A 53537-nucleotide genomic window follows, 5' to 3' on the forward strand; every position below is an offset into this window, starting at 1 on the left:
TTTTCTTCTCATTATTCACGATCGACTGGATCAGATCATCAGAAAATTCTCCCTTTCTTAGCTTGTCGATTTCCTGAAGCAATAAATTCTTCACATCATCCAAAGACTGTCCTTCCGTAGGATTTCCCTGTAACAAAAGCGCCGAATAATCTTTCAGAACATACGGAAACGCATAAGCACCCAGTAATTTCTGCTTTTTAACAAGATCAAGGTCAATTAATCCTGCTTGTCCGTTCGTAAGCATACTTCCGATGAAATTCAGCATTCTTGCATCTTTTGTCGTAGCACCCGGAAAACGGAATCCGATCATGATGTTTTCAGGATTCGGGCCGTAAACTTCCCGGGTAATTGGAGCCATAATCGGACTTTCCTGTCCCGGATTGTATGCCGGAACCGGTTTGTTTTTCATATAAGAAAATGCTTTGTCGATCTTGGCAATCATTTCATCAGGATTAAAATCTCCCGACATGATGATCCCCATATTATTCGGAACGTAATAATTGTTATAGTATTCTCTGATCGCTTTTAGTGAAGGATTTTTCAGGTGTTCAATCGTTCCGATGGTCGTTTGCTTTCCGTAATTGTTATTCGGGAACATTGCGGCAAACATAGATTCCAGAACCTTTCTTCCGTCATTATCCAGACCTCTGTTTTTTTCTTCATAAACCGCTTCCAATTCTGTATGGAAAAGTCTTAAAATCGGCTGTCTGAAACGTTCTGCCTGTAATGCTAAAAATTTATCCGTTACATTTGCAGGAATGTCTTCCGTGTAAACTGTCTGTTCGTACGAAGTAAAAGCGTTGGTTCCGTCTGCGCCTATTCCCGACATCATTTTGTCGTATTCGTTGGCGATGGCATATTTTGCTGCTTCTCCCGAAACTTTATCGATTTCTTTATAAATTTCCTTTCTCTTTGCTTCGTCCGTTGTAGAATTGTATTTTTCGTAAAGAGCATCAATCTGGTCAAGAAGCGGCTTTTCTTTTGCCCAGTCTTTAGATCCGAATTGATCAGTCCCTTTAAAAAGCATATGCTCCAGATAATGCGCCAAACCGGTATGATCTGCCGGATCGGTTTTGCTTCCTGCTTTCGTTGCAATAAAAGTCTGGATTCTTGGATCTTTTTTCGTTGGGCTCAGAATAACGGTTAATCCGTTTTTCAGCGTGTAATATCTTGCTGAGGTAGGGTCGTTGGTTACATATTTATAGGTGTAGCCATTCGACTGTGCTTCTTTCCACTGGAAATCCTGTCCGTAAGCGTATCCGCAGTAACTTGCTGCTGCAATACTGGTTACAATGGTGATTCTCTTTAAAAAATTCATGTTAATTGATGTTGGAATATGTTTGATTATTATTTAAAAAAATGCTTAAATTATTCTTAGTTAAATTTATCCAGTAAATCTTTAATTCTTCTCATGGCTTCTTTTAGATTTTCCTCCGAAGCCGCATAAGAGAATCTGATGCATTCAGGACTTCCGAAAGAAACTCCGCCAACGCATCCTACATGAGCATTTTCAAGAAGGAACATCGCAAAATCATCAGAATCTTTAATTTCTGTTCCGTCTAATGTTTTTCCGATGTAATGTGATACATCCGGGAAGAAATAAAACGCTGCTTTAGGCAAAACTACTTTAAAACCGGGGATTTCTTTAATTAAATCATAAACCAGATCTCTTCTTTTTTTGAAAGCATCAATCATATATTTATACTCTGAAGGATCAGCCTGTAAAGCTGTGATAGACGCTCTCTGAGCCATGGTATTCGCTCCGCTCGTCATTTGTCCCTGGATTTTTTCACACGCTTTAGCCAGCCATTCCGGACACGCAGAATAACCGATTCTCCATCCTGTCATCGCGAACGCTTTAGACATCCCGTTGATAACGGCAGTCTGTTCGTAAACTTCAGGAAACTGGGCAATCGACGTTGTTTTCGTTTCGTAGTTGATGAATTCGTAGATTTCGTCTGAAATTACCGTTACGTGAGGATATTTGGCAATCACTTTAGCCAGAGATTTCAGTTCATCATACGTGTAATATCCGCCTGAAGGGTTGCAGGGTGAGCTGAACAGGACAGCCTTCGTTTTATCTGTAATGGCTTCTTCAAGCTGTTCTGCTGTAATTTTAAAATCTGTTACATACGAAGTCGGAAGCATCACAGAAACTCCGCCCATCATTTTTACCATTTCATCATAGCTTACCCAGTAAGGATTCGGAAGAATTACTTCATCTCCATCGTTAAGAAGAGCAGCCAGCACATTTAAAATCGCCTGTTTTGCACCGTTGGAAACGCAGATCTGCGTTGGTTTATATTCTAAATTATTATCTCGTTTTAATTTGTGAGCAATCGCTTCACGAAGTTCTAAAAATCCGGGAACAGGAGAGTAGTGACTGTAATTTTGGTTAATGGCATCGAAAGCAGCCTGTTTGATATTGTCCGGAACATCGAAATCGGGTTCCCCTAAAGTAAGGCTTATAACATCTATTCCGCTGGCTTTCATTTCTCTAGCCTTATTCGACATAACAAAAGTTTGTGAGTAACCAAGTCTTTGTACTCTATCTGAAAGTTTCTCCATGTAATTATTTCTATTTTAACAAATATAATAAAAAGTATTTCTTCAGAAATTAAAATACAGCCGGAGTAAGCTTTTTTTGTCTGCGTTGGCGTTTTATTACTTATTCAGTTAATTGTTTAAAGTAAAAATAGTTTTGCTCCTTCATGAACAGAATCCGTGTAGAAATAAGAATCAATCAGTCATCCATCAATCCCGGAAAACCGGATGAGAAAATTTCAAAATTACAGAAAAGAACCAACAATTATATCGAAAAGGATTAATTAATGATCAGTTGAAAGGTAAATCTTGGTTTTGATAATTTGAATAAAGCTGATAAAAAACTTATTTTTGCCGTTTATAATAATTTATATGTCTACAACGTTACTACTAAAATACTTTCCGGATCTTACAGAGACACAGATTGATCAGTTCAGTAAACTGGAGGTTTTATATCATGAATGGAATGAAAAAATCAATGTGATCTCAAGAAAAGATATGGAATCTCTGTACGAAAAGCATATTTTACATTCTTTGGGAATTGCAAAAGTGATGGAATTTGCTCCCGGAACAAAAGTTTTGGACATTGGAACAGGCGGTGGTTTTCCCGGAATTCCTCTTGCAATTTTGTTTCCCGAAACGCATTTTACCCTGATTGATTCTATCGGAAAGAAAATAACGGTGGTAAATGCTGTTGCAGAAGGAGCCGGATTAAAAAATGTAACCGCAATCCACGGAAGAGCGGAAAAATTAAAGGAAAAATTCCATTTTGTAGTAAGCCGTGCCGTAACACAGATGCCGGAATTTTTAAGATGGCTGAAAGGTAAATTCGAGAAAGAGCAATTTAATACAAAGCATAATGGTGTTCTGTATCTGAAAGGAGGGGATCTTGCTGAAGAACTTGCCGGACTGAAATGTGAAATTTTCAGCCTGAAAAGTTATTTTGACGAAGAATTTTACGATACAAAAAAAGTAGTGTATCTTTCTAAAGGTAATTTTAATTCTTAATTTTGTATTTAGCTTGTTTAAACAAATTTGAAAATTAACCGCAAAAGTCACAAAAGATCAGCACAATGCGACATTAAAATATCTAAAGCTCCCAAAAGAATAAAAATCAAAGATTTTTAAAAACTATTGTGATCTTTTTTATTTATAATTATTAACTTTAAATAAAACGTTTAATGAATGTCCGTAATTTATTATCATTGAAAAACCTTTGAGTTCTTTGCTGAGTGAATAGTTTATGCTGAGTTTATCGAAGTACCTTTGCGAACTTAAAAGCAGTTGGTATATAAAAGAATCTTAGCGATTCTTTGCGTTAAAAAGCAATATGATTAATATAACGGATAATCAAAAAGTTTAAACACATTTTGTTAAATAATAAATTCTGATATTTTTTAATAATAATCTAAATTTTGTAGCTATGAAAAAGTTTCTCCATTTTGGGTTTTCTGCATTAGTTTTAGGATTATTTTTTACATCTTGTAACGATGATGATGACTATAACACCATAGAATCTGTTGACAAAATTAAAATTGACAGTGTAAGGATTGTTAATGATACGATGGATGTTTTTTCAGTTCAGAGTATTAAGACTTATTCTACTTATCCTTCTCATTGTCAGGGTTTTTATGGATATGATTATGTGCATAATGATAATTTAACCAGAACCGTTACGGCTTATAAATACATTACGAACGGACCGTGTACGGAAAAAATATACACTTCTGCCAATCAGATCAATTTCAGTCCGCAACAGATTGGTACGTATACTTTTAAATTCTGGAATGGTGGCAACAACTGGATCACCAAAACAATAGTAGTTCAATAAAAATAAATGAAAGGAGTTTTTGTGGCTTGTTTTCTGATTTCCAATATTCTATTCGGTCAGAAAATAAAGTGGGAAGAGGGAAAAAAATTGAATTGGAGCAATTTTAAAAGCAAAGTCAATAACCAGCGTGGAGATAATGTCGTTGCGTATACCAACTGCGGCTGGACGTATTCTTACGTAAAATCTTCAAACCCGAAAGCTCCGGTGAAAATTACGATTCAGACGATTTTTAACGAATACCAATCATGGAAAGACGTTAAAAGAATCAATGATTATGTGCTGCTTCATGAGCAGAAACATTTTGATGTTGCCGAAGTTTTTGCCCGCAAACTGAGAAAAGAAGTTTCGGAAAAGATTAAAAACGGAGCTGATTTCGACAGGTATTTTAAAACCATTTACAATACAATCCTCAAAGAATATCAGGATTTCCAGAAAACTTATGACGGCGAAACAAGGAACGGAATGGTAGAGGAAAAGCAGGCGGAATACAACCGTATTATTGCTGAACAACTGGAAAATTACAAAAACTATAAAACCTCTTGAAATTTCTCAATAAAATCATCAGTGAATTATTAACCCAGAATTCCGATTTATCTGAATTTAACATCGTTCTGCCCGGAAAACGTCCCATTGTTTTCATCAGACGAATTCTTGAGGAAAATAATTACTCCGGATTTTTGCCGAACTTTTTTACAATTGAAGAACTGATTGATAAAATTGCCGATAAACAGCAGATTCAGGGAATTGCACTCTGGCTTTTCGCTTTCGATGTTTATAAAAGCTTAAATCTGATTCCGAATGACGATTTTGCAGAATTTCTGAAATGGTTTCCCACGTTGCAGAAAGACTGGGACGACATCCTGAAATTCTCCGAAAGTGATGAAGCCGTTTTACAGTATATGTTTGATGAAGAACGGATTAAAGAATGGGCGCAGGATTTGGGAGAAGACGATGAAGGACCGCGAAAAAAATTCCTTAATTTCTGGAAAAACATGAATGTCTTTCTTCCCGTTCTCAAGAAAAAACTGAAGGAGAAAAACTGGGCAACTTCCGGAATGATCAACGAAGCGGCAAAAGCAAAGATTGATGAATTTGCCAAAAATACCAGTGAAAAATTCGTGTTCTGCGGCTTCAATGCCTTTACTCCGGCGGAAGAGAAGCTCGTAAGAAGTCTTCTGCAATGGGACAAAGGACAGTGCTTTTTTCAGGCAGATCATTATTATTTTGATGATGAAAGACAGGAGGCCGGAAAGTTTTTAAGAAACCATAAAACGTGGAAGGAATTTGATGATCACCGTATTTTTCAATGGATTGAAGACGACTTTAATCAGCCCAAAAACATAAAAGTTTACGAAGTTTCAGGAAATATTACCCAGACGAAAATTTTACCGGAAATCTTCAAAGAAATAGAAAATAAAACCTATTCCGACACTGCGGTGGTTTTGCTGGATGAAAATCTGCTTCCTGCAAGTCTGGATGTAATGCACGGCGTTCCCAATCTGAATATAACAATGGGTTTTCCTCTGAAAAATCTTTCTTTTTCGAATGCCGTAAAACAGCTTTTTTATCTTCAGAAACAACTCGAGAAAAACAAATCTTCGTACTATTACCGCGATATTTTCCCGATTCTGGAAGAGTTGCCGAAATCTGCTGAAGATGAACTGGTGATCAATAATTTTAAAGCGAAAATCGAAGAACGCAATATCGTTTACATTTCCAAAAAGCTTTTTCACGAAATGTTACATGAACTTTCATACTATAATTTATTGAAAAAAGCAGATTCTACAAGTGTTTATTTAGATTCTTTAATTGAATTCTGTAAGCAGATCAAATGGCTGGAAATTGATGATATTCAGTACGAAAACGTTTCTCATTTCGAAAATGCTTTCAGAATTATCAAAAATCAGTTGTCTCCTTATCAGTTTGAAATTAAAATGGAAACGCTGGAAATTCTGATTAATCAGCATATTAATTCAGAAAGTATTGATTTTCAAGGGGAACCTTTGAGGGGGTTGCAGATTATGGGACTTTTGGAAACCCGTCTCCTGAATTTCGAAAATGTGATTATGCTTTCTGTAAACGAAGGGAAATTACCGCTCGGAAATTCACAAAATACGTATATTCCTTTTGATATCAGAAGATTTTTTGATCTTCACACTTTTTTGGAAAACGACAGTATTTATGCCTATCATTTTTACCGGTTGATTCAGGATTCTAAAAATGTACATTTATTGTTTAATGCCCTAAGTTCCGGAGTGAATACGGGAGAAAAAAGCCGTTTCATCACCCAGATCGAAATGGAAAGCTCTCACAATATCGAACATCTCATCATTGAAAATTCTTCCGAGCCGATTATTACGCAGCCTATCGAAATTTCAAAAACCGAAATTGTTCTTCAGCGGTTGGAAAAATGGAAGGAAAAAGTTTCGGCTTCTCACCTTACAAGTTATCTGTACAATCCGATTGATTTTTATCTTTCCAAGATTTTAAATACTTCTGAAAGTGATGAAATTGAAGAGGAACTTTCTGTAAAGAATTACGGAAATCTGGTGCATTATACCCTTCAAGAAATTTATGAAGTATTAAAAGGTAAAATATTAAAAGAAAATGATTTAAAAGAATCAGTTAAAGCAATAGATCAATATATAGAAGTCGCTATTGAAAAGCTGAAACATCAGCCGGAATTTTATGAAAAAGGTATGAATTTCATTCATAAAGCCATTGCTAAAAAAGTAATTGAAAATATTTTAAATCATGATTTGGAACTGGTAAAAAGCGGAAACGTACTGGAAATTTTAGACATTGAAAAACGTTTTGAAAATGTAGATTTTTATCTTGATGAAAAAGATAAAGTTTCTTTTTTCGGTTTCATCGACAGAATCGACCGGCTTAACGGAACGTTGAGAATTATCGATTATAAAACGGCAAAGATCAAAAATCTTATCGTAAAAATCGACGAATCCAATGTAGACGAATATTTCCATAACAACGACCGAAAACAGGCTTTGCAGTTGTGCATTTATCAGTACGTTGTACAAAATCTTCCTGAGTTTTGGGGACTTCCGATTGAGACGGGAATCTGGAGTTTTGCCGAAGCTAAAAAAGGCGTTGTTTCTCTTCAGTTTGACAAAGGAGATATTGATGATGCCATGAAATCCATTAAAAGCCTGATCGAAGAAATTCTGAATCCGGATCTTGCATTTATCGAAAATATAAAACCTTATTCTGCATAAAAAGAATGCATCCGAAACGGATGCACTCATTACGATGAAGGATTGTATGAAGAAAATTACTATAATTTCACTTTTTTATTGAAAGCTTTTCCGTCGTTCTGAATTACCTGAACCACGTAAATTCCTGTTTTGATGTTAGTTGATTCGAATTGAGAGCTGTTTACTTCCTGATTCTGGATTAAATCTCCTGAAATGCTGTAAATACTGATATTTTTAATACCGTTTTTAGCTTTTACAATAATCTGATTATTCTGAGCAATAACAGAAACAACATCTTCCGTTTTCACTTCACTGATTTGTTTTTTAAACTGTAAATTATAGAAACGGGTAGTAATTTCAAAAGTAAGATTTTGAGAATCAATAGTATTGAGATTTATTCCTCCGTCTTTAATATACTGTTCCTGAGAAACCGACTTGATAAGATTTTTATTGTCATCAAAAATATTGACAGCTAAAAGTTCTTCCTGATTGATTTTTAAATTCAGAATATTGTTGAGCTCAGATTTTACAATATCTTTTTCTTCTACCGTTTCCGGACTGTTTTTAATGTACGGAATGAGTTTTTCCGAATTATTTTCAGAGACTTTTAATAAATACACTCCATCCTGTAAGGAAGCTAAATTGTTGTTGCTCACCGTTTTTCGTTCAGCCTTTTCCTTGTTAAAATCTGTGATTTCAAGAAGTTCCATATTCTGAAGATCAGGTTTTATCTGGGAAGTATAAAGAGCGCTGATTGTGGGCTGACTATTTTGTACTTGTTTAGAAGTCAGCATCGCCCATTCATTGAAAAGTCCGCCGCTTCTTAAAGTATTAAATTTGGCATTGGATGCTAGAACAAAAGGCACAATTCCTCCGATATGTCCTAAAGGTCCCCAATAAAATGCCTCCAGTTTGTATTTATTCAGATCCCACCACGAATAATAACCTCTCTGAACCTCAATGGTTTTAGAAGTATTATCCGGATGAATGGCGAGATCAACCGTAGAATGTCCTAAAGTCATGGGTGTTTTATTATACCAGTCGTACACGTCATTTGATTTCAGACATTGTCTCAATTTGTTATTCTGGTTATTCGTAACATCATTTACGAAATTATTGGTAAAAAGTGTTCTCCACACCAAAGGTCCCCAAAGCAGACCTCCGTTATCCTGAACAACATGATAATTGTAGCGATCCAGATATTCTGAAGAGATTACTTCCGAAATACTGCTGTTGTACATTTGGTAACCTGTTTTATTACAGGTATTAACAATATTGGCGATAAAAGAAGTAAAAGGGTAAACATCTTTTTCCAGAACCCCTTTCTGTAAAGTAACGCCCGAAAAATCATACGGTCCGTCTCCCATATAAGCATATTTGAAATTCAGATTGTTAGGATTCGAAATGCTCAATTTCTTTAATGTGGACATTGCTGCATGAGCGCCCTGCGAATAACCTGTTAAAAAATACTCGTCGTAGCGTTTCACATTTTGCTGGGCAAGAACTTTGTTGGCTGCTGTTACAAAATCAATGGTCGCAGAAGCTTCGGTAGGATAGTGTACATAGGGATGAACTCCGTCTCCGCTTCCCATCCCTACATAATCGGGAGCCATTAAAATATATCCGTTCAGGACATAGGAAAGCTCCACTACAAATCCTGCATACGGAACTCCTTTAAGATTGGAAGGTACATTTTGACGGCTGTCGGTAGTTTCGGATCACGGAACTACCGTAGAAAGCTTGTAGTTCGCTTTTGGATACATCAGAAGTCCGGTTGCTTTTACGAGATTATTTTTCTCGTTTTTTGTATAATATGTTATTTTATAGGCTTTTAATCCGACATTAAAACTGTTGAGATAATTTATAAAATCAGGAGAATTCTGTTCGCCAAGATTGTTTGAGATAAAACCCGCCACCGCTTGCGGAGTAAGATCAAGTTTTGGTTCAACACTGAAAATGTCTCCGGCTTGTTGTGCAAAATAAAAGGAAGCAGTAAGTCCCAGAAAAAGAGTAATTGATTTTTTCATTATTGTCAATTTTTATTGATGTTTAAGTTAGAATTTTAAAATAAAACAGTGGTAATTTTATCATATCAATAATTATTCAGTGAATATCAATTTTTTTTACAAGAAAAAGTCTGACCAAAAACTGGTCAGACTCTGTATTATTTTATTACAAAATTTGCTCTCTTAGAAGGCGTTAATTCCTGTAATATCAAGACCTGTAATCAATAAATGAACGTCGTGCGTTCCTTCATAAGTAATCACAGATTCTAGGTTTGCGGCGTGGCGCATCATAGGGAATTCACCCATAATTCCCATACCTCCAAGAATCTGACGGGATTCTCTTGCAATATCAATCGCCATTTTCACGTTGTTTCTTTTTGCCATGGAAATCTGGGCAGGAGTTGCTTTATGATCATTCTTAAGATTTCCTAACTGAAGACAAAGTAACTGAGCTTTAGTGATTTCCGTTAAGAATTCAGCTAATTTCTTCTGTTGCAACTGATAAGATCCGATAGGTTTTCCAAACTGCTTTCTTTCTTTAGAATACTGAACAGCAGTGCAGTAGCAATCAATAGCTGCTCCGATTACCCCCCATGAAATACCATATCTCGCTGAATTTAAACAAGATAAAGGTCCTTTTAGTCCTGTTACTCCCGGAAGAAGATTTTCTTTCGGAACTTTTACATCATTAAAGACCAATTCTCCTGTTTTTGAAGCTCTTAAGCTCCATTTATTGTGAGTTTCGGGCGTTGTAAAACCTTCCATTCCTCTTTCAACAATCAGTCCCTGAACTTTTCCTTCTTCGTTTTTCGCCCAGACTACGGCAATATCGCAAAGAGGAGAGTTGGTGATCCACATTTTAGCCCCATTCAGAAGATAATGATCTCCCATGTCTTTAAAATGCGTTTCCATGGAACCCGGATCGGAACCGTGGTTTGGCTCTGTTAAACCGAAAGAACCGATCATTTCTCCGGCAGCTAATTTGGGTAAATATTTTCTTTTCTGTTCTTCCGAACCGAATTCATTAATAGGGAACATTACCAGAGAACTCTGCACAGAAGCAGCAGAACGTACCGCAGAATCACCTCTTTCAAGCTCCTGCATAATCAGACCGTAAGAAATCTGATCCAGTCCGGAACCGCCGTATTCAACCGGAATATAAGGTCCTAAAGCTCCAATCTGTCCCAGTTCTTTCATCAGATTCGGGATGTCGGTGTGGTTTTGGGCTGCATGATCAATCTGTGGCATTACAAAACTTTCCACCCAGTCTCTTACAGACTGTCGGATAAGTTTATGTTCTTCAGTAAGTAAAGCATCGATCCCGTAATAATCGGGAATGCTCGTAAGGGAATAATATGACATTATATTTTAATTTTCCTAAAAATAAGACTTTTCACTATTTCAGAGAAATTTTTTTTAAATGACTTTTATCTGCTGATTTTTAGATATTTAAACTTAAGTTTAAATACAAAACATCAAAAATTAATTTTCCGCTTCGTTTGAAATAGGGTACTGGTTTGTCGGATTGTAGATTCTGGTTTTAAACTTGTACAAATACGGAGCTTTATTGGCAGAACCGTCGTACAGTTTTTCGAGGCGGTCTAAAATATTAAGACTTAAAATTTTACGCTGAAAATTGTTCCTTCTGAATTTTTCGCCTAAAATTGTTTCATACAGACATTGCAGATCTTTCATGGTGAATTTTTCAGGAAGAAGATTACTCGCCGCTACTTCGGTATTGATGTTCATTCTGAGATATTCCAGTCCGGTTTCGATAATTCTGTCGTGGTCAAATGCCATTTTGGGCAGTTTGTCTACCTCAAACCATTCGCAGCTTTCATTAAAAGCATCCGGAAAGGTATTTGCCATCGAAAAATCAATCAGACTGCAGTATCCTACCGTAATGAAACGCTGGAAGATCCAGTGATCTTTAGGCACTTCAACGCCTTTGTTTTTAAGCAAAATCTGGTGAACATTATTTTCCGTCCTGTCGATTCTTCCAAAAGTATGAAACTGTTTCAGGAAAATATTCTGAAGATGTGTTCTTTCGTATAAAACACGTTCCGCCGCTTCGCGAAGATCTTCATCATTAAAGACGAAACCGCCGGGAAGAGACCACAAATCGAGGTCATGGTATTTTAAGAGTAAAACCTTCAGGATATTGTTATGAAAACCAAATATCGTGCAGTCTACAGATACGTGTGCTACAAAATCTTTTGTATCAATAAGTTCCTGAAGTGTTTCCTTGCTTTTTTCGTTCTTGATTTTCATGGGAGTAAAAATAAAATTATTTTCTAAATTTTTTTATCTGCAAATCTAAAATAAATTAAACTAATTGTAAACAACAGAATAACAGCAGATAAAATATACACAGAATAGTAATTCAGAAGCTGATTTCCGAATAAAACCGACATGATGATCGAACTTACAGAGCTTCCCAATGATGAAAAAATAACAATCAGCGAGGTGAAAACATTGGCTTTCGACTTATCGATTTTGGCAATCATCTTAGAATTGATGACCGGATAAAGCGGAGATAAAAACAATCCGATAACAGGGAAGAGAAACAGCAGGATCTTAGAATCGTCCATTCCTGAAAATTGTATTCCGATAATGATTAAAAGCACTATAACAATGGATGATAAGCACAGAATATAATATTTCGGCAAAGAAAATCTCTGGATAACATTAGCCGTAACTGTTCTTCCAATATAAGAAAACAGAGCTAAAAACGAAGATGCCTGAAGCGCAAAGAAAGAATTGACCTTTAAATGGTTTTTATAAAAAGAAGGCAGCCATGAATTAAAGCTTTGCTCTACAAAAACAATAGAAAAAACAACTGCTAAAAATGTGATTAATAATGGATTGGCAATTCCTGCAACTTCCTTAAAAATATTTTCATTCTCCATGTTTTCAGGTTCTGAAACTGGTAGTTTTGAAAATAAAAAGATCGTTATTGCCGATAATACAGAAATGGATAAAAATCCGAATTTCCAGAATTCTGAAAACTGACTGGAAATGACCCACCCAAACCCGATATTAACCACGAAGATTCCGATCATGAAGGAGGCTTCTACACTATTCATGGTTTTGGCTAAAGATTTTTCATCCGAAATATTGTTTCTGATGATTCCGAAAACGCAGATTTTTCCGATCGCGAAACACGCTCCGATGATGGCAAACCATACTTTATAAAACCAGAATACTTCTACGAAAGGTAAAATAAGAGAGCATATCCCAACAATTGTTAAAGCTAAAATTAAGGATTTTTTTGTTCCGGTTTTGCTGATAAAATTAACAGCAAAAAGTGAAATAAAAGCAATGGGAAGATCTTTAAAAGACTCTAAAAAACCAAGCTTATCATAGGTGATTTGGGCTTCCGAAAGTTGAAGAATTACAATGCCCATGCAGTTTAGCACCATGGAGAAAATTAGAAATGTAAGCTTGAGCGGAAGTGAAATTTTGGAGTGCTTGGTCGTCATTTTGGGGATTGATTTTATCTGTTTTTTGGAAATATTTATAGATTTTGAAGAAAAATTTATGCCTTCAAATGCCCAAAAATACAGGAAATATTAAAATAGTTATTAATAAAATGTTAAATAATTAAAAAAAAATATATTTTTATTGTCTCAATTTGAGAATTAAAAAACTAACTGTATATGAATGTAAGAATATCTAGAAGTTTAGGCATGGTTGCGGTGCTGTATTTCACTGCTAATTTCACTGCCCAAAACACAAAGACCGACACCCTTCCAAAAGAACAGAAAATTGAGGAAGTAGTCATGATTGGTTACGGTACTCAGAAAAAGAGTAATGTGACGGGAGCCATCTCGAGTATCAAAGCAAGTGACATCGAAGCGATCCCTGCCGGAAAACCGGAGCAGGTTCTTCAGGGTAGAGCCGCAGGTGTTAACGTAATTTCCAACTCCGGTCAACCGGGATCCAGTGCAACAATTCGTGTACGAGGAATTACCAGTTTTGGAGCAAGTAATGATCCGTTGTGGGTTGTAGATGGAATTGTGGTAGATGGAATTGGTTGGCTAAACCAATCTGATATTGAAAATATCGAAGTTCTGAAAGATGGAGCTTCATCTGCAATCTATGGAGTTTCTGCTGCAAGAGGAGTTATTTTAGTAACTACAAAAAAAGGTAAAAAAGGAAGATTGAATCTTAGCTATAACGGGTTTTATGGTTTCGGTCATGCATCAAGAAAGCTGGATCTGTTAAACGCAACTCAGTATGCAACAATTCTTAATGAAGCGTATGTAAATGCAGGACAGACTCCGAAATTTGCAAATCCACAATCTCTTGGTGAGGGAACAAACTGGCAGGATGTTATATTCAATACAGGTGAAAGATCCAACCATGAAGTAAGTATTAGTGGAGGAAACGAAAAATCTACCTTTTATGGTTCATTCGGATATTATGATCAGACCGGTATCGTAATGAGTGATATTTCTTATTATAAAAGATTAACCGCTAGATTAAACTCCACTCATAAAGTTACAGACTGGCTTACTTTAGGACAGACGTTTGCTTATACCCATACAAAATCTCAGGGAATCAACTCAAATGGAGAATTTGGAGGTCCTTTGAGTTCTGCAGTAAACTTGGATCCAACGACTCCAATTTTAAATCCTGATTTGTCAGCAGTTCCTGCTGCAGCGAGACCTTTTGTGGTAAGAAATCAAGATGGTATTCCTTACGGCATTTCAAGTCTTGTTCAGAATGAGATGTCAAATCCTTTAGCTTTTAAATATACCCAGTTGGGAAATCATGGATGGTCGGATGATTTCATTGCCAATATCTTTGCGGAAGTAAAGATCACAAAAGATTTAACCTTTAAATCTTCTATCAACGGTAAAAAAGCTTATTGGGGAAGCTGGAATTTTACACCTCTTTATTATTTGAATGCAAATTACAGTAATCTGGGTGTAAACAGTCTCAGCAGAACAACTCAGGAAAAGTTTGAATGGAGTTTAGAAAACACGCTTAACTATCAGAAAAGATTTGGTAAGCATAATTTGAATTTATTGGCAGGTAACGGATACTATGAATATAATATAGGATTGGGGCAAAGTGTTACTCACAGTAAATTACCCATTTCGAATTGGGAAGATGCTTCATTCAACTTCGATGTGGGAAGAGCCAATCAAACTGTAAGTGCATGGGATTACATCAATACACATAAAGTATCTTACTTCGGAAGAGTTGTTTATGATTATGATAATAAATATTTATTAACAGGAACCGTGAGAAGAGATGGTTCATCTAAATTCGGAGCCAATCAGCACTGGGGAACGTTCCCTGCATTCTCATTAGGATGGAATGTGAATAACGAAAACTTCTGGCCGGAAAATAAAATTATTAATACATTGAAACTGCGTGGAGGATACGGTATTTTAGGAAATGACGGAATAGATGATTTCCAGTTTGCCAGCTTCTATGTTTCTGGTGCAAACTATACAGGATATGACAGTACCGGAAATGAAATAATATTGCCCGGATACTATCCAAACACGTTAGCAAACCCTGATCTTAAATGGGAGACAACATCACAGATGAACTTCGCTGCGGATATTAAGTTTTTAAATAATTTTAATTTAACTGTAGATTACTACAAGAAAAAGACTTCAGATATCTTAAGAAAAATATTTATTCCCGGATACGTAGGAGTAACGAACGCTCCTACTGCTAATATTGGAGATATGGAAAATGAAGGGGTAGAAGTGGAGCTTGGATATAAAAAAAACTGGTCAGATTGGGGAGTTTCTGTAAATGGGAATTTTGCTTATCTTAAAAATACGGTTACAAGACTTGAACGCGGAAGAGATTATATCGATGGTCCAGGATTCCAGTCTATGGGACCAGTTTCCAGACTTCAGGTCGGAGAGTCATACGGATCTTTTTACGGATATAATACTTTGGGAATTTTCCAGAATCAGGCACAAATTAATTCTTACGTAAATGCAAACGGACAAATGATTCTTCCAAATGCAAAACCCGGAGATTTTATTTGGGCAGATACCAACGGAGACGGCGTTATTACAGATGCAGATAAAGTAAATCTTGGTAATTCTGTTCCTAAATTTACTTTCGGGATGACCGTAAACCTTAACTACAAAAACTGGGATTTAATGGTTTTTGCTCAGGGACAGGCTGGAAACAAAATTTTTCAGGGACTTAGAAGATTGGATTTATTAAATGCAAATTATCAGACCGCTATTTTAGACAGATGGACGGGAGAAGGCACTTCCAATACTACACCTAGAGTTACTGTTAATGATACTAACCATAATTACACCTGGATGTCAAATTATTATTTGCAGAAAGGAGATTATGTAAGAATTAAGCTTGTACAATTAGGATATACATTGCCACAATCTGCTACGCAAAATTTCGGCGTTAATAAACTTAGACTTTATGTAACCGGAGAAAACTTGTTTACATTTACGAAGTATACAGGATATGATCCTGAAATTGCAGCAGGAGATAGTTTCGGAATAGACAGAGCCTATTATCCACAAGCCAGAACTTTTATCTTTGGAGCTAATATTACATTCTAAAAATTTTAAAAATGAAAAACAAAATATACAAAATATCCGTAGCAGTATCATTACTTTTAGGAACAGGCTTGGTAAATGTGGCTTGTAACAATTCTAATCTTGAAGATGTAGAATACAAAGGTGCTTTCGATACAAACAACTTTTTCAGAAATGAGCAGGAGTGTTTCTTTGCCCTTATAGGCACTTACGATGTCCTGAGAAAATATGCGGGCGGATTTGAAAATATGGTCACTTTTTTCAATGCAGGTTCCGATGATTTCTACGCTGGAGGTGGAAGCTCTACAGATGGTGCCGGAATTCAGGGGTTCTCAAACTTCCAGATCAATCCGAATATCATGCCTGCAAGTTACTGGAGAGATTATTATCAGGGAATTTCCAGAGCTAATGTTCTTATTGAAAAAATTCCTCAGGCTAATATGAGTGATGCGGTAAAAAGCAGATTTACGGCAGAAGCAAAAGCATTAAGAGCATTATATTATTTTGATCTTGTAAGAACATTTAAAAATGTTCCCTTAATTTTAAAAGAAATTAAAGCTTCAGATGATTACTATAATATTCCACAGGCTGCTCCATCCGAAGTATACACACAGATAGAATCAGATTTGTTAGCTGCTATTCCTAATTTACCTGCTACAGTAAGCGGAACCGAAAGAGGCAGACTTACTCAGGGAGCCGCAAAAGCATTGCTAGGGAAAGTTTATTTATATGAAAATAAGAAAACAGAAGCTGCTGCACAATTTGCTGATGTAAACGGAACTCCGGGAGGGTCAAATACCTATGGTTATAAACTTGTCTCTAATTTTGCTGACCTTTGGGTTACAGATAATAAATTTACCACAGAATCTATTCTTGAAGTAATGCACACCAATCAAGGAAGCTCAGACTGGGGCTTTTGGGGACAGGGCAGAGATGAAGGAAACTCTATCTGCGTGATGACTGCTCCGCGAGGCTACAGCAGATTATCTCCTACAGCTCCTGATGTTGTTGCAGGTTGGGCTTTTAATACCGTAACAGAAAATCTTTTCACTTTTATGCAGGGAGACCCAAGAATGGACGCTTCTATTTTAAATGTAAAATTGTTGAAACAACAAGGGAAAGCAAATTACTCTCCTGCATACATGGATTCCGGATATTTCTTAAATAAGTATATGCCTACACAGGATGAAAAAACAACATTGCCTGGACCGGCAGAACTGAACTATCGTCAGAATTATATTCTTATCAGATTGGCAGATACCTATCTTATGGAAGCGGAAGCATTAAATGGTACAGGAGCAAGAGCACAACTATTGCTTGATGCAGTAAGAGTAAGAGCGGGTTTATCCTCAATTCCGGTTACTTTACAGGCAGTGAAAGATGAGAGAAGAAGAGAACTTATAGGCGAAGGACACAGATTCTTTGATCTGGTAAGATGGGGAGAAGCATCTTCCAAATTGGCATTTAAAGGATTTACAGCAGGTAAAAACGAAATTCTGCCAATTCCTTTTACTGAGTTAACGGGAACTGTTCTTAAACAAAATCCTGGATATTAAAAGACCTAGTGTCGACAAAGTTGAATTCCGTAGAACTCAATAATCTTCACACAATTAAATTGATATGAAATTACAATATTCATATAGTTTCGTACTTAGAAGTGCTGCACTTTGCGGTGTAGCGCTTCTTTCTTTTTTAAACTGCAGCAGTACCTCTTCGGATTTATCCAATAATACAGATAATTCCGGAAACAACGGAAACGGAAGCGGAAACAATTCCGGAGATCCGGTACAGGTGTGGTTAACGAAAGGAGATCAGACGGTGAAACTACAACAGCAGGGAACCTCTTATTTTTCAGGAACTTCAGCAGCAGGAACCACCATTGAAGTAGATGGCTCACAAATGTTTCAGACGATAGATGGATTCGGATATACGCTTACAGGAGGAAGCGTACAGGTAATCAATCAGCTGAGTGCGACAAAAAAACAGGAATTGTTAAATGATCTGTTCAGCGCTTCAGGGATTGGGGTAAGTTATTTAAGAATCAGCATTGGGGCTTCGGATCTCAACAGCGAAGTTTTTTCGTATGACGATATGCCAACAGGACAGACTGATCCTACATTGGCTCAATTCGGCCTAACCAAAGATCAGGCTTTGATCCAGATGCTAAAAGATATTCTGATGATTAATCCGAATATTAAAATTTTAGCAACACCATGGTCGCCACCCGTTTGGATGAAAGACAACGGAAATACGATGGGAGGAAGTCTGAAACCAGAATATTATGGGGTTTATGCTCAGTATTTCGTAAAATACATTCAGGCAATGCAGGCTCAGGGAATCAGAATTGATGCTATTACCCCTCAAAACGAACCTTTACATCCGGGAAACAACCCAAGTATGTATATGTCGGCAGGAGATCAGGCAACTTTTATCAAAAATAATTTAGGTCCCGCTTTTCAGACGGCAAATATTAATACAAAGATCATAGCTTATGATCACAATTGCGACAATCCGGCGTATCCTTTAGCTGTTTTAAATGATACAGCGGCAAATCCTTATGTAGACGGATCCGCGTTCCATTTGTATGCAGGAGATATTTCGGCTTTGGGAACAGTACATAATCTATTCCCGAATAAAAACGTCTATTTTACTGAACAGTGGACAAGTTCTACCGGTGCTTTTTCAGGAGATCTGGACTGGCACATGAAAAATGTTATCATCGGATCCATGAGAAACTGGAGCAGAAACGCTTTAGAGTGGAATGTAGCCAATGATGCTTCATTCGGACCACACACTCCGGGTGGATGTACCCAATGTAAAGGGGCAATTACGGTAAACGGAAGCGCAGGTTATGACAAAAATGTAGCATACTATATTATCGCTCACGCTTCAAAATTTGTTCCGGCAAACTCTCAGAGAATTGCTTCAACGCAGGCAGACAATCTTTCAACGGTGGCTTTTAAAACTCCGGCAGGAAAGACGGTATTAATTGTTCAGAACAGCAACTCTACAGATAAAGCATTCAACATAAAATATAATCAGAAGACAGCTTCGGTAAGTATGCCGGGAATTTCTACAGCGACTTATATTTTTTAAGATAAATATATCTGTTAAAATTTGTAATGATTGAAAACTTTTTGTTCTTTGTTAAATAAATTCATCCTGAACTTCAGGTTAAGAAAAATAGTACAAAAGGACAGATAATTAAAATTAGATTAAAATGAAGAGAGTTTATTTCTTATTGGCAGTTACAGCATTTGGAATCAATACATTCGCACAAAAGACAATTGATCAGAAAGTTTCAGAACTTTTGTCGAAAATGACGTTAGAAGAAAAAGTAGGACAGCTCGTTCAGTATTCAGGATTTGAATACGCAACAGGTCCGCAAAATTCCAATTCTGCAAGTGTTCTAAATGAAATAAAACAGGGAAAAGTAGGCTCAATGCTTAATGTGGCAGGAGCAGAAGAAACCAGAAAATTTCAGGAATTAGCTTTAAAATCGAGATTGAGAATTCCTTTATTATTCGGACAGGATGTCATTCACGGATACCGAACAACCTTTCCTGTAAATTTAGGTCAGGCAGCGAGCTGGGATTTAAAACTAATTGAAAAATCCGAAAGAATTGCCGCAACAGAAGCTTCGGCTTATGGAATTCACTGGACGTTTGCACCGATGGTCGACATTGCAAGAGATCCGAGATGGGGAAGAGTAATGGAAGGTTCTGGGGAAGATACCTATTTGGGAACCCAGATCGGTCTTGCCAGAATCCGTGGTTTTCAGGGAAAAGGTCTTGGAAATCTTGATGCGATTATGGCTTGTGCAAAGCATTTTGCAGCGTATGGAGCAGCAGTGGGCGGAAGAGACTACAATTCTGTTGATATGAGTTTAAGACAATTGAACGAAACCTATCTTCCTCCTTTTAAAGCAGCGGCTGAAGCCGGAGTGGCAACATTCATGAACTCTTTTAATGACATCAACGGAATTCCGGCAACGGCTAATAAATATATTTTAAGAGATTTATTAAAAGGGAAATGGAACTATAAAGGTTTTGTGGTTTCAGACTGGGGAAGTATTGGCGAAATGGTTCCTCACGGTTACGTAAAAGACAATAAAGAAGCGGCGGAAAGAGCCATAAATGCAGGAAGCGACATGGATATGGAAAGCCGTGCTTACATGGCAGAACTTCCCAATTTAGTTAAAGAAGGAAAAGTAGATCCGAAGCTGATTGATGATGCGGCGAAAAGAATTTTGGTTAAAAAATTCGAGATGGGATTGTTTGACGATCCTTACCGGTTCAGCAGTGAAAAAAGACAGCAGGAACAGACCAACAATCAGGAAAACAGAAAATTCGGAAGAGAATTTGGCTCAAAAAGCATCGTTTTGCTTAAAAATGAGAAAAATATTTTACCTCTTTCAAGATCTGTAAAAACGGTTGCTTTAATTGGTCCTTTCGGAAAAGAAACTTCTGCCAACCACGGATTTTGGTCGGTGGCTTTTAAAGATGATAACCAAAGAATTGTAACTCAGTTTGACGGAATTAAAAATCAATTGGATAAAAATTCCACTTTACTCTATGCAAAAGGCGCAAATGTAGATGATCAGGATAGATCCATGTTTGCTGAAGCGGTGGAAACAGCGAAAAAAGCAGATGTTGTGATCATGACTTTAGGAGAAGGTCATGCGATGAGCGGTGAAGCAAAAAGCAGAAGCAACATCCATTTTTCAGGTGTTCAGGAAGATCTTTTGAAAGAAATTGCTAAAACAGGAAAACCGATTGTTTTGATGATCAACGCGGGAAGACCTCTTGTCTTTGATTGGGCAGCAGACAATATTCCGGCAATCATGTATACTTGGTGGCTGGGAACGGAAGCCGGAAACTCCATTGCAGATGTTCTTTTCGGAGCGGTAAATCCGGGCGGAAAACTTCCGATGACTTTTCCTAGAACAGAAGGTCAGATTCCTGTTTATTACAATCATTACAACACCGGAAGACCGGCAAAAAACAATACCGACAGAAACTATGTTTCAGCATACATTGATCTGGATAATGATCCGAAATTTCCGTTTGGTTACGGTTTAAGTTATACGCAGTTTAAATATTCTGATATGAATTTAAGTTCAAATAATCTTAAAGGAAATCAGACATTAAACATCAGCGTAAATGTTACCAACAGTGGAAATTATGATGGGGAAGAAGTGGTGCAGTTGTACATCAGAGATTTGTTCGGAAAAGTGCTAAGACCGGTAAAGGAACTTAAAGGTTTCCAGAAAGTTTTCATTAAAAAAGGTGAGACGAAAACCATCAGTTTCAGTTTAACTCCTGAAAATCTTAAATTTTACGACGATCAGCTTAATTACGACTGGGAAGGCGGAGAATTCGATATTATGATCGGAACCGATTCTAAAAATGTTCAGACAAAAAGAATTAATTGGTTAAAATAAATATTACTTTTTTACTTACTAAGAGCGGGATAAAACCCGCTTTTGGCGGTAGAAGAATGAACGTTTTTTATAAAAATATTAATTAAACAAAACATTTGTCATTCTGAAAGAATCTACATAATATTTTAGAGATACTTCCAGCATGACAGACTTTGAAAATAATTAAATTAATTTTTAAACATATTGTTGTCAATCAGAACATAAACAGAAAGTCTACGAACGTAGTTCAGAAGCGGAGTGAAGAATCTACCAAACAGTATTTGAGATTCTTCCTTCGTCAGAATGACAACTTTGAAAATAAACTGAGTGTAATGAGCGTTAAATTTGTCATTCTGAAAGAATCTAAATAATTTTTGCAGAGATGCTTCCAGCATGACAGACTTTGAAAATAATTAAATTAACTTTTAAACATATTGTTGTCATTCAGAACATAGACAGAAAGTCTACGAATGCAGTTCAGAAGCGGAGTGAAGAATCTACCAAACAGTATTTAAGATTCTTCCTTCGTCAGAATGACAACTTTGGAAATGATCTTAATAAAATTTTTAACGCAAAGATGTATTCAATGTAACGTTGATTTTAAGGGAAGCAAAGAATATCAACAAGTTGATTTGATGAAGCTAACGTTTATCATAATGCTTCATCAGCGACTGGTCGCAATCTTTTCTCATTAGCATTTTGTTTAATTAAATAAATCTTTGCGTTAAAATATAAACCTAAAACATTAAACTTTGAAAATAAAACTTCAACATATTTTTCATTTCATCATCGGAGGAACCCTCGTTTTTTCAACAATACATTGTGCTTCAAATAAGCCTGATTCCAACAGGAAATTAATCTGGAGCGATGAATTTAATTATAAAGGGTTGCCCGACACTACGAAATGGAATTATGATGTCGGCGGCGACGGTTACGGCAATAATGAAGCTCAGTTTTATACCAAAAACCGTCTTGAAAATGCAAGAGTTGAAAACGGAAATCTTATCATTGAAGCCAGAAAAGAAAACTGGGAAAAGAATAAATATACTTCTGCAAGATTACTGACAAGGGGTAAATTTTCCTTTCAGTACGGAACTGTTGAAGTTCGTGCCAAACTCCCAAAAGGTCGCGGAACATGGCCTGCCATCTGGATGATGAGCGAAAACATGAAAAAATGGCCCGATGACGGAGAACTGGATATCATGGAGCACGTCGGATTTAATCAGGGATACATTCATGCTTCGGTGCATACAAAGAAGTATAACCACATCATCGGAACACAAAAAACGGATACTTTGATTGTAAAAGATGCAAGTGAAAAGTTTCATGTTTACAAAGCGGACTGGACGCCGGAAAAAATTGATGTTTATATTGATGATCAGAAATTTTTCACGTATGAAAACAAAGAGAAAACGTATGAAGCATGGCCTTTTGATCAGCCATATTTCATCATACTGAATCTTGCAGTCGGTGGCTTATGGGGTGGAAAAGAAGGCATTGATGATGTCATTTTTCCTCAGAAATATGAGATCGATTATGTAAGGGTTTACGAAAATAAATAGAATCATTTAAAATTTCCCTTCTTTGGAAGGATGGATAAATTTTCAAAGAAAATTTAGACGGGGTGGTTTAATATAAAAAAATAAGAAAAGATAATAATGAAGAGATTAATTGTAAGTTGCTTGGTTGTCGGTTTGGCTTTCAATGCAAATGCACAAAATTACTGGAAGAAAAATACAGGAAAAACGGCAAAAGTTTTCCTTACCAATTCCAAAACCAACGAAAAGATGGTGGATAAAGGCACGGTAAAATTTGAGAAATTTGGCCAGCCCAAAGAAACGGATGCCTGTATTTTTGTAGATCCGGATTTTAAATATCAGAAATTAATAGGAATTGGAGGTGCTATTACAGATGCTTCCGCAGAAACTTTTTATAAACTTCCGAAAGATAAGCAGAAAGAAATTATTGAAGCCTATTACGGGAAAAACGGTTTGGGATACACGGTTGTCCGTACCAATATGAACTCCTGTGATTTTTCGAGTGATTCCTATACCTACGTTCAGGAAAATGACAATACTTTGAAATCATTTAATGTTGCACATGATGAAAAGTATAAAATTCCGATGATCAAAGAAGCACAAAAATTAATTGGAAAAGATTTTACCTTCTATTTCTCACCTTGGAGTCCGCCCGCATGGATGAAATCAAATAAAAATATGCTAAAAGGAGGAAGGCTGGAAAACGCTTTTTACCAGACATGGGCAGATTATTACGTAAAGTTCATTAAAGAATATGAAAAAAGAGGAATCAATGTTTGGGGACTTACCGTTCAGAACGAGCCGATGGCAACGCAAAGCTGGGAATCGTGTATTTATTCGGCGGAAGAAGAAGGGGAGTTTCTTAAAAATAATTTAGGTCCGACTCTTTGGAAAAATGGTTTCAAGGATAAAAAAGTAATGATCTGGGATCATAACCGTGATTTGATTTACCAGAGAGCAACCACCACACTCAGCGACCCTGAAACTTCTAAATATGCTTCAGGAATCGGCTATCACTGGTACGAAACATGGAACAACAAAACCCAGCTTTTCGATAATCTGACGGAAACCCAAAGAGCATTTCCGGATAAGTTTTTAGCTTTTACGGAAGGCTGCAAAGAGCAGTTTGATATGTCTAAAATTTATGAAGTGAGTTTAGGCGAATTATACGGAAGAAATATGATCAACGATTTCAATAAAGGAACGGCTTTATGGACAGACTGGAATGTTCTTCTGGATGAAACAGGCGGACCAAACCATGTTGGAAATTTCTGTTTTGCGCCGATCATTGTAGATACTAAAACCGGTGAAGTTCATTATACCTATGAATATTATTATGTAGGGCATGTTTCGAAATTCATTAAACCAAAAGCGGTCAGAATCGGAACTTCGTCAAACAGAGCTGCATTAACTTCAACCACTTTTATGAATGAAAACGGACAGTTGGTAACCGTAATCATGAATGATACGGATAACGACATCGATACGAATCTTTGGATCGAAGGTATGGCTGCAAAATTATCGACTCCTGCACACTCTATACAGACTGTAATTTTATAGACTTCATATTAACATTTTTATTACGTTTCGGCGGAGCCAAAGGCTCCGCCGAAATTGTTTTATTCAAAAATATGTATTAATTGGCAGCAATTATAATCTACAAATTCTTTACATTGAAACATAAAAAAGCCGAATTCAATAATCCGGCTTAATTTATATAAGAATAATGATTTAAATTATTCCGTATCATATTTACTGATTACTCTCTGAGTAACCCCCGAACTGCTGAAACCTCCATCATGGAAAAGATTCTGCATCGTTACTTTTTTCGTAAGATCAGAGAATAATGTTACACAGTAGTCTGCACATTCAAGAGCCGTAGCATTTCCTAGTGGAGACATATCTTCTGCATATCCAAGGAAACCTCCGAAACCTTTCACGCCGCTTCCCGCCGTCGTCATTGTAGGAGACTGAGAAACCGTGTTTACACGTACTTTTCTTTCACCCCAGTAATTTCCGAATGTTCTTGCGATACTTTCAAGATAGGCTTTGTTATCAGACATATCATTATAATCCGGGAATGTTCTCTGTGCTGCAATATAGGTAAGTGCCAAAATACTTCCCCATTCGTTCATGCAGTCTTTTTCCCAAGCCACTCTCATTACTTTGTGGAAAGAAACCGCAGAGATATCCCAGCCTTTTTCTAACCAGTCGTAGTTCATTTCTGTATAATGTTTTCCTTTTCTCACGTTGATGGACATTCCGATAGAGTGAAGGATGAAATCGATTTTACCGAATTTGGCAACAGCAGCATCAAAAAGCTTTTCAAGATCCTCGATAGAAGTAGCATCTGCACCAATTACTTCAGATCCTGTTTTCTCTGCTAAACCGTTAAGTTCTCCCATTCTCAAAGCAATAGGAGCATTAGACAAAATAAATTCAGCACCTTCTTCATGACATCTTTCTGCAACTTTCCATGCGATCGATTGTTCATTAAGGGCTCCAAAAATAATTCCCTTTTTGCCTTTAAGTAAACCGTATGACATAATTTTTTAATGTTTATTATTATACAAATGTAACAATATTTGTGTTTAGTACATAATAAAAAACGGAGCCTTCTGTAAAAAGACTCCGTTTTTCTTGAAAATATTTATATGACTGAAATTTTAATTCGTTTTCTTATTCCATTCTGCTTTTACATCTTCTGCTGCATCCTTCGTCTTTTCCCATGCATCATTGGCTTTATCTTTAACATCATCCCATGCATCAGCAAAATTATTTTTTACTCTGTCTAGCCAGTCTTCATGCTTTGCTTCCTCATCATTATTTCTTTTTTCATTAATATAATCTTTGGCTCTGTCTGCCAACTCCTCTACCTTCCATTTTGCATTATCTGCCGCATCCTTTAAAGAGTTTTTTGTGTTATCTACTGCGTTTTCTGCTTTGTTGTATTCTGAATTGTTCATAATGTGATATTTTGTTTGTGTGATTATGATTAAACAAGAACCATTCCTAAAATTTTTTCTGATTGTTAAAATTTTCATAAACTTTTATTTCGGGGGGAGGAAACGGTTTTAGAATTATTCTATAATATTTACAGTATGTATTACAACAGATTTATATCTAATGAAATCATCATTTTAAAGAGTAAAATGAAACTTTGAAAAACTTCTCTCATATTATCTATTATGTTCCCATAAATTTTTATTTTTAATAATTCAATGATTTGAGATCCTTTGTTTTTTTTGTTATTAAGTTCATAAATAATTAATATTTATATTTTCTATTTTATTACAATTATTGTATTTTAACACGTTATATACCCCTGAAACCATCAATGTTTATCTCTGATTTTCTTCAATAAGCAGTGATAAATTGTGCTTTATTCATTTTTTCGTGATATTTTTTATTGATAGGTAAATTTTTAAAAAAAGGATAAAATTATAAAAACACTGTTTTACTGTAATTTAAAGCCGATTTTGTATAGAATAAATTCTATGTTTTTGATCATTAAACAGTGATTAATAGGTGTATTTATTGCAAATTATTCACTTGTTGGTGTTAAATTGTAGAATTATTAAAAAAAATGAGGTTTTATTAAAAATTATTATATTTGCATTATCAAACTGATAGCTACTTAATAAACTAGAAATGCAAAAACAGACGAAACTTCAAATATTTATTACAGCTTTACTTTTTTCAGGCTTTACTTTTACATCAGCTCAGGTTGGGATAGGTACCTCATCGCCTAATCCTTCTGCTATGCTTGAAATTAATTCCGCTAATAAAGGAGTACTTTTTCCAAGTGTCTCTTTGGATTCCGAAACCGATAACATTACCATTCCTTCACCTGCCGAAGGATTAATAGTCTGGAACAACGGACAGGCAGGATTGGTAGAAACTGGATTCTTTTACTGGAACAATGCAAAATGGAATATGCTTTCCGTAGAAGGAAGTCAGGTAACCCCAGTTGTTCCCGGAGGAGGCGGAGCTACTTCAGGCTGGAATGATTCCGCAACGAACAGTGGAACCAATGCAGGAGCAAATACTGCTCTCGCTTTAGGAACCAATACCTACGATGACCTTATTTTTAAAGTGAATTCTGTAAAAATGGGAAGACTGGGTGTAGACAATTCCGTAAGTTTAGGACCCATGGCAAACGCCGGACAGAACGGTATTTCAATCGGAACTTCAAGTTCTGCTTTTCAGGGAGTTTCTATCGGAAATGAAGCCTCTGTAGGCGCAAATGACGGTTTGGCAGTAGGAAACAAAGCAACAGCAGCGGCATTCAAATCAAATGCAATCGGCTATAATGCCAAAACCAATAAAAATGAATCCACAGCAATCGGGAATAATTCTTTAGCGGACGGATTTCAGTCTACCGCAATCGGATATAACTCAAAAACAACAGCCAACGAATCTTCCGCATTGGGAAACAATTCATTCGCGGCAGGATTTCAATCAGTAGCATTAGGTTACAATGCGAAAACAAATTCCAACAGTGAAACTGCGGTTGGATTCAATACAGTTACAAACGGACAGAATTCCACCGCAATAGGTTCCGGCGCTTCTGCAACAGGACAAAATTCCACCGCAATCGGTTACAACACGACGACAAGCCAGTATAATGCTATATCGATCGGAAATAGCAGCGCAAACGTAGGAATAGGAACAAGTACACCGAATACGACAGCAAGATTAGACGTTAACGGGCAATATAAGCTTGGAAGCAAAGGAACCGTTAACAAAAACCAGATCAGTTTTGAGGTTTGGCCGGGTGTTTCCGTTAATAATCTTCCTTCAGGAAAATCCACAACAATGGATATTGCGATTCCGGCAGCTATGGTTCCGACTTCAACAAGAGCGACGATTGTAGTCACTCCGGCTTCGGATTTTGCAGGTAATGCAACTTTCTCAATTTCGAATCCGAGAATGACTTCTACTTCAAATATTACCATCAATCTTACGAATATTTCAGGAAATGCAGAAAGTTTATACTCTGCGCATTTCTATGTAACGATTAATGAATTTTAATAGAGTTGATAAAATAGTATAATGCGTCACTTCAGGACAGATTAATCAATCTTCGGGAAGTTTAATTTAATGGTTATAAAGAAAGGATCTCGCTTATGAGATCCTTTTGATTTTATTAATGTTGAAAGTATGATTATTTGATGATTCTTTCCAATACCCACTCAATAAGGTTTTTCTCAGAAGCATGATGATCCGCGGAGAATTCTCCACGTCTTCTGTTGGCAATCACGTTATTTACAGTAATTGCTTTGTGACCTAAAAGTTTGGATAAAGCATAGATTGCGGAAGTTTCCATTTCGAAATTGGTTACGCCAAGATCATTCAGTGTTTCTAAAAACTGATCGTCCACTGCTTTTAAACGCAATTGTCTTCCCTGTGGAGCATAAAAGCCCGGGAAAGTAGCGGTGTTTCCGTGATATTTTGCATCCTTGTACAATGCTCCCAATTCTTCCGCCCAGTCTGCAAAATAAAGCATCGGTTTAATTTTCGGATAAGGGAATTTTTCCATGAAATTTTTTGAAAATTCATTTTCAAACGCATAATCCTGATAAAAATGCATTAAGCCGTCCAAGCCCACAACATTTTGTGTAACCAGCATATTATCCACCTGAACATCAGGATTCACACTTCCGCAGGTTCCCATTCTGAATAACTGTAAGGCAGAATGTTCCGTTTTAAACTCTTTATTTTTAAGATCGATATTTACCAGCGCATCAAGCTCGTTCATCACAATATCAATATTCTCAGTCCCGATTCCGGTAGACATTACAGTGATTCTTTCGCCTCTTAACGTTCCTGTATGCGTGTAAAATTCTCTTTTATTTTTCTTTACTTCTACTTTATCAAAATATTTTGAAACCTTCGCAACACGATCCGGATCGCCAACAAGAATAATTTTTTTGGCAATATCTTCAGGTAAAAGGTTCAGGTGATAAACACTTCCGTCTTCGTTCAGAACAAGTTCTGAAGCAGCAAGTTTATTCAGCATAAATTCGTTTTTATAGTTTAATACATTGAAATTGTGATTGGTTTCCGCCAATCTTTAAAAATCCTCTCCCAAGATCCTCATCATTATTTTTAGAATGTCAATATTGGAAATTGACTGCTCGGTAATGAATTTGATTTCGGGGTTTAAAATTAATAAAAAATACCCGAATAGAGATGTAAACATTATTTAATTCAGATTTAAAATTGTGGTAACGTCCGAATTGTGCGCTATTAATAGATTTGCGCAAAAAATTTCATGAGATTTTATCCCTTTGCTGCGGTACTTTTTCTGCTTGTCTTTTCTGCAATGTCTTTCAATCCGGCTGATAAAGGAGTGAAAAGTGAAGATACATTCATCAACAAAGGTTTATCGGATTTCAAAAATAAGCTTGAAAATTTAAAATCGGATGCCAAAAGTTTTTCGGAAGATAAAATTTCCCTTGAAGAACTTCAGCAGTCATTAAAAAATACCAGAAATTCTTTCAAGGAAATCGAGTTTTACGTCGCGTATCATTATCCTGAATTTACAAAAACCCACCTCAACGCAGCACCGCTTTTTCATATTGAAGCAGCGGGAACTTCCGCGTACACTCTTCCTCCGGAAGGATTACAGGTTTTGGACGAAATGATATTTTCGGATGAAGCAATCGAAAAAAAGAATGAGATTAAAACAATTACAGATTTTTTATACAACAGCTACGCGAGTTTTTATTTAAGTACCGTAAAAAACGGCTTAAGCAAAGGAAATAATAAAACATTACCTTTAAGAATCGAGCTGATCAGGATTTACAGTTTAGGCGTTACAGGTTTCGATACTCCGGGTTCGCTGAATGTTTCCGATGAAACCGTTCATGCTTTTTCAGGGATGAAAAAATATCTTCATGATGATCTTTACTTTAAAAATTATAATATTCAGAAAGCCGATGCCATTTTAACAGACGGAATTAATTATCTCACAAAAAATACAGATTTTGAAACGTTCGATAGGATTGAGTTTTATAAAAAATACATTCAGCCTTTATACGAAGAATTCGGAAGCTGGGACGGAAGAAGCGATGATCTGAAAGAATTTTCGGGTTGGAATGTCGGAAACAAGAACTTTTTCAGCAGTGATTTTCTGGATCCCTATTTTTATACATTATTAAAAAAAGACGAAGATAACGGAGATTTAAGAAAACTAGGAAAAGAAATTTTTTATGACCAGAATGTGAGTAACAACGGAAAAATGAGTTGTGCAACCTGCCATTTGCCGAAAAATGCGTTCGCCGATTTAAAAGCAAAGTCTCAGAGTAACGTAGAGGGAAAAACTGTGCTGAGAAATTCTCCGTCTTTGTATAACGCAGTTTTTGCCAAAAGATTTTTCTATGATTTGAGGGCTTTTTACCTTGAACAACAGGCAGAACACGTCATTTATAATAAAGATGAATTCAATACAAGCTATGAAAGCATCATTAAGAAATTAAAAACAAAACCGGAATACAGAAAAGCCTTTAAAGCTGCTTTTAAGAATGGTGAAATCAATAAAGAAAACTTTTCCAAAGCTTTGAGTTCCTACGTAGCTTCATTGTATTCTTATGAAAGTGATTTTGATCGGTTCATGAGAAACGAAAAAGAAATTTCATCGGATGCGAAGAAAGGATTTAATCTCTTTATGGGAAAAGCAAACTGCGCGACCTGCCATTTTGCACCGAACTTTTCAGGTTTGGTTCCGCCGTTCTTTAATGAAAACGAATCTGAAGTTTTAGGAATTACAGCAAAACCAATCAGCCAGAAACCTTTGGAATTAGATGCAGATCAGGGAAGAATCAACAGTCCAGTGAAAAAGGAAAATTCATGGATCTATGAAAATTCTTTCAAAACAGTAACGGTAAGAAATGCAGCTTTAACGAAACCCTATTTTCACAACGGTACTTTCAATACTCTGGAAGAAGTTATGGATTTTTACAACGAAGGGGGAGGAGAAGGTCTTGGTTTAAAGGTGAAAAATCAGACGCTGGCTTCGGATAAGCTGAATTTAAGTCAAACAGAAATCAAGCAAATCATCGCATTCCTGAATTCTTTAACGGATGTAAGCAAAAAATAATACCTTATCAGGCATTTGCTTCATGATATAACCGAATATTTAATTATTTTTAGCAAAATTATGGTTTAGATTAATGTATTATGAAAAACCAGATAGCTTTAATTAAAAAATATGAATGACAAGGATGCTGTTATAAGCGCACTGGAGAGTGCCCTCAATATCAAATTTGAAAAATGGGAAAAAGAAGCGAAAAAAGAAGGGAAATCTTATTATGATCGATGGAGGAAATTATATCTTTCAAACATACACTTTGAAAATTTCTCTGCTCTCGAACCTGTTTTTGAAACACTTCGCTACCTGACATTGATAGACTGTTCGATTGGCAGTCTACAGGATTTACACCGAATGAAGCTGTGGTGTCTCACACTGAAGAACTGTTCGGTTTCCAATGAAAAAATGTTTGATCCGGATCATCAAAAAGTAGAGCCTTCTTATCTTTATTTTCAAAATTTGAATCTGGAAAACATGGATATTCCGCATCCCGGCTTTTTTCTGCCCATTTCCAATCATCTGGAATATGTCACATTTGCCGATTGTACCGTTGGCAATATATGCGAACTAAATCTTTTCCCTGCGTTATATAGTCTGGATATCGATAATACCAATTTCATTGAGTCTGCAGATGACATTCAATACCAGCGAAAACCTGACGGGCATTTTACTTTTTTAAGTTTTGATAACATGAAATTGAAGGACTTCAATTCCTTTATTTCAATTTCAAAAGGCTTAAGTCATTTAAGTTTGTACGATTGTGAAGTAGAGAGTTTAAAAAGTATCTGTCAATTCCCTGATTTGGAAAAGCTATGCATAAGTCCTGATCTAAAAATTAATGATCTCAGCATTCCCGATAATGACTTAATACAATTTGAGTTAGAAGAATGCAGCATTTCACCGGCAATACGATCTTATGGCTGGGATAAAGATTTGATAATACCTGATTTTGATACAGAACTTCTGGCTTCAATTGCACCATACATCAAAAGTTTGAGCATAAATTCCCATAATCTGATTAATACCTCTCATTTAAAGGATTTTACAAAACTAAATGAGTTGAATTTTGATAAATGTGCCATCAATCTGGAGAATTATTCATCAATTGCCCACCAAATTCAAGCAATTGATATTGATACCACCAAAATAGAAAATCAGGAAGCTTTCAAGTATTTTACCCACCTGCAAGAAATAAGATTTACAACCAATTATAATGAAAGTGAAAATTACATAGATCTAGAAAAACTTCTACCACTAAAAGACCACATAAAAAAGATTTATATACCAGATAATGAAGCAGTATTGAACGAAAGCCAGTTAAAGCATTTTACTGCACTGGAAAAACTTTATACTGAGGCAGATTCTCTTGAACTCGCACAGGATATCTTATCTATTGAATCACTCAAAGATCTTTCTCTCTATATTGCTGAACAGACTCCGGAAATCACGGAAGCCGTAGCCTTAAATTTGCAACAGTTAAAAAATATCGAGGAATTAAGTGTCAGCGTGCGTGATAACGTAAGTTTTAAAGGAATTGGTGATTTAAGGTCTTTAAAAACACTTACAATAGACACTGATTTTGATGTTGAAAATTTAATAGCCCTGCCTTCTCTTCAAAAGCTATCCATAGAGGGAAGAGTTATCAATAGATTACCCAGATTAGAGCAGATTAAGGTGCTCGATTTGCAAATTGAAGAAGATAGCGAAATAGCGTTACTTAAAAAATTTCCAAACGTTGAAAAGCTTCAGGTGCGTATTCCGGAAGAACAAAAAATAGATATCTGCGGATTAGAAAAATTAAGAGTGCTAGTCTTCGACTGCAATGATTTAAACAGTATAGCCGCTTTTGAAGATCTTCCTGCTCTTGAAGAGTTGGATCTCAGCAATTGTGGACTTACCACTATATTTAACTTGGATAAGCTTACCAATTTAAAAATGCTAAATCTTGAGGAAAATGCCATTGAAAGTATCGAAGGGTTAGAAAATCTAAAAAATCTGGAACGCCTGAACCTTTATGACAACAAAATTTCTGATATCAGTCTCGTGAATAGACTCCCTAAGCTTTATCAGGTTAATGTTGCACGTAACGAATTAAATGAAAAAGATGTCGAAAAACAGCTTGATAAACCGGAGATCGCAACGTGGTATGGAAGACCTTATACTCCTTTTCGTATAAAAATTGACTAAAAAATGAAACCAATTATCACATCCCTATATTCTTCAACGGATGTAAGTGAAAAAATAATTGATCATTCAAGGTTGTATTTAAATTCTTCTTACTGCAAAAAGAAATATCTTACAAGCAGAAAGAAAAATACCAAATAGCAATTATTTTCACGATATTAAGTTTTAGATAGTCTACAGCTATATGTTGTAGACTATTTCTTTTCGGATATATTTTAATGTTTTTTTTAATTTAACATAAAATTCATGTAATTAACATTCGGTTTTCCATTAATTAATATTTTCGAATATTTATTTAAAATCCTATTAACAGGGACTTTGCTTCAATCCGGTAGTTTTGCACTGTCTAATAAATCGAAATTTTAAAATGAAAAGAAAACTACTAACAGTTGCAGCTCTTGCAATGGTCACGGGTTCGTTCCTGAATGCGCAGACTTTTATTTTTAACAAAAATTCCGCATGGAAATACAACGATAGCAATACTGCTTTGGCATCCCAATGGAAAACAGCAACTTATGATGTTTCCACATGGTCTCAGGGAAACGGACCGCTTGGTTATGGTGATCCTGTAACAACTACAACGGCTACAGGACTTATCACGGCTTATTTTGCAAAAGATTTTACCGTAAACTTGAACGATCTTTCTTCCACTATGGAATTAGGGGTAATGAGAGACGACGGAATCGTAGTTTATCTTAATGGAGAAGAAGTCGTAAGAGACAATATGCCTTCCGGAACAATCGATTTCAATACACTATCAAGTACAACAATCGATGGAGCGGCAGAAAGTGTTTATAATGTTTTTTCTATTCCAAAATCCAAATTCGTTAACGGAAACAACAGAATCTCTATTGAATTGCACAACAGAGGAGCTTCAAGTTCAGATTTAAGAATTGATGCTTATCTTAAAACAACTTCAACCGTAACTCCGGTTCCTTGTAACGCCAATCACATCAGTTGTTTTACTTCCATCGTTCCTACCGCACAGACAAATAAACTGATTATTCCGACAGAACATAAATATCAATTAATCCTAAAAGAGGGTGATAACTACACAGAAGGAGGAGGTCTAGTAGGAGGACAGAACGATTTCACAGCGTATGTTCCGAAAAATGCAAGCAGTACCAACGGATATCTTTCTGTAAACCATGAAACAAATCCGGGAGGAGTTACCATGGCAGAAATTAATTATAATGCAACCACGAAACTTTGGCAGTTGTCCCGATCAAGAGCAGTGAGCTTTTCGGCTCCGAGTCTGGTTCAGACCATCAGAAACTGTTCGGGAGGCGTTACTCCGTGGGGAACGGTGGTAACTGCGGAAGAGCAGACCACTTCAAGCGACGTTAATGCAGACGGAATGAAAGATTACGGATGGCTGGTAGAAATAGATCCGGCAACTGCTCAGGTCATTTCCCAGAATACAGACGGATCTAAAGGAAAACTTTGGCAGATGGGAATCATGAATCATGAAAATGTAGTGATTAATGATACAGGAACAATCGCTTATTACGGTGAAGACGGCGGAACACACATGGTTTACAAATATGTTATGGATACTCCGAACAATCTTTCATCAGGAAATCTTTATGTGCTGAAACTGGATCAGGGATTAAGCGGAGGAGATCCTGTTGCAACAACCGCAACTTGGATTCAGGTTCCTAATAAAACAAAAGCAGACCAGAATAACACTACCGCTTTGGCACAGTCTCTTGGCGGAACGTCTTTCAACGGAATCGAAGATGTGGATATCAGTCCGCTTGACGGGAAAATCTATTTTACGGCAAAAGGTCTTAATAAAGTGTACCGATTAAAAGATGACGGAGCTACAGCTTCTCAGGTGGAAACTTTCGTAGGGGGTCTTACGACGAACTATTCTTTCGACACAGCGCAGGGAACAAAAACCGAAGCTTGGGGAGACGGAAACGACAACCTTACGTTCGATGAACTTGGAAATCTTTGGGTGCTTCAGGACGGTGGTAAAAACTACATCTGGGTAATCGCTCCGGATCATACTCAGGCAAATCCGAAAGTGAAACTATTCGCTTCCATGCCTGCAGGATCGGAGCCGACCGGACTTACCTTTACGCCGGATCACAAATTCGGGTTCTTCTCCGTACAGCATCCGGATTCTACGATTTCAACCGATATTGATGCGACAGGAAATACCATTGATTACAGAGGAAAATCGGCAACTGTTGTTATCGCTCTTAAAAACAATTTAGGAACTACAGGTTCATTAGGAACAATTGATGCTCAGACAGAAAATACAGTAACTGTTGCTCCGAACCCGACTTCAGGATTGGTGAAGATCAATTCTCCGAAAGGGTTGAAAAATATTATGGTAACAGCGTACAGTATCGATGGTAAGATTGTTTTCACCCAGAAATATTCAGGACTGAATAAAGTTTTAGACTTAGATTTTACAAGACAGCTTGAATCTTCAAGAGTACTGGTTTTAAACATCGAAGCGGAAGGAGGATTCCAGCAGACGGTAAAATTGCTTAAAAAATAAATTATTAATATTTACATAACTGCCGGTGATGATATATTGCCGGTAGTTTTTTATTTGTATGAAAAAGCTCTTTTTTTCTATTTCATTTTTAATACTTTCACAGGCAAAAGCACAGATTGATCCTGTAAAATATCCGACCTATACCAATGTGGATGACGCCATAAAAAGCGGACAAACCATTTACAGCATGAGTTTCAGAGGAAAAACCATGTACAATCTTCCGGTTGAAATCCAAAAGTTAAAATCAATCTTTTTCCTGAATTTAATGGAAAACAGATTTGAAAAGATGGATGAGTCAATTTTCAGGCTGAAAGAACTTACCATTTTAAACTTAAACGAAAACAGCATTAAATACATTCCGGACGAAATCGCAGAACTTCAGAAACTGGAAAGCTTTTCCATTAATTTAAATAGTTTAACGAAGATAAATCCGAATTTGGCAAAACTTCAGAAACTGAAGGTGATTCATCTTGATGCCAATAGTCTGAACGTTTTTCCGGAAGCTTTACTAAAGATTCCAAGTCTGGAGGAAATTAATTTACAGGGAAATCAGATCAGTTTTATTGCTAAAGATTTAGATCAGATTAAAAACCTGAAATCATTAAATCTGGCTTCCAATCAAATTAACGATTTGGGAGATTTAGCATTTCCTAAAAAATTAAAATACATAGAATTACAGCAGAATTCAATTTCAAAACTTCCCGATGGATTATTTCAATCCGGAAATCTGGAGTTTTTAAATGTAAGCCAAAACCATATCAAAGAAATTTCGCCCAAAGTAAAAGGACTGAAAAATATAGTAAGCATGAATTTAGCAAACAATCAGCTAAAAGATCTTCCTTCCGAGTTTTCTCAACTGAAGAATCTTAAAACACTGATCTTAACAGGTAATCCGATGGAAAAATCAACCATCGAAAAGTTAAAAACCATGATGCCGCAAACACAGATTTATTTTTAAAAATCTTAAAATTATAACGTAACATTTGCAAGGCTTCCACTATCATTTGCTGAACGAAGTGCCGTTGCGAACGAGAATATTTTCAGGTAAGATTAGAAAACTTTCGCGGTCATAGCGTTTGAAGAATTTAAAATTAAAAACTATCCGCCAACTCTCTTGGTTTTATAGCCCATTTCTTTAAGGATATTCATAATCTTATCACGGTTATCTCCCTGAATGATAATTGTTCCATCCTTTTCAGAACCACCGATTCCCAGTGTGGTTTTTATCTTTTTTGAAATGTTTTTAAGTTCTTCCTCGCTTCCTTCCCAGCCTTCAACAATCGTTACGGGCTTTCCGTTTCTGCCTTTTTTCTCAAATTTACACACCAAAGGTTCCTTTTGTCTGAACTGTTCTTCAGGCATCTCAAAATCCTGCTCTTCATGATCAGGAAAAAGGTTTTTCAGTTGATCTCTTAAATCCATACAGCAAAATTAATAAAATATTTACTTTTTTGCTATTAACTAAAAAGTAAAATACGTTTATACTAAAAACAAATTTTAAACAAAATTTAAGTCCGTCCATTCTTTCATTCATTTCAAAATAAATAAATTTGTAGGACAAAAGTTTATACAAAATGTCGAAAAAAGCAATATTAGCAATCCTTGACGGATGGGGATTGGGAATGAATCCGGACGTTTCAGCCATTGATAAAGCAAACACTCCTTTTATAGATAACTGCCTTAAAAATTTTCCGCATACAATACTCGAAGCGAGTGGTTTAGCCGTTGGGCTTCCTGCAGGACAGATGGGAAATTCCGAAGTTGGGCATATGAACTTAGGAGCAGGTAGAGTAGTGTACCAAAATCTGGTTAAACTGAATATGGCGGTTGAAAATGGATCTTTAGGACAGCAGAAAGTCATTCAGGATGCTTTTGATTATGCTAAAAAAGAAAACAAAAAAGTACACTTCATCGGTTTGGTTTCCAATGGAGGAGTACATTCACATATCAACCATTTAAAGGGACTTTTAACGGCAGCTCACGAATTCGGACTGAATGAAAATGTTTTCGTTCATGCCTTTACAGACGGGCGCGACTGCGATCCGCTTTCTGGAAAAGAATTCATTGGAGAACTTCAGGATCACATGGAAAAAACAGTTGGAAAACTGGCAACCGTAGTCGGAAGATATTACGCAATGGATCGTGATAAAAGATGGGAGCGCGTGAAACTGGCTTATGATGCGATGGTAGAAGGAGTAGGAGAACAGTCGACGGATGCTCTGGCTTCAATTCAGAAATCATATGATAATAGTGTAACGGATGAATTTATAAAGCCGATTATCATGATCGATTCCACGCAGACAGGAAATGTTGTTCCGATTGCTAAAATAACAGATCAGGATGTGGTGATCTGCTTCAATTTCCGTACAGACAGAGGTCGTGAGATCACGGAAGTGCTATCCCAGAAAGATTTCCCGGAGTTTTTCATGAGAAAACTGCCGCTTTATTATGTTACATTAACAAACTATGATAAAACATTCCAGAACGTTCATGTAGTTTTCGATGAAGAAGTTTTGCACGAAACGATGGGCGAGATTTTAGAAAGAAATCATAAGACGCAGATCAGGATTGCGGAAACAGAAAAATATCCTCACGTTACCTTTTTCTTTTCAGGAGGGAGAGAAGCTGAATTTGTGGGCGAAAAAAGATTGCTTTGCCCAAGTCCGAAAGATGTTCCGACGTACGATTTAAAACCCGAAATGTCAGCATACGATATTACCAACGCGATTGTTCCCGAGCTGGAAAATGAAACCGCGGATTTTATCTGTTTGAATTTTGCAAACACAGATATGGTAGGTCATACAGGTGTTTTTCAGGCGGCTGTAAAAGCGGCTGAAACGGTGGATCAATGTATTGAAAAAGTGGCAACTACAGCTTACGAACACGGTTATGCCGTTTTCATTTTAGCAGACCACGGAAATTCTGATGTGATGATTAATCCGGACGGAACCCCAAATACACAGCATTCCACCAATCTGGTTCCTTTCATCGTAATGGACAAAGATCAGACATGGAATCTTAAGCCCGGAAAATTGGGCGATGTGGCACCTACGATCTTAAAAGTGATGGGCGTGGAAATTCCTGAGATTATGACTGGCGATATTTTAGTCAGCTAAAAGATAAAAGTTTTAAAGAATGAAATCATGGTTAAATGCGACAGACTTTTCAAACTTAAAAAAGGACAGTAGAAAAAATCCTAACGAACTTTAATCTAAAATATTATTTAAAATTCAGAAATAATAAAGATAAAATGCCGTTATTATTTACATAGCGGTATTTTTTTATGACTAATATCAGAAATAATTAACAAAATATTATGTCCTAAATAATAAATAAAACTATAAATTTGCAGTTTAATCTAAATTCTAAAAATGTATCAAAAGCTTGTAAGGAAAGAAGTAATGGGAATTTTGGAAAAGGAGGTAGGTTCTTTTCTGAATAAATTTTTAACGCCAATCGAGAAAATCTGGCAGCCTTCCGATTATCTTCCGGATCCGTCGAGTGAAGATTTTAAACATGATTTAGAAGAAATACAGACTTTCGCGCGCGAAATGCCTTACGATCTTTTCGTAACGCTTATCGGCGACTGTATCACGGAAGAAGCTTTGCCTTCTTACGAATCCTGGTTAATGGGAGTGGACGGAGTAGATCAGGAGCAGAAGGAAATCGGCTGGGCAAACTGGGTAAGAGCTTGGACTGCTGAAGAAAACAGACACGGAGATCTTTTAAGCAAATATCTTTACCTGTGCGGAAGAGTGAACATGAGAGAAGTTGAGGTTACCACTCAATATCTTATTAATGACGGTTTCGATCTGGGAACAAGCATGGATCCTTACAGAAACTTCATCTATACAAGTTTTCAGGAAACTGCGACCAACATTTCTCACCGAAGAGTAGGAACTCTTGCAAAACAGTCCGGAAACGGAAAATTAGCTAAAATGTGCGGAGTAATTGCGGCGGATGAAGCAAGACACGCGAAAGCTTACAAACATTTTGTAGAAAAAATCCTTGAGATCGATCCTTCGGAAATGATCCTTGCTTTTGAAGATATGATGCGTAAAAAAATCGTAATGCCGGCTCACATGATGAGACAGTCCGGACAAAAAGCAGGAGAACTTTGGGGACATTTCTCAGACGCTGCGCAAAGATGTATGGTTTATACAGGACAGGATTACATCAATATCCTTAAAGACCTTCTGGACGAATGGAAAATCGAACACGTAAAAGGTCTTAATGAAAAAGCTGAAAAAGCACAGGAATATTTAATGAAACTTCCTGCAAGACTTCAGAAAATCACGGACAGAATTTCAACGCCGGATCTTCAGTTTCAGTTCAGTTGGGTGAAAAGTTAGTTCTATAATTGGATAAATTATAAAGTAGGAGTGCTAAGTGTTTTTAGCACTCTTTTTATTTTGTATCTTTGCATTTCTAAATCTTAAATATAATGATGAATAATAAGAAAATTGCTGTTGATTTCGACGGAACCATTGTAGACGATGCGTACCCTGGAATCGGCAAGGCAAAGGTTTTTGCTTTCGAGACACTTAGAAGACTTCAGGCAGAGGGGTTCAGATTGATTCTGTGGACATACAGACACGGAAAAACATTAGATGAAGCAGTAGAATTCTGCAGAAAAAACGGGATTGAATTTTATGCAGTCAATTCAAGTTTTGAAGGAGAAGTTTTCGATCCGGAAACACAATCCAGAAAGCTGGATGCAGATTGGTTTATTGATGACCGAAATCTGGGAGGTTTTCCGGGATGGGGCGAAATTTACAATATTATTCAGGAAAGAATAGAATTCCGTGTGGAAGGAAAAGAGGTTTTAGCCTATTCAAAACTAAAAAAAGAAAAGAAAAAAGGATTATTCTGGTAGAATTTAGAAATTAGAAGGCAGGTGTTAGAAATTAGTCTGAGATCACTTTTAATTATTTATCAGAAAAGTAAGATGTTTAGAATGAGAAAATTTATTCATTAAGTTGTAAATCTAATTTCTGGCATCTAATATCTAACATCTATATAAAAAATGATTCAATTAAAAACAATAGACGAACTACGTCTTATGAAAGAAAGTGCCCGTTTGGTTTCCAGAACATTAGGAATGTTGGCGAAAGAAATAAAACCAGGGATTACCACTTTATATCTGGATAAATTAGCACACGATTTCATCAAGGATCACGGTGCAGAACCTGCATTTTTAGGATATGGAGGGTTTCCGTATTCTTTGTGTATTTCTCCGAATGAGCAGGTGGTGCATGGTTTTCCAAGCAAAGAAGAAATTAAAGAAGGAGATGTACTTTCTGTAGACTGTGGTGCTGTTCTGAACGGTTTCGTAGGCGATCATGCCTATACTTTCGAAATCGGAGAAGTAAAGCCGGAAACCAAAAAATTATTAAAAATAGCCAAAGAATCTCTTTATAAAGGAATTGAGCAGTGTGTAAGAGGAAAAAGAATCGGAGATATTTCCCACGCTATTCAGGCGCACTGCGAAAAAGAAGGATATGGTGTTGTAAGAGAACTGGTAGGTCACGGTGTCGGAAGACAGATGCATGAAGATCCGCAGGTTCCGAATTACGGAAGACAGGGAAGCGGAAAAGTGATTAAAGACGGTTTAACGATTGCAATCGAACCGATGATTAATCTGGGAACTGAAAAAGTGAAATTCCATAATGATGGATGGACGGTGACAACATTAGACAATCAGCCTTCTGCGCACTTCGAACACGATGTTGCGGTAATCAACGGAAAACCTGTATTGCTTTCAACATTCCAGTATATTTATGATGCTTTGGGAATCGTAAGCGATGAAGAAAAAGCCTTCCAATTGGATTTTTAATGAAAAAAGTCACTAAACTTTTACTGAATAAGATTCCGCGTCCGATACTTATCAAAATGAGCATTTGGGCACGGCCACTTATTTATCAGTTCTTTAAAGGCGATACGTTTTTTGATCCGATTGACGGAAGATCTTACCGTAAATTTCTTCCTTACGGATATGGAAGCCAGCGCGAAAACGCCTTGTCGCCGGGAACATTGAGTCTGGAAAGACACCGCCAGATGTGGCTTTACCTGCAAAATGAGACCGATTTTTTCATTAAAAATTATAAAGTTCTGCATATTGCTCCGGAACAGGAATTTCTGAGAAAATTTAAGAGAATGAAAAACTTAAACTACATTTCTGCCGATCTTTTTTCGCCGATTGTAGACGTAAAAGCAGACATTCTCGATCTTCCTTTTGAGAATGAAAGCTTCGATATTATTTTTTGCAACCACGTTCTTGAACATATTGAAGATGATGCCAAAGCCATGAGCGAACTGTACCGTGTTTTAAGACCGGGAGGTTGGGGAATTCTCCAGGTTCCGATGAAAAATTCTCTGGAAAAAACGTACGAAGATTTTACGATTAAAGATCCGAAAGAACGTCAGAAACATTTCGGGCAGTACGATCACGTTCGCTGGTACGGAATGGATTATTTCGACCGACTGAAAAAAGCTGGATTTGAAACGGATATTAATTTTTATTCTAAACAGTTTACCCAGGAGGAAATAAAAAAATACGGGCTTAGAGAAAATGAAATTCTGCCTTTAGTGTATAAAAAATAAGAAAAACGTCTTCATTGCGAAGACGTTTTTTGCTATATTAATGATAAGGAATTATTCTTTAATAAATTTCAAAGGTTTTTGTCCTTCAATTATTAAAATATATTGTCCTTTTTCATAATTTTGGGTATCAATTTTTACTTTTTTGTCAGATGTTTTACCTTCATACATCATTTGTCCAAGCATATTGAAAACCTTTACAGGAAGATCATTTTCCAGATTTATCACAATTAAATTATCCTTTATAGGATTTTGAAAAGAAAAGGTTGCTTTGAGATTATTCTCTTTTGTAGATAAAATGGAACTGTTGTAATAGATTTTATTACCATTAGAAGGATTTGTTATGATTAAAGTCTTTCCTGAACCATTGGGAATCACCTGATAATTATAAACCTGACCAATTGCCGGATTAACGTAAAAGTCGCAGTTTTTTTGATCATATCCTTGTACAGCCGTCATATTATTTCCCCAGTAATCTGCCAACGTACATCCTGCAGAACTGTTTTTAATAAAGGAATCATCTATCGTAGAAAAGGTAAGCGGTATTCCGGAAACATTAAAATACTTTGAAGTAAAAACGTTACTTCCGGATGAATTTGAAAATGTAGAAGGCTGAAGAGACTGATCCATCGTAGGAGTAACGGTTGTTTGTCCTCCTATAATCATTTGTGAAATATACCAGTTTGTATTGAATAGTTGGGAACTATTCTGTGCAAAGATAAGACTGCTTGTAAATAACAATAGTAAAGTTTTTTTCATGGTTGAAATTTTCTCAAAGATAATTAAAATTATAAACTTTCTGTAATAAAAAAACCGCTTTCAAATTCTGAAAACGGCTTTGCTATAAAGCATTTAAAAAGATTATAAATTTTTCTTTAATTTTTTTAATGTGCAGAAACAGCTTTCAGTCCAACCACAGATCCAATTAAAGTCACAATAAAGAAAATTCTCCAGAAGCTTACCGGATCTTTAAAGAAGAAAATTCCCATTAAAACAGTTCCTACAGCTCCAATTCCAGTCCAGACGGCATAAGCGGTTCCGATAGGTAAGGTTTGGGTGGCTTTGATCAGTAGAAGCATACTTACCGTTAAAGAGATCAGAAAACCTGCAAACCAAAAGTACATTGTTGTTCCGCTTGTTTCCTTTACTTTTCCCAGACATGAAGCAAAAGCAACTTCAAATAATCCTGCAATAATTAAGATGATCCAATTCATTTTTCTGTAATTTTCAAATGCAAAGTTCCGTAATTTGGAAAGAATAAAATTTTACAATTGTTAAAAAATCTATCCTAAAGATTAGATCTCATCTATCCAAACCCTAAAACCCTCACACTCTCAAACCCTCAAATCCTCATACTTTATAACCTAAAAAACACTACAACTTAATCTCCGCTCTTATTCTACTTAAGCTCACTTGCGAGATCCCTAAATAAGAAGCAATATGACCAAGCTGAACCCTTCTGATGAGATCTGGCTTATTTTTAATTAAATCTTTATATCTTTCCAGAGCCGTTTTATACTGCCTTGAAATAATCAGTTCTTCGGTTTTTACCAATTCTCTTTCCGCAAACTTTCTTCCCCAATTGGCTATATGAATATCCTCGTTGAATAATTTTTTAAGATATTCTGTTTCCAGTTTGTAGAATTCGCAGTTTTCCAGCAGTTCAATATTTTCGTATCCGGGATTGTTTTCCACATAACTTTTCATGGAAACCACAGGTTCGCCCTCACTTCCGAACCAGAACGTAATGTCTCTGTCTTCTGTGGATGCGTATGCGCGTACAATTCCTTTTTTTAACAAATAGATATGAGAAATTACTTTTTCAGCTTCCATCAGACAAAAATTCTTGGGATAAGAAACTTCTGTAATGTATTGTTTCAGTTTTATTTTTGAGATTTCGGGAAGTAAATAAATGCGGTCGAGAATTTCGTCAATTTCCATAATTAAGTCGTGGATAATTTGTCTAAAATATTGGTTTTAACAACAGAAAACAAGAAAATTATTCTCCTATGTTTTGAATTAAATTAAAAATTAAGTAAATTTAGAAGGTAAAACGTTTAACCAAAATAACAGTCAGGAAGTAAACGATGATTGATATTGAATTAATATACCAATAATTTAAATTTGAAATTAATTTTAACTGATTGATTTTTAATGTTTTGAATTTTATTTTGTTTCGGTTTTGAAAAACTGCCAATCTACAATTATTTTCAAAACGACCAAAAAAAACGTCTATTGTTTTTTATATTTTTTATGAAATATTTTTGCATCAAAGTCAGAAAATTATGAAAAGAGCTTCTATTAAAGATATTGCGAGAATTGCAGAGGTTTCTGTAGCTACGGTTTCCTATGTTCTCAATAAAAAAGAAGGAAGCAGAATTAGTGAAGCGACCAAAACCAGAATTCTTGACGTTGCAAAAAGCATCAATTATACGCCCAATAAAATTGCAAAAAGTCTGAAAATGAATAAGACGAAGCTTATCGGGCTGATTGTTGCAGATATTTCAAACGACTTTTACTCCAACATTGCAAGAAATATTGAAGATGAAGCGATGAAGTTGGGGTACACACTTCTGATCGGAAGCTGCGATGAAAATCCTGAAAAATTTAAAAAACTGACAGAGCTTTTCTCAGAACAGCAGGTTGACGGAATGATTATCGCTCCGGTTGTAGATTCGGATGAAGCCATCAATAAGCTCATTCAGGAAGAATATCCGATTGTAACCATCGACCGCTATCTTAAAAATGTAAGTTTACCGGGAGTAATGATCAATAATTCAGAAATTTCAGAACAGATCTGCGATCATCTGGTGAAAAAAGACTTTGATGAAATTATTTATGTAGGTTACAATACGGAACTTCCTCATTTGCTGGACAGACAGGACGGTTTTGACCGAAGAATTTCAAAATCTGATATTTCTGCGAAAAGAATTTTAATCGGAATTCATAATATTACGGAAGAAGTACATCAGAAAATGCAGGAAAATCTGGATCTTTCCAAAAAAACGGCCATTTATTTTTCAAGTAATAAACTGGGAATTGCAGGACTCAGATATTTAATCGATCATAGTATCAGTGTTCCCGAACAGGTTTCATTGGTGGCGTTCGACGAAACAGAAGCCTATTATCTTTTCCCGACGGAAGTTTCATTTGTACAGCAGCCATTGTATGATATGGCAAAAGAATCGGTAAAACTTTTGGATAATCAAATAAACAATTATACAACAAACGGAAAAAGAGTAACTTTCCATGCTAAATTTATGGAAAGAAGTTCTGTAAAATAATAAAATGATAATGACAGAAGAGGTAATGACGACAGAAAAAAGACCTTATATTGTATGTTTTGGTGAAGTTTTGTGGGATATTTTCCCGGAAGGTTCAAGAGCAGGAGGCGCACCTTTTAATGTGGCATATAATGTTCATAAAATGGGCATTGATGTAAAAATGCTGAGCAGAATTGGCAAGGATGAACTGGGAGAAAAATTAACCGATAAAATTAAAAGTTGGGAGATTACCACAGATTTTATTCAGGTAGATGAAGTTCATCCTACGAGTACGGTGATCGCTGAAATTGATGAACACAATGAAGCGAGCTACGAAATCGTTGAAAATGTAGCATGGGATTTTATAGATTTTCTTCCTGAACACCAAGATTTGGTTGCCAATGCGGAAGCTTTTGTTTTCGGAAGTCTTTCTGCGAGAAATGAAAAGACCAGAGAAACCTTGCTTCAACTGCTTGAATTGGCAAAACTGAAAATCTTTGATGTAAATTTCAGACCGCCTTTCATCGATTTTGAATTCATTAAAATATTGTTGAATAAAGCCGATATTGTAAAGATGAACAAAGCGGAAATGAAGCAGATCCTTGAATTTATGGGTGAAGAATATACAAGTGAAGAAGAAAGTGTTTCATTCATTCAGAAAAAATTTCAGGTTAATGAAATCATTTTAACCAAAGGAAGCAAGGGCGCAGGTTATTTTGTGGGAAGTCAAAATTACAGTTTTCCTGCCGTTCCCATCACCATTGCAGATACAGTGGGAAGCGGTGACGCTTTTCTTGCCGGTTTTATTTCCAAAAGGATTCAGAATCAGGAGCCTGAAGAAATCATTAAAGAAGGGATTGCTTTAGGAGCATTCATTACTTCAAAATCAGGCGCGTGTCCGGATTACAGGTATTCCGAATTTAAAAATTTTAAAGACTCAAAATTTTAATTTTACGATAAAACCAAAGGCTTTTTCTAACCGGAAAAGTCTTTTTTGTCGGTAAAAGTTTCCAATTAATTCCAAAGACCGATTAAGTTTAGTAACTTTGCAAATCCTAATATAATTTTTATGCACAAAGCAGGATTTGTAAATATAGTTGGAAAGCCCAATGCCGGAAAATCTACCTTGTTGAATCAACTGATGGGGGAGAAACTGGCGATTGTAACCCAGAAGGCTCAGACAACACGCCACAGAATTTTCGGAATTTATAATGAAGAAGACTTACAGATCGTATTTTCAGATACTCCAGGAGTTCTTGATCCGAAATACGGTTTACAGGAAAAAATGATGGATTTTGTAAAGGATTCTTTGCAGGATGCCGATGTTTTCCTTTTCATTGTAGATGTTACCGACAAAGCTGAACCTTCGGAATTTCTGATTGATAAGCTGAACAAAATTCCTGTGCCTGTTTTGCTTTTGCTGAATAAAGTAGACCAGACCAATCAGGAAGGTCTTGAAAAACTGGTTGAAACATGGCATGAGAGAATTCCGAAAGCGGAAATTCTGCCTATTTCTGCATTAAATGCTTTTAATACAGACATTATTTTACCGAAACTTAAATCTTTACTGCCGGAAAATCCGCCTTACTACGATAAAGATCAGTATACGGACAAGCCTGAAAGATTCTTTGTAAATGAAGCAATCCGTGAGAAAATCCTTTTGAATTACGAAAAAGAAATTCCGTATTCTGTGGAAGTGGTTACGGAGCAGTTCAAGGAAAAGGAAGGAATTATCTTCATCGATTCTATTATTTATGTGGAAAGAGATACCCAGAAAGGAATTATCATCGGACATAAAGGAGAAGCAATTAAAAAAGTCGGAACAGAATCCAGACTGGATCTCGAAAAATTCTTTAATAAAAAAATTCACCTGAACCTTTTTGTTAAAGTAAAAAAAGACTGGAGAAAAAACGACAGAGATTTGAAAAATTTTGGGTACAGATAGACTAAAAACCATCTAAAAACCGTTCTATTAGAAGAATTTTCACTATCTTTAAATGTAAATTGCTTTTAATGAACTATTCGAACACAACAAATTCAGATTCTGTTTTAAAAGATGTTGCATTGCTTATCGTGCGGGTTTTCATTGGTTTTGCCATGCTCTCTCACGGTTTTCCAAAGCTTCAGATGCTTTTAGAAGGAAAGTCAGACTTTTTCGATTTTTTAGGATTAGGATCGCAGATCACTTTAGGTTTAACGGTTTTTGCAGAATTTGCCTGTTCAATTCTCCTTATTTTAGGACTGTTTTCAAGAATTTCATTAGGATTTCTGATGTTTACCATGATTATTGCGGGTTTCGTTGTTCATGGAGCAGATCCTTTTGAAAAGCGGGAAATGAGCCTTATTTATCTTTCCGTCTATCTTTTACTGATGGTTTTCGGAGTCGGAAAATTTTCTGTCGATTATATGATCGAGAAAAGGAAAAGAGCCAATGATTGGTAATAATTTTTACAATATAAATTAAAAAAGAGCAGTTGTTTTCAACCGCTCTTTTTGTTTCTAAGGATTGCAGGGAAGATTGGAAGGTATGCAGCTCCATTTAGGAAGTTCATTCGTTTCATCGATTTTCATGCAGGGTTTGTATCCTGAAGGACATTGCGGTGCATTTCCGCCATTCATGGCGCGAAGTTCTCTTCGCTCTAATTTTCTTAGATTTTTCATAATGATTCTGAATTTGATGAATACTAAAGATAATATTATTTTATTAAATCCCATAAAAGTGTTTTAATATAGAATTGTATATTCTCTAATTTTCATTAATTTCGTGGAAATTGAAATTATTATGAAGATAAGATTGACCATATGCCTTCTTGCGTTCCTCAATTTCTATGAAGCGCAGGAAAATATTACGTATCAAAAGCCATCTGCGGAAATCCTGAAATTGGCAGATTATGAAAGACCGCCAAGTGTTTTGATGAACAGTAAAAAAGACTGGATTGTTTTTACCTACCGTCCGACTTACAAAACACTGGAAGATTTAAGTCAGCAGGAAATGAAACTGGGAGGATTAAGAATAAATCCGGTAACCAATATTTCAAGTTCGGCAACGTATGCGAATAACCTGAAAGTGAGAAAAATGAACGATAAAATGGAAGTTCAGGTTAAAAATTTACCTTCCAATCCAAAAATCGCCAATACATCATTCTCTCCGGACGAAAAAAAACTGGCGTTTACCAATACCACCAATAAAGGTGTGGAGCTTTGGATTGTAGACCTTGAAACCGCTACCGCAAAGAAAATAACTTCTGATAATTTAAATGCAAATTTGGGAAGTCCTTACATCTGGTACAAAGACTCTCAGAATTTATTAATTAAAACCCTTCCGCAAAACAGACCTGCTTTAATAGATTCCAGTAAAGACCTTCCGACTGGTCCCATTGTTTCTACGGCAGACGGAAAAGTTTCGCAAAACAGAACGTATCAGGATCTTCTGAAAAATCCGCAGGATGAAAAGAATTTTGAGGTTTTAACCGCTTCAGAAATTTATAATGTTGATCTTAACGGAACTTTAAAGAAAGTAAAAGATCAGGATATGTATTCCGGATTAAGCTTTTCGCCGGACGGAAATTATTTGATGGCGACAACTATTAAAAAACCGTTTTCTTACATTGTTCCTCTAAGCAGATTTCCGATGACCACTACGGTGTATGACATGAACGGAAAGGTGGTAAAAGTTGTAAACGAAACACCTCTGAACGAAATCATGCCAAAAGGATTCTCTTCCGTAAGAACAGGAAAAAGAGATATGGGATGGAGAAGCGATATGCCTGCAACTTTGGTATATGCAGAAGCTCTGGACGGAGGAGATCAGTATAAAAATGCAGAATTCAGAGATGAAATTTTTACATGGGAAGCACCTTTCAGCAATGCTCCGAAATCTTTCTTTAAAACAAAGCAGAGATACGAAGATGTAAGCTGGACGAATGATCATTACGCCATTGTTTCCGAAGGGTGGTACGATACAAGAAATACAAAATCTTTCTTAGTTGATTTAAATAACGGAGAATCCAAAGTGATTCACGACAGAAATTATCAGGATGTGTACAGCGATCCCGGAAATTTCAATACCACAAAAAACCAGTACGGAAGATACGTTGTCGACATGAAAGGAGGAAAGTCTTATCTCATCGGAGCCGGATTCACAAAAGACGGACAGCATCCTTTCATTGATGAGATGGATGTGAAAACCATGAAAAAGAAAAGACTGTATACTTCCAATCTTAAAAATGCAAAGGAAGAAATTATTGATATTTTAAATCCTGCCAAAGGAGAAGTTCTTACGATTCAGCAATCTTCCAGTCAATATCCGAACTATTTCAAAAAGAGCATTAAATCCAGTAAGACAGAAGCGGTAACCAATTTCGCGAATCCTTTTGAAAGCATTAAAGATGTCTACAAAGAAGTAATTACGTATAAAAGAAATGACGGCGTTACACTTACCGGAACACTTTATCTTCCTGCCAATTACGACAGAAAGGCAAAAACAGAAAAATTACCGTTGCTGATCTGGGCTTATCCTACAGAATATAAAGATAAAAATACGGCAGGACAGAATACGCAGAATCCAAACGATTTCACTTACCCTTACTACGGTTCTTTCGTGTATTGGACAACGAAAGGATATGCCGTTTTGGATGATGCCGCATTCCCGATCATCGGAGAAGGAAAAACAGAACCGAATGATACATTTATTCCTCAATTGGTAGCCAATGCAGAAGCAGCAATTAATGCAGTAGATCGGTTAGGTTATATTGATAAGAAAAAAGTTGCGGTAGGAGGACATTCTTACGGGGCTTTTATGACGGCAAATCTTTTAACCCATTCCAAGCTTTTCGCATGCGGAATCGCGAGAAGTGGAGCCTATAACAGAACTTTGACGCCTTTTGGTTTTCAGAGCGAACAGAGAAATTACTGGGATGTTCCGGAAATTTATAACACGATGTCACCTTTCATGAATGCAGATAAGATGAAAACACCGCTGTTATTGGTTCATGGAGATGCAGACAACAATCCGGGAACGTTCACTTTGCAGACGGAAAGATATTTTCAGGCGCTTAAAAATCTTGGCGCACCAGTAAAAATGGTTCTTCTGCCAAAAGAAGCTCACGGATATGCAGCGAAAGAGAATATTCTTCATTTGCTTTGGGAACAGGATCAGTTTCTGGAGAAATGTTTGAAAAAATAATAATCTACATAAAAACTCGTTCAATTTTGGACGGGTTTTTATTTTAAACTTAAAACTATAAAATAAATGAAGCTAATAATCTTATTAATAATTTTCCCGATTTTACATTTTGCACAATTATCGCCAGAAGTAAAAAATCTTTATCAGCAAATATTAAAGAGTGAAAGAGCCGAATCTTCTCATACAGGAATGGAAGGAACTGAAAGTGAATTGTATAAACTTCATAAGAAACTGGATGAAATTGCAAACGATAAAGAAGTGGAATATATTGCTTTCAATGGAAATCCTGTAGCTAAATATTATGCCGCAAATATTCTTTTCAACAGAAAATCTAAATCTATCGAAAAAATATTTGAATATTATCTTAAAAGTAAAGATTCTGTACAAACTTTGAAAGGTTGCGTAGGTGGTGTTTCTAGATTAGATTATGAATTGTATATAAATGTAATTTCCGAAAAACAAACAATAGATGCAATGCAATGGGAGAAAAAATGGAAAGATAGTATGATTACTAGCGGAAAGCAAAATAGCCCTGAGTATTTAGGTTTAGTTGATATGTTAAATACAAAAACAATCTGGACTAAAAAAGATGTCGATTCATTAGCATATAGATTAGAACAGACCACTTTAAATAATCATGATGCTTCTAAAAAGTTGATTGAATTAATTTGTTTTCGTTATCTACATGAAAATAAGAAAGTTCCTTATTATGAAAAGATTGCCTATTTTGATGAAAAATATTCTTCAGAATATATCAAAAAGTATCTCAGGTTTTGTAGATTCGGACTTAAATAGCAGATAGAATATTAAGAATTATCAAACTAGGAAAACATTAATTAGTTTATTGTTTATCCCAGCTAGTTGTCTGCCAAAGTTGATAAGCTGTATAAAAAATGTCCGAAAATCATCAGGTGGAATCTATATATGGAGGATATTTTTTGGAAGAAAATCCTGTGTATGGGGAGCGATTCTTTTCTTGCAGATGAATTATACAGACTGACTTTTAGAGAAAAAATTGAAATCGATCGTACCAAATGGAGGCAAGAAAGAAACTATAGTGTCATAAAAGCCTATGAAAAGCCTGATAAAATGGTATTTCCGGAAAATAAAGCACTTTGGACAGAAACGGAGATTGATTTCCTTATTGGTAAGATTTGAACAAGAAATTCTCAATAATCCTTCATCATCAAAAGCTTTGGTTGAACTGTTGGCTGAAAATAATTTTTATTCAAAAATTAAGCGTCCTTAATATCAGAAATTGATGTATCTTGAAGAAAAGTACTATTCCGAAATGATTAAACGATATATTGATTTCTGTTCTAAATAATATACTTTTTTCAAAAATTATTCATATTCTGTTTACTTTAGTTTTTGTAATTTTCAGCCCGCAAAATTCAGTAAAAAATAAATAAACACGGGACATTGATTCCGAAAAGATATGTTACGAACCAATCAGACATTTTTAGACTACCTTGAAGGACTGTACAGCAGTGAAGAACATAAAGGGAATATTGTTTTAGAATCTTTTGAAAAAGGCGATAAAATATTAGTTCAAAATCAGATCTCCACAAAGATCATGCTCGTTAAAAGCGGCATTACCAAATGCTATTTTGTGGAAGAAAACGGGAAAGAATATATTGTGGAATTTATGGGAAAAGGAGAGATCATCGGTGAGATCGAAGTCATTAAAAATGTTCCCTGCATCTGCAGTATTGAAGCGATTACGGAAGTTACCGTTTATTCGATGTCGATTCCCTATTTTCAGGCATTGATCAAAAAAGACCTTACCCTCAATAATTTACTGTTGGATGTTTTTGCAGAACGTATTTTCAATACTTCAAGTCGCGCTTCTTATCAGCAGCTTCACAAGACAGAGCATACACTTTCACAACTTTTGGAAGTAAAATCCAGAGAAATGGAAATTTCAAAAGAAGATATGGCAACCTATCTCGGAATTACTGTGGAAAGTCTGAACCGAGCTTTGGAAGAACTTCAGGAGAATAATTCTGAAGAATAAATTCAACAGATTTAAACGCTTCTTTTATCTTTGCAGAAATATGCTGAAATCAATGGAAGAACTGAAATTCAGGAATGCTGAACTGAAAGATTTACCCAAAATTGTAGAAATTTACAACTCAACCATTCCTTCAAGAATGGTAACCGCCGATACAGAAAATATCTCTGTAGAAAGCAGAATTAAATGGTTTCATGACCACAATCCTGAAAAAAGACCACTTTGGGTCATTGAAAAGGAGCAGAATGAAGTCTTAGGTTGGGTTAGTTTTTCATCATTCTACGGAAGACCGGCATACAACGGAACCGTGGAACTCAGCATTTACATGGACGAAAGCTCGCGCGGAAAAGGCTACGGAAAAAAAGTACTGCAATACTGCATTGATAACGCACCAAAATTTGAAGTAAAAACACTATTGGGATTCATCTTTTTACATAATGAACCCAGCCTGAAATTATTCCGACACTTTGGTTTTGAAGACTGGGGCGTTTTTCCGAATGTTGCCGTTTTGGACGGCGTTGAAAGAACTTTGGTGATTTTAGGAAAAAGAGTAGGGTAGTTTGTCATTCGAAGCAAAAAAGCTTAATTT

The 53537-nt window shown here is 36.1% G+C and carries 46 protein-coding genes (1 of these 46 only partly in view); 30 read left to right on the top strand and 16 right to left on the bottom strand.

Going from position 1 to position 53537, the window contains the following annotated elements:
• Together QWT87_RS06220 and QWT87_RS06225 are read right to left on the bottom strand one after the other, a co-directional pair.
• Positions 1-1318, bottom strand: partial view of a M16 family metallopeptidase gene (locus tag QWT87_RS06220; protein ID WP_302714840.1) — the beginning only. 1622 nt of this gene lie to the left of the window's left edge; the window shows 1318 of its 2940 coding nt (coding positions 1-1318); the start codon lies at positions 1316-1318; its stop codon lies off the left edge, out of view.
• Positions 1319-1374: 56 nt separating this feature from the next.
• Complete coding sequence (locus QWT87_RS06225) at positions 1375-2568, bottom strand: pyridoxal phosphate-dependent aminotransferase (RefSeq protein ID WP_302714842.1); 1194 nt, start codon at positions 2566-2568, stop codon at positions 1375-1377.
• 348 nt (positions 2569-2916) lie between these two features.
• Here QWT87_RS06225 and rsmG point away from each other — a divergent pair, with 348 nt between their 5' ends.
• The 4 genes from rsmG to QWT87_RS06245 all read left to right on the top strand — a co-directional run bounded on the left by rsmG (position 2917) and on the right by QWT87_RS06245 (position 7608).
• The gene (gene rsmG / locus QWT87_RS06230; RefSeq protein ID WP_302714844.1) at positions 2917-3552 is read left to right on the top strand and encodes a 16S rRNA (guanine(527)-N(7))-methyltransferase RsmG; all 636 of its coding nucleotides are present in this window, start codon (positions 2917-2919) and stop codon (positions 3550-3552) included.
• A gap of 415 nt (positions 3553-3967) precedes the next feature.
• Positions 3968-4375: a hypothetical protein gene (locus tag QWT87_RS06235; RefSeq protein WP_302714846.1), complete on the top strand. Its 408-nt coding sequence runs from the start codon at positions 3968-3970 to the stop codon at positions 4373-4375.
• Between the two features lie 6 nt (positions 4376-4381).
• On the top strand, positions 4382-4918 hold the full coding sequence (locus QWT87_RS06240) for a DUF922 domain-containing protein (protein ID WP_302714848.1): 537 nt from the start codon (positions 4382-4384) through the stop codon (positions 4916-4918).
• Positions 4915-7608 (top strand): PD-(D/E)XK nuclease family protein, encoded by a 2694-nt coding sequence (locus QWT87_RS06245; protein ID WP_302714850.1) that lies wholly within the window; start codon positions 4915-4917, stop codon positions 7606-7608. Before QWT87_RS06240 ends, QWT87_RS06245 begins: the two co-directional genes overlap by 4 nt.
• Before the next feature lie 59 nt (positions 7609-7667).
• Here the strand turns inward: QWT87_RS06245 and QWT87_RS06250 are convergent, their stop codons facing one another.
• The 5 genes from QWT87_RS06250 to QWT87_RS06270 form a co-directional block, all read right to left on the bottom strand.
• Positions 7668-9236, bottom strand: coding sequence for a T9SS type A sorting domain-containing protein (locus QWT87_RS06250; RefSeq protein ID WP_302714852.1), 1569 nt, complete (start codon positions 9234-9236; stop codon positions 7668-7670).
• A 69-nt stretch (positions 9237-9305) separates the two neighbouring features.
• A complete protein-coding gene (locus QWT87_RS06255; protein WP_302714855.1) occupies positions 9306-9614 on the bottom strand; it encodes a hypothetical protein in 309 nt (102 codons plus the stop codon).
• A 162-nt stretch (positions 9615-9776) separates the two neighbouring features.
• The gene (locus QWT87_RS06260) at positions 9777-10955 is read right to left on the bottom strand and encodes an acyl-CoA dehydrogenase family protein (protein ID WP_087709898.1); all 1179 of its coding nucleotides are present in this window, start codon (positions 10953-10955) and stop codon (positions 9777-9779) included.
• A gap of 120 nt (positions 10956-11075) precedes the next feature.
• Positions 11076-11864, bottom strand: coding sequence for an NUDIX hydrolase (locus tag QWT87_RS06265; protein ID WP_076390384.1), 789 nt, complete (start codon positions 11862-11864; stop codon positions 11076-11078).
• Positions 11865-11887: 23 nt separating this feature from the next.
• Positions 11888-13075, bottom strand: coding sequence for an MFS transporter (locus QWT87_RS06270; protein WP_302714858.1), 1188 nt, complete (start codon positions 13073-13075; stop codon positions 11888-11890).
• Positions 13076-13252: 177 nt separating this feature from the next.
• Between QWT87_RS06270 and QWT87_RS06275 the strand changes: the two genes are divergently transcribed.
• The 4 genes from QWT87_RS06275 (at position 13253) to bglX (ending at position 21578) form a co-directional block, all read left to right on the top strand.
• Positions 13253-16159 carry a SusC/RagA family TonB-linked outer membrane protein gene (locus tag QWT87_RS06275; protein ID WP_116099546.1) on the top strand — a complete coding sequence of 969 codons (2907 nt, stop codon included), beginning with the start codon at positions 13253-13255 and terminating at the stop codon, positions 16157-16159.
• A gap of 11 nt (positions 16160-16170) precedes the next feature.
• On the top strand, positions 16171-17691 hold the full coding sequence (locus QWT87_RS06280) for a RagB/SusD family nutrient uptake outer membrane protein (protein WP_302714861.1): 1521 nt from the start codon (positions 16171-16173) through the stop codon (positions 17689-17691).
• 64 nt (positions 17692-17755) lie between these two features.
• Positions 17756-19231, top strand: a complete 1476-nt coding sequence (locus tag QWT87_RS06285; RefSeq protein ID WP_302714863.1) for a glycoside hydrolase family 30 protein — start codon at positions 17756-17758, stop codon at positions 19229-19231.
• 124 nt (positions 19232-19355) lie between these two features.
• Positions 19356-21578 carry a beta-glucosidase BglX gene (gene bglX, locus QWT87_RS06290; protein WP_302714865.1) on the top strand — a complete coding sequence of 741 codons (2223 nt, stop codon included), beginning with the start codon at positions 19356-19358 and terminating at the stop codon, positions 21576-21578.
• 167 nt (positions 21579-21745) lie between these two features.
• On the opposite strand, the gene QWT87_RS06295 is transcribed toward bglX, so the two are convergent.
• Positions 21746-21952, bottom strand: coding sequence for a hypothetical protein (locus tag QWT87_RS06295; RefSeq protein ID WP_302714867.1), 207 nt, complete (start codon positions 21950-21952; stop codon positions 21746-21748).
• A gap of 8 nt (positions 21953-21960) precedes the next feature.
• Here QWT87_RS06295 and QWT87_RS06300 point away from each other — a divergent pair, with 8 nt between their 5' ends.
• From QWT87_RS06300 to QWT87_RS06310, 3 genes are all read left to right on the top strand, one after another.
• Positions 21961-22149, top strand: coding sequence for a hypothetical protein (locus QWT87_RS06300; protein ID WP_302714869.1), 189 nt, complete (start codon positions 21961-21963; stop codon positions 22147-22149).
• 160 nt (positions 22150-22309) lie between these two features.
• A complete protein-coding gene (locus tag QWT87_RS06305) occupies positions 22310-23119 on the top strand; it encodes a glycoside hydrolase family 16 protein (protein WP_302714872.1) in 810 nt (269 codons plus the stop codon).
• A gap of 96 nt (positions 23120-23215) precedes the next feature.
• Positions 23216-24655, top strand: a complete 1440-nt coding sequence (locus tag QWT87_RS06310; protein WP_302714874.1) for a glycoside hydrolase family 30 protein — start codon at positions 23216-23218, stop codon at positions 24653-24655.
• A gap of 176 nt (positions 24656-24831) precedes the next feature.
• Here the strand turns inward: QWT87_RS06310 and QWT87_RS06315 are convergent, their stop codons facing one another.
• Together QWT87_RS06315 and QWT87_RS06320 are read right to left on the bottom strand one after the other, a co-directional pair.
• Positions 24832-25641, bottom strand: coding sequence for an enoyl-ACP reductase FabI (locus QWT87_RS06315; RefSeq protein WP_047375319.1), 810 nt, complete (start codon positions 25639-25641; stop codon positions 24832-24834).
• A 120-nt stretch (positions 25642-25761) separates the two neighbouring features.
• Positions 25762-26061 (bottom strand): hypothetical protein, encoded by a 300-nt coding sequence (locus tag QWT87_RS06320; protein WP_087709915.1) that lies wholly within the window; start codon positions 26059-26061, stop codon positions 25762-25764.
• A gap of 685 nt (positions 26062-26746) precedes the next feature.
• On the opposite strand from QWT87_RS06320, the gene QWT87_RS06325 reads away from it, so the two are divergent.
• Positions 26747-28129 (top strand): hypothetical protein, encoded by a 1383-nt coding sequence (locus tag QWT87_RS06325; protein ID WP_302714880.1) that lies wholly within the window; start codon positions 26747-26749, stop codon positions 28127-28129.
• 133 nt (positions 28130-28262) lie between these two features.
• Here QWT87_RS06325 and QWT87_RS06330 read toward each other — a convergent pair whose 3' ends face one another.
• Positions 28263-29117: a nucleoside phosphorylase gene (locus QWT87_RS06330; RefSeq protein WP_302714882.1), complete on the bottom strand. Its 855-nt coding sequence runs from the start codon at positions 29115-29117 to the stop codon at positions 28263-28265.
• Between the two features lie 255 nt (positions 29118-29372).
• Between QWT87_RS06330 and QWT87_RS06335 the strand changes: the two genes are divergently transcribed.
• The 4 genes from QWT87_RS06335 to QWT87_RS06350 all read left to right on the top strand — a co-directional run bounded on the left by QWT87_RS06335 (position 29373) and on the right by QWT87_RS06350 (position 36844).
• Complete coding sequence (locus QWT87_RS06335) at positions 29373-31199, top strand: cytochrome-c peroxidase (protein ID WP_302714884.1); 1827 nt, start codon at positions 29373-29375, stop codon at positions 31197-31199.
• A 111-nt stretch (positions 31200-31310) separates the two neighbouring features.
• Positions 31311-33377 carry a leucine-rich repeat domain-containing protein gene (locus QWT87_RS06340; RefSeq protein ID WP_302714886.1) on the top strand — a complete coding sequence of 689 codons (2067 nt, stop codon included), beginning with the start codon at positions 31311-31313 and terminating at the stop codon, positions 33375-33377.
• A gap of 364 nt (positions 33378-33741) precedes the next feature.
• A complete protein-coding gene (locus QWT87_RS06345; RefSeq protein WP_302714888.1) occupies positions 33742-35886 on the top strand; it encodes a PhoX family protein in 2145 nt (714 codons plus the stop codon).
• A 58-nt stretch (positions 35887-35944) separates the two neighbouring features.
• Positions 35945-36844 (top strand): leucine-rich repeat domain-containing protein, encoded by a 900-nt coding sequence (locus QWT87_RS06350; RefSeq protein WP_302714890.1) that lies wholly within the window; start codon positions 35945-35947, stop codon positions 36842-36844.
• A 140-nt stretch (positions 36845-36984) separates the two neighbouring features.
• On the opposite strand, the gene QWT87_RS06355 is transcribed toward QWT87_RS06350, so the two are convergent.
• Entirely contained in the window at positions 36985-37308 is a 324-nt protein-coding gene (locus QWT87_RS06355; protein ID WP_076390370.1) for a translation initiation factor, read from the bottom strand.
• A 152-nt stretch (positions 37309-37460) separates the two neighbouring features.
• On the opposite strand from QWT87_RS06355, the gene gpmI reads away from it, so the two are divergent.
• The 5 genes from gpmI (at position 37461) to QWT87_RS06380 (ending at position 42489) form a co-directional block, all read left to right on the top strand.
• On the top strand, positions 37461-39002 hold the full coding sequence (gpmI, locus tag QWT87_RS06360; protein WP_302714894.1) for a 2,3-bisphosphoglycerate-independent phosphoglycerate mutase: 1542 nt from the start codon (positions 37461-37463) through the stop codon (positions 39000-39002).
• A gap of 255 nt (positions 39003-39257) precedes the next feature.
• On the top strand, positions 39258-40238 hold the full coding sequence (locus QWT87_RS06365) for an acyl-ACP desaturase (RefSeq protein ID WP_076390367.1): 981 nt from the start codon (positions 39258-39260) through the stop codon (positions 40236-40238).
• Positions 40239-40330: 92 nt separating this feature from the next.
• Complete coding sequence (locus tag QWT87_RS06370) at positions 40331-40762, top strand: BT0820 family HAD-type phosphatase (RefSeq protein WP_076390366.1); 432 nt, start codon at positions 40331-40333, stop codon at positions 40760-40762.
• A 150-nt stretch (positions 40763-40912) separates the two neighbouring features.
• A complete protein-coding gene (gene map, locus QWT87_RS06375; RefSeq protein ID WP_076390365.1) occupies positions 40913-41722 on the top strand; it encodes a type I methionyl aminopeptidase in 810 nt (269 codons plus the stop codon).
• Entirely contained in the window at positions 41722-42489 is a 768-nt protein-coding gene (locus QWT87_RS06380; protein WP_302714900.1) for a class I SAM-dependent methyltransferase, read from the top strand. The genes map and QWT87_RS06380 overlap by 1 nt, the downstream gene beginning before the upstream one ends.
• A gap of 51 nt (positions 42490-42540) precedes the next feature.
• On the opposite strand, the gene QWT87_RS06385 is transcribed toward QWT87_RS06380, so the two are convergent.
• From QWT87_RS06385 to QWT87_RS06395, 3 genes are all read right to left on the bottom strand, one after another.
• Positions 42541-43245, bottom strand: a complete 705-nt coding sequence (locus QWT87_RS06385) for a T9SS type A sorting domain-containing protein (protein ID WP_302714902.1) — start codon at positions 43243-43245, stop codon at positions 42541-42543.
• Positions 43246-43370: 125 nt separating this feature from the next.
• Positions 43371-43700 (bottom strand): DMT family transporter, encoded by a 330-nt coding sequence (locus QWT87_RS06390; RefSeq protein ID WP_116099649.1) that lies wholly within the window; start codon positions 43698-43700, stop codon positions 43371-43373.
• Between the two features lie 160 nt (positions 43701-43860).
• The gene (locus QWT87_RS06395; protein WP_302714905.1) at positions 43861-44427 is read right to left on the bottom strand and encodes a Crp/Fnr family transcriptional regulator; all 567 of its coding nucleotides are present in this window, start codon (positions 44425-44427) and stop codon (positions 43861-43863) included.
• A 344-nt stretch (positions 44428-44771) separates the two neighbouring features.
• Between QWT87_RS06395 and QWT87_RS06400 the strand changes: the two genes are divergently transcribed.
• From QWT87_RS06400 to QWT87_RS06415, 4 genes are all read left to right on the top strand, one after another.
• Positions 44772-45770: a LacI family DNA-binding transcriptional regulator gene (locus QWT87_RS06400; protein ID WP_302714908.1), complete on the top strand. Its 999-nt coding sequence runs from the start codon at positions 44772-44774 to the stop codon at positions 45768-45770.
• A gap of 4 nt (positions 45771-45774) precedes the next feature.
• Positions 45775-46698, top strand: coding sequence for a carbohydrate kinase family protein (locus tag QWT87_RS06405; RefSeq protein WP_302714910.1), 924 nt, complete (start codon positions 45775-45777; stop codon positions 46696-46698).
• Between the two features lie 120 nt (positions 46699-46818).
• Entirely contained in the window at positions 46819-47694 is an 876-nt protein-coding gene (era, locus tag QWT87_RS06410) for a GTPase Era (protein WP_076390359.1), read from the top strand.
• A gap of 68 nt (positions 47695-47762) precedes the next feature.
• Positions 47763-48191, top strand: a complete 429-nt coding sequence (locus tag QWT87_RS06415) for a DoxX family protein (RefSeq protein WP_271161210.1) — start codon at positions 47763-47765, stop codon at positions 48189-48191.
• A 57-nt stretch (positions 48192-48248) separates the two neighbouring features.
• Here QWT87_RS06415 and QWT87_RS06420 read toward each other — a convergent pair whose 3' ends face one another.
• A complete protein-coding gene (locus QWT87_RS06420) occupies positions 48249-48410 on the bottom strand; it encodes a hypothetical protein (RefSeq protein ID WP_302714913.1) in 162 nt (53 codons plus the stop codon).
• A gap of 121 nt (positions 48411-48531) precedes the next feature.
• On the opposite strand from QWT87_RS06420, the gene QWT87_RS06425 reads away from it, so the two are divergent.
• The 5 genes from QWT87_RS06425 (at position 48532) to QWT87_RS06445 (ending at position 53507) form a co-directional block, all read left to right on the top strand.
• The gene (locus tag QWT87_RS06425; protein ID WP_302714916.1) at positions 48532-50934 is read left to right on the top strand and encodes an alpha/beta hydrolase family protein; all 2403 of its coding nucleotides are present in this window, start codon (positions 48532-48534) and stop codon (positions 50932-50934) included.
• A gap of 66 nt (positions 50935-51000) precedes the next feature.
• Entirely contained in the window at positions 51001-51729 is a 729-nt protein-coding gene (locus QWT87_RS06430) for a hypothetical protein (RefSeq protein ID WP_302714918.1), read from the top strand.
• Between the two features lie 129 nt (positions 51730-51858).
• Positions 51859-52092 (top strand): hypothetical protein, encoded by a 234-nt coding sequence (locus QWT87_RS06435; protein ID WP_302714920.1) that lies wholly within the window; start codon positions 51859-51861, stop codon positions 52090-52092.
• A gap of 280 nt (positions 52093-52372) precedes the next feature.
• Positions 52373-52951, top strand: coding sequence for a Crp/Fnr family transcriptional regulator (locus QWT87_RS06440; RefSeq protein ID WP_302714922.1), 579 nt, complete (start codon positions 52373-52375; stop codon positions 52949-52951).
• A 40-nt stretch (positions 52952-52991) separates the two neighbouring features.
• Positions 52992-53507 carry a GNAT family N-acetyltransferase gene (locus tag QWT87_RS06445; protein WP_302714924.1) on the top strand — a complete coding sequence of 172 codons (516 nt, stop codon included), beginning with the start codon at positions 52992-52994 and terminating at the stop codon, positions 53505-53507.
• The last annotated feature ends 30 nt before the right edge of the window (positions 53508-53537 follow it).

Origin of the sequence: Chryseobacterium urinae, from assembly GCF_030518295.1 — a bacterium.
Lineage (GTDB): Bacteria > Bacteroidota > Bacteroidia > Flavobacteriales > Weeksellaceae > Chryseobacterium > Chryseobacterium mucoviscidosis.

Excerpts from the sequence above, each read along its gene's own strand:
- QWT87_RS06225 (WP_302714842.1), bottom strand. The coding sequence starts at position 2,568 with ATGGAGAAACTTTCAGATAGAGTACAAAGACTTGGTTACTCACAAACT.
- rsmG (WP_302714844.1), top strand. The coding sequence starts at position 2,917 with ATGTCTACAACGTTACTACTAAAATACTTTCCGGATCTTACAGAGACA.
- QWT87_RS06235 (WP_302714846.1), top strand. The coding sequence starts at position 3,968 with ATGAAAAAGTTTCTCCATTTTGGGTTTTCTGCATTAGTTTTAGGATTA.
- QWT87_RS06240 (WP_302714848.1), top strand. The coding sequence starts at position 4,382 with ATGAAAGGAGTTTTTGTGGCTTGTTTTCTGATTTCCAATATTCTATTC.
- QWT87_RS06255 (WP_302714855.1), bottom strand. The coding sequence starts at position 9,614 with ATGAAAAAATCAATTACTCTTTTTCTGGGACTTACTGCTTCCTTTTAT.
- QWT87_RS06260 (WP_087709898.1), bottom strand. The coding sequence starts at position 10,955 with ATGTCATATTATTCCCTTACGAGCATTCCCGATTATTACGGGATCGAT.
- QWT87_RS06265 (WP_076390384.1), bottom strand. The coding sequence starts at position 11,864 with ATGAAAATCAAGAACGAAAAAAGCAAGGAAACACTTCAGGAACTTATT.
- QWT87_RS06270 (WP_302714858.1), bottom strand. The coding sequence starts at position 13,075 with ATGACGACCAAGCACTCCAAAATTTCACTTCCGCTCAAGCTTACATTT.
- QWT87_RS06275 (WP_116099546.1), top strand. The coding sequence starts at position 13,253 with ATGAATGTAAGAATATCTAGAAGTTTAGGCATGGTTGCGGTGCTGTAT.
- QWT87_RS06280 (WP_302714861.1), top strand. The coding sequence starts at position 16,171 with ATGAAAAACAAAATATACAAAATATCCGTAGCAGTATCATTACTTTTA.
- QWT87_RS06285 (WP_302714863.1), top strand. The coding sequence starts at position 17,756 with ATGAAATTACAATATTCATATAGTTTCGTACTTAGAAGTGCTGCACTT.
- bglX (WP_302714865.1), top strand. The coding sequence starts at position 19,356 with ATGAAGAGAGTTTATTTCTTATTGGCAGTTACAGCATTTGGAATCAAT.
- QWT87_RS06295 (WP_302714867.1), bottom strand. The coding sequence starts at position 21,952 with ATGCTGGAAGCATCTCTGCAAAAATTATTTAGATTCTTTCAGAATGAC.
- QWT87_RS06310 (WP_302714874.1), top strand. The coding sequence starts at position 23,216 with ATGAAGAGATTAATTGTAAGTTGCTTGGTTGTCGGTTTGGCTTTCAAT.
- QWT87_RS06315 (WP_047375319.1), bottom strand. The coding sequence starts at position 25,641 with ATGTCATACGGTTTACTTAAAGGCAAAAAGGGAATTATTTTTGGAGCC.
- QWT87_RS06320 (WP_087709915.1), bottom strand. The coding sequence starts at position 26,061 with ATGAACAATTCAGAATACAACAAAGCAGAAAACGCAGTAGATAACACA.
- QWT87_RS06325 (WP_302714880.1), top strand. The coding sequence starts at position 26,747 with ATGCAAAAACAGACGAAACTTCAAATATTTATTACAGCTTTACTTTTT.
- QWT87_RS06330 (WP_302714882.1), bottom strand. The coding sequence starts at position 29,117 with ATGCTGAATAAACTTGCTGCTTCAGAACTTGTTCTGAACGAAGACGGA.
- QWT87_RS06335 (WP_302714884.1), top strand. The coding sequence starts at position 29,373 with ATGAGATTTTATCCCTTTGCTGCGGTACTTTTTCTGCTTGTCTTTTCT.
- QWT87_RS06340 (WP_302714886.1), top strand. The coding sequence starts at position 31,311 with ATGAATGACAAGGATGCTGTTATAAGCGCACTGGAGAGTGCCCTCAAT.
- QWT87_RS06345 (WP_302714888.1), top strand. The coding sequence starts at position 33,742 with ATGAAAAGAAAACTACTAACAGTTGCAGCTCTTGCAATGGTCACGGGT.
- QWT87_RS06350 (WP_302714890.1), top strand. The coding sequence starts at position 35,945 with ATGAAAAAGCTCTTTTTTTCTATTTCATTTTTAATACTTTCACAGGCA.
- QWT87_RS06355 (WP_076390370.1), bottom strand. The coding sequence starts at position 37,308 with ATGGATTTAAGAGATCAACTGAAAAACCTTTTTCCTGATCATGAAGAG.
- gpmI (WP_302714894.1), top strand. The coding sequence starts at position 37,461 with ATGTCGAAAAAAGCAATATTAGCAATCCTTGACGGATGGGGATTGGGA.
- QWT87_RS06365 (WP_076390367.1), top strand. The coding sequence starts at position 39,258 with ATGTATCAAAAGCTTGTAAGGAAAGAAGTAATGGGAATTTTGGAAAAG.
- QWT87_RS06370 (WP_076390366.1), top strand. The coding sequence starts at position 40,331 with ATGATGAATAATAAGAAAATTGCTGTTGATTTCGACGGAACCATTGTA.
- map (WP_076390365.1), top strand. The coding sequence starts at position 40,913 with ATGATTCAATTAAAAACAATAGACGAACTACGTCTTATGAAAGAAAGT.
- QWT87_RS06380 (WP_302714900.1), top strand. The coding sequence starts at position 41,722 with ATGAAAAAAGTCACTAAACTTTTACTGAATAAGATTCCGCGTCCGATA.
- QWT87_RS06385 (WP_302714902.1), bottom strand. The coding sequence starts at position 43,245 with ATGAAAAAAACTTTACTATTGTTATTTACAAGCAGTCTTATCTTTGCA.
- QWT87_RS06390 (WP_116099649.1), bottom strand. The coding sequence starts at position 43,700 with ATGAATTGGATCATCTTAATTATTGCAGGATTATTTGAAGTTGCTTTT.
- QWT87_RS06395 (WP_302714905.1), bottom strand. The coding sequence starts at position 44,427 with ATGGAAATTGACGAAATTCTCGACCGCATTTATTTACTTCCCGAAATC.
- QWT87_RS06400 (WP_302714908.1), top strand. The coding sequence starts at position 44,772 with ATGAAAAGAGCTTCTATTAAAGATATTGCGAGAATTGCAGAGGTTTCT.
- QWT87_RS06405 (WP_302714910.1), top strand. The coding sequence starts at position 45,775 with ATGATAATGACAGAAGAGGTAATGACGACAGAAAAAAGACCTTATATT.
- era (WP_076390359.1), top strand. The coding sequence starts at position 46,819 with ATGCACAAAGCAGGATTTGTAAATATAGTTGGAAAGCCCAATGCCGGA.
- QWT87_RS06415 (WP_271161210.1), top strand. The coding sequence starts at position 47,763 with ATGAACTATTCGAACACAACAAATTCAGATTCTGTTTTAAAAGATGTT.
- QWT87_RS06420 (WP_302714913.1), bottom strand. The coding sequence starts at position 48,410 with ATGAAAAATCTAAGAAAATTAGAGCGAAGAGAACTTCGCGCCATGAAT.
- QWT87_RS06425 (WP_302714916.1), top strand. The coding sequence starts at position 48,532 with ATGAAGATAAGATTGACCATATGCCTTCTTGCGTTCCTCAATTTCTAT.
- QWT87_RS06430 (WP_302714918.1), top strand. The coding sequence starts at position 51,001 with ATGAAGCTAATAATCTTATTAATAATTTTCCCGATTTTACATTTTGCA.
- QWT87_RS06435 (WP_302714920.1), top strand. The coding sequence starts at position 51,859 with ATGGAGGATATTTTTTGGAAGAAAATCCTGTGTATGGGGAGCGATTCT.
- QWT87_RS06440 (WP_302714922.1), top strand. The coding sequence starts at position 52,373 with ATGTTACGAACCAATCAGACATTTTTAGACTACCTTGAAGGACTGTAC.
- QWT87_RS06445 (WP_302714924.1), top strand. The coding sequence starts at position 52,992 with ATGCTGAAATCAATGGAAGAACTGAAATTCAGGAATGCTGAACTGAAA.